Here is a 46,919-nt window from a genome sequence, read left to right as displayed (position 1 = left end):
AAAATTTTGGTCACTTTGAACATCATAAAAGAGAGAACCAATCTGGTCCTCTCTAGATGTTAGCCATAAGCCACCCCCGCTACAGTTGACAAAGAATCGTTATTTTTCACCCATTTTTGATTTTACTTCATCATAAGATAGGGCATGGGATTCCTCTTCTACAGTCTCAGGCATTTTTCCTGTTTCGTAGAGAGATTTGATTTGTGTGCTATCCAATGTTTCGTATTTCAACAATGCTTCTGCAATCAGTTTGTGAGTTTCACGGTTTGATTGAATAATCTCAGCTGCCTTATTTCGTGCTTCATTTAATAATGAACGTACTTCCTCATCAATCTCATAGGATGTCTGTTCTGACATAGACTTTTGAGGGGTTGGAGCACCAAACATAGCATGGTTACCTTCATATTGGACTGGTCCAAGTTTGTCGCTCATGCCATATTCCGTTACCATAGCACGCGCCATCTGCGTAGCTTGTTCAAAATCGTTAGAAGCTCCTGTTGTTTGAACATTGAAGATAATCTCTTCAGCCACACGACCACCCATAAGTCCTGCCAATTGTTCTTTCATATCTTCTTTTGAAAGCAACATTTGATCCTCTTTTGGTAGAGCAATCATGTAACCACCTGCACGGCCACGTGGTACAATAGTCACCTTATGAACCACGCGAGCATTTGACAAGACTAAACCAACAATCGTATGTCCAGCCTCGTGATAAGCAACCAATTCTCTTTCCTTTTGTGAAACATTCTTATCTTTCTTAGAAGGACCCGCAATGACACGATCTTCTGCTTCATCAATATCCGATGCATCAATGACTTTTTTATTGCGTCGAGCAGCAACTAGAGCAGCTTCATTCAAAACATTTTCCAAATCAGCACCTACAAAACCTGGAGTTTGTTGGGCCACTAATTTCAAATCAACATCTTCTGCTAGAGGTTTGTTTTTAGCGTGAACTTTCAAAATTGCTTCACGACCTTTAACATCAGGACGACCAACCAATACTTTTCTATCAAAACGTCCTGGACGTAGAAGAGCAGGATCGAGAACGTCTGAACGGTTTGTCGCAGCGATGACGATGATCCCTTCATTTCCCTCAAAACCATCCATTTCAATTAAAAGTTGGTTTAAGGTTTGTTCACGTTCATCATTTCCTCCACCGAGGCCTACACCACGTTGGCGACCAACGGCATCAATTTCATCGATAAAAATAATGGCTGGTGCTGCTTTTTTTGCATCCTCAAAAAGAGAACGAACACGGCTTGCACCAACTCCGACAAACATTTCTACAAAGTCAGAACCTGAGATGCTAAAGAATGGAACTCCTGCTTCTCCAGCAACTGCCTTAGCAAGAAGGGTTTTACCTGTCCCTGGAGGCCCCTCCAAAAGAACACCTGCAGGAATACGCGCACCAAGTTTTGTAAATCTTTTTGGATCTTTTAGGAATTCAACAACTTCTACTAGTTCTTGTTTTTCTTCCTCGGCACCTGCAACATCTGAGAATCGTACCTTGATATCTTCTTTATTAGCAGCTTTGGCCTTGCTACGTCCAAAACTCATTGGATTTCTACTATTATTTCCTCCCATATTTCCCATCATAGAGAATAGGAAAAAGAAGAGAATAGCAAATGGTACAACAGAGACAAGGATATTGATCCACATGCCACTTGAGCTCTCATGTTTAACCGTTACCTCAGCCTGATGTTCAGAGGCAAGTTTTTGTAATTCTGAAACTGTTGAATCTGCTGGAAGAATAGTACTTGAGAATCTTTCTACTTTTGTAGCAGTAGGAGTGAAAAATTGAATCCCTGTTTCTTCCTTACTAGTCTTAGGATTTTTATAAACACCAGATACTTCAATGATGCTACCATTTGGCTGATAGGTTAATTCTTTTACATTGTCTGCTGTAATTTCTTTTACCAATTCTGTATAGTTAATTTTTTCACTTTTCCCAGTAGCATTTCCAGAGTAAAAATACTGAAACCCTGTCACAAGGAAGAAGATAATTAACAAATATAGAAATGGATTTCTAACTAAACCATTATTTTGTTTTTTCATTAAAGAATGCTCTTTCTAATTTGAATAAACTTCCTCTTTCAACACTCCAACATAAGGAAGATTGCGATAATGTTCTTTGTAGTCCAAACCATATCCTACAACAAACTCATTTGGAACGGTGAAGCAAGTATAATCTGCTTCAATTTCAACAACACGCCCCTCTGGTTTGTCTAACAAAGTTGCAATCTTAACAGATGCTGCTTCTCTTTCCTTAAACATATCTCTCAAATTCTTCAAAGTTTGACCTGTGTCAATGATATCTTCTACAAAGATAACGTGTCTTCCTTTGATATTTTGAGTTACGTCTTGTTTGATATTGATGACACCACTGCTTGCTGTTCCACCATGGTAGCTAGATACCATCATGAAATCCATCTCAATATGCGTATCAATATGTTTGACCAATTCAGCCATAAAAGGAATCGATCCTTTCAAAATTCCAACAAGAACTGGATTTTTCCCCTCATATTCTTTTGTTAGTTGCGCACCTAGCTTTTTAGCTGCTTCTGTAATCTCATCGTGTGAAACAAGGATTTTTTTAATATCGTGTTCTAACATCTTTTTACCTATCTATTTTTTCTATATAAAGTACAGTGTTCATTATATCATTTTTCGTGTTTTTACTCAAATCACTGGTCGCAATTCCTAAAATTGAGACAATTTCTCCAAATTGCTCAATAATAGGGGTTGTTTTTCGTTTTTCAATAGGGATTTTCAAATCTATAAATAAACGTCTCAGTTTCTTTCGGTGACCATTCATGATAAGAACATCGCCAGGTTTTCGACATCTAATATATACAGGTGTTTCTCGTGAAACATCTATTTTTTGAACTGAAGCTCCTTCCAAAGGAATTCCGAAAGAAAATAAATAGCCGGAATGTTGAACCTGATTTTGATAGTGTAACACAAGTTCACTTTCCTTTTCATCAGCCTGTAGACTGATTTTGCAAACTCGAAAATTCTGATACTCTTTGATCAATTCATAACCATTTTTCAGTGAGTGACGATACTGACTTTTAGTTGCTAAAATCTGTCGAACTTCTGCAAACTGAGCCTTTGTCAGATTTAAGTCTGGAAATTGATTGAGATAATTCTGAAGCAGGACTCCTTGAGTTTGTCGTGAGAATGAAAAGAGCTCATTCAAATCTTCCACATCAATTTGTTTCGAAAGTTCCGTTATTGTTGCTTGGTAATCTGAAACTTCCCTTCCAAAATCTAAAAGAGCGGATTTAAGACGAGGATTTTCTTTTTCAAGTTCTGGTAAATACCTATTCCGAATGCGATTGCGAAAATAAGTATTTTCCTGATTTGTTTGATCTTCGAAATGAACAATTGGTGGAAAATCTTTTTTATGAAAATGCAACAAGGGACGGATGATTTCAATTCCATCAACTACTTGACTTTCTTTTATTCCTGTTAAATGACGTAGTCTACTTCCTCGAATCAAGCGCATCAAAATCGTTTCAACCTGATCATCTGCATGGTGGGCAGTGACCAAGGCAGTCGCTCCAACCTCTTTCATGATTTTTCTAAAAAAATCATAGCGAAACTCTCGAGCACGCGCTTCTGAAAAGTCTCCTGAAAAACTTGTGATATAAATAGGAAGTCCAGCTGCATCAGCTAACTTCCTTAGTTCATTTTCCTCCCAGTCAGACTCGCTTCTTTGCTTATGGTTGACATGTGCTACAATCAGCTTAATTTCTAACTCATTTTGATAAGTAGACAATAGATGAAATAAAAACATCGAATCCAGTCCACCAGACAGAGCCAACACAACTTTAGAATGTTTTTTGAAATACTCTTTTTGGAGAAAATGATTTAAAAAATCCTGCTCTCTCATTTTAGAACCTCATAGACATCCTTGGCTATCTTAGCAATGGTGTCATAATCAGAATTTTTGGTAAAAATAGAGAGAATGAAAGGAGAATCAGTATAAACAATCGCAGTGTCATGTTTAAACTCGTCGGCATCTCCAATTTTATGAGCTACCTTAACCGAAACACCTTTCGCAATTCGTTGGTTATCAAAATTCGTTTTACTTAGAGACTCTAAAACAAAACCATTCTGATTATAAATAGCTTCCATGACCTTTCCAGCCATTTTTGAAGAAGTCAATTTATCATTCACATCCCAATCTTCACCCATAATAGTAGACATTTTCTCTTTAAAAGCCCCATCAGATTGATTGGTCACGTAATAACCTAAAATATTATGAGCAACATTGTCAGATTCTTTTGTTACCTTAGTAATTAACTGTTGGAGACTGTAATCTTTGTTGTCTCCTGTTTTAGGTAAACTACCGCTACCTTCTGGTTTATAGGATCCAGGGAAACTATTTACTTCTGGGATATACTTGAAGTTGCTGTTCAGCGTATATTCCCCCTGATTTATCTTATCTTGAGCGTAATAAAGATAGGCTAGTTTCAAGATGCTAGCTGCATAGAGTTTGCTGTCTTCATTCACCCCAGCCTCTTTACCTGTACTCAGTTGTTTAACATAAATAGAGTAATTTTCATTCTGATAATTCTTTGATAAAACTTCTTGAACCTTCTGGATACGATTATCCTCTTCTGAGACGAACTCTTTTGATACCCACCCAACTTGATCAATATGAAGAAATTCTTGTCCCTCAGCAAAGAGGGTTCTATCCACTGTTACGCGTTGATAGGGAAAGAGGGATGAAGAAATTTCTTTAGCAACATAAGGACTGTTATAGATGACAAAACCCGGGTCCAACCATACTTGTCTATTTTGAGTTTGAACTTGACTTTGATCATAGACTAAACGCTTATCTGCAGCAATAAACTGATGATTGTCTAATTTAAAAATAGGAACACCTTGTCTATTCAAACGCCATTCTACGATTTTAAAGGCTGTTCCAGAAGTCAGTTTACCAGATTCCTTAACAAGATCTTCATTAGCATAGACAGCTGTTTCTCCGTAAACCATTGGCGATTCAAGAACTTCTTTATAGTAAAATCCATGATCAGATTCAGTTAGATAATAAATTTCTTGTGAAGAGTAAGGAAGCTGTTTTTCCGTGCTAACTACTCTTGAAGTTATGATAAAAACAGATAGTAGCGATAACACTACTAAGAACTTACGCATTCTTCTCTTCCCTTTCTTCTTGTAATCGTAATAAATGGTTTTTAGCTGCCAATTCCTCTAATTTTTCATCTGATAAACTTAGAAATTGCTCAACAACTTCCAATAAATTTTCCATGACATTACCTCGGAAGCAAATCTGGAATTGTGTAAATTGCTTCTCGTTTCTTTGAGTAATAGTACTTGGCGCGTGCATATTTTGCTACATAGTCTTCATCTTTCAACTTTGCAGCAAAAGCAGATTCCTTATCCTTTTCGTCACTAAGAGTTTGGTACTGCTCTTTCAACTCTGTCAATTGCTGACGGCGTTGCAATAACTGATCATAGCTTTGGGCCAAGTTATAAGTTGGTAAAATAAACAACAAGATCATCAAAATAAGGATCCAACCCATAAAACGATTTCTTTTTTGTCTCTCCTTCATCAGGTAACGACGACGTTGATGTTCATTTTGAATAAAAGAATTATTCATCTGTACAATATTTTTAGACATTTTCTTCTACCCGTGTTTCACTGAGAATTTCATACATGCCTGCTGCATCTTCTTTTTTTGTACTATCTTTCATCTCTAGTACTTTAACAAGCAACAACTTATTTCCAAAGCGAATTTCAACTTGGTCATCAACTTTCAAATCCGTTGAACTTTTGGCCAAGATTCCATTCACCTTGATTCTACCTTTATCTGCTACTTCTTTTGCGACTGTGCGGCGCTTAATAATTCGTGAAACTTTTAAATACTTGTCTAATCTCATTTTTATTACCTCAAATTATTATTGTACCATTTTTATCCTTTTTATAGAAGAAAAATGTTAAATGGGATTCGCTTCCTTTGATTCTTTTATCTCTAATAAACTTTCTCCGAAAATCAGCAAACCTTCTAAAATTTCATAATCCTTCTTGTTTCGGACATCGAATACGACTTCCATTAATCCTCTATTCTCCGCTATAGCTGCTTTTAAATTTGTTGCGGATAAGGCTTTAAAATAATCTTGAGCCAAGAACAGTCGCTGAGTAATTGTTTCAAATTGAACTGTAATCTTATTTTCTTTTCTCTCCACACGTTCTACAAATACTTTGTCCAAGTATGATTTGACCAAACCAATCTCTAAAAGATAAGCCACCACATCGGGATATTCTCCAAAACGATCCATTAACTCTTCTCGTAGTTCTTCATAGTTGACACGATTGTCAATTTGACGAATTTTTTTGTAAATCTCAATTTTATGTCGTTGGTCAGAAATATAAGTATCAGGAAGATAGGCATCAATTTGTAAAATCAACTCAGCATTCCCTTTGGTTCTTTTATTCCCGTTGCCGTTACGTTTAGCAATAGCTTCCTCTAGTAACTGAGAATACAATTCAAAACCAACAGAATCAATGAAACCAGACTGGGACTTTCCTAATAGATTTCCTGCTCCACGAATCGAAAGGTCTCGCATCGCAATCTTAAATCCTGAGCCTAATTCTGTAAATCCCTTAATCGCTTCTAATCTCTTCTCAGATACTTCACTAATTGATTTTTCTGGGCGATACATAAGATAAGCATAGGCAATGCGATTACTACGACCAACTCTTCCTCTTAATTGATACAAGGTTGACAAGCCCATATGGTCTGCATTTTCAATAAATAAGGTATTGGCATTCGGAATGTCAACTCCTGTCTCAATAATGGTAGTTGTTACCAAAATATCATACTGACCTTCAATAAAGTCCAATAAAGTGTTTTCCAACTGAATTTCACTCATTTGCCCATTAACATAACCAATTGAAGCCTCTGGAATCAACTCCTGTAATTCTGAAACCTTCTGGTCAATCGTGTCAACTTTATTGTAAAGATAGTAAACTTGACCTCCACGCTCCATTTCACGTAAAACAGCATCACGAATCACACTAGGATTCTTCTCCAATACATAGGTTTGAACAGGATAGCGATTAGTTGGAGGAGTTTCAATAACAGACAAATCTCGGATGCCCAGCATAGACATGTGAAGGGTACGAGGGATTGGCGTTGCTGTCAAGGTTAGGACATCTACTTGTTTTTTCAGTTCTTTCAAAGTTTCCTTATGCTTAACACCAAATCGTTGTTCTTCATCAATAATCATCAATCCCAAATCTGAAAACACAACATCTTTTGACAAAACACGATGCGTTCCAATCAAAATATCAACTTGACCATTCTTTAATTTTTCAAGTGTCTCTGCCTGCTCTTTTTTACTTCTAAAGCGACTCAACACATCAATATTAACAGCAAAATTTTGGAATCGTTCCTTAAAACTCGTATAGTGTTGTTGTGCTAAAACCGTCGTCGGAACTAGAACGACAACCTGTTTGTGATCATTGACCGCCTTAAAGGCTGCACGCATTGCAACTTCAGTCTTTCCAAAACCAACATCCCCAACTAAAAGTCGATCCATGGGATGAGAATCCTGCATATCTCTCTTGATTTCCTCAATACTACGAAGTTGATCATCCGTTTCAACATAAGGGAAAGCATCATCAAAAGCATGTTGCTCATCATCATCAGCTGAGAAAGCAAACCCCTTCAACTGACTACGCTCAGAATAGAGTTTAATTAAATCGTCAGCTATATCCTCTACCTGATTCTTAACTTTTTGCTTGGCCTTTTTAAAATGACCGTCATTTAATTTATTGAGTTTAGGAGGTTTCCCATCACTTGAAACATATTTGGACAGTAACTGAATCTGCTCTACTGGAATGGAGATTTGATCCCCGTTTTGGTATTGAACACTGACATAATCACGGTGAATCCCTTTGATTTCAATTGTTTCGATTCCTAGATATTGACCAATTCCATGGATATGGTGAACAACGTAGTCCCCTTTTTCAAGTTCATTATAATCTTTTAATCGCTCTGCATTTGACGCATGTTGTCTTCTAAAACGACGTTTTAATTTCTTTTGAAAAATCTCATATTCAGTAATCAAGAGAATTTTTTCATCTACAAAATGAAAACCATGTCTTAGGTTACCCTCAATCAAGTTTATAGATTCTTTACAGATGCTTGACTTTTCTCTGGAATCCAATTTAATCTGATATTCCTCTAAAACATCCTCCAATGTTTTACTTCCCATTGAATTGCTAGACTGCAAGATAATAGTGTAGTCCATTTTTTTATATCGCTCAATTTCTTCTTTAAGAAAAGAAAATTGATTGAAAAACTCTTGCATAGGGTATTGATTAAATTGATAAATGTAATCAAACTTGAGGTTTCCTAAACCCTTTTGCAGATTGGAGAAAAAGGTAACTGGACTTTGTTTTTTATAGGTTTGCTCTGTATCTGCAAAATACTGCATCTCAGAAAATGATTTACCATTCTGTAAATCTTCTGTAAAGTATTGCGCTAATTCTCTTTCAAAGGCTTCATACTGATTCATCAATTTTTGATAGTCATCAAAGAATACTGGTATATCTTTTTCAATATAATCAAAGACAGTCCATGTTTTATCGTAACATAAAGATAAAAACTTTCGACTATCTGAATGTGTTTGTCTTTGATGAAAACTTGACAAAATTTCTTCCAAATATGATTTTAAGATTGGTGATAAGGTCTTCGAAATTTGCTTTTCTAAAGCTGACTGACCTCGTAAATAGTCTCTTTCTTTTAAAAGCATATCACTAGCTGGAAAGATGGTAAGTTCTGTCTGATTTTCTTTTGATAATTGTGTTTCGACTTCAAAAGTACGAATACCATCTACTTCATCACCAAAAAACTCAATCCGGAAAGGTTCTAACTGAGACATCTCAAAAATATCTAAAATATCTCCTCGAATACTAAACTCACCTTGGGTCTGTACTTGTGTAACTTTGCGATAGCCTATTTCCTTTAACCGGTGAAGTAACTCGTGTTGGTCATATTCTTCGCCAACTGCAATTTTTATAATACTTTCTCTAAATCTAGTCGGAGAGGGTAAAATCAATCGACTCGCTGCGATATTACAAACTAAAATCCCTTTCTTAGACGGATCACTCAAAAAACGCAAGGCCTCAACCCGCGAAATGATTTTTTCTTGCGAAGACATCAAAAACTCTACCATAGGAGAGTCATCTACCAAAAATGGATAGACAAGTTCCTCTCCTAAGAGAGAAAGAAGATCACTGATAATTCGTTCTGCTTCACCATAAGTCGAGGTTAGTAACACAACCTTATTTTCTTTTTCTAGACTGCTTGCAATTGCAAGAGCCTTGGTAGAAGTTGATAAACCAAGTATTAGTTGTCTTTTTTTATCTATCAGATTTTGATGCCATTTTTTTATCTGATCATTTTCTGAGAATAAATCTAATAAAGTCACCATTTATCCATTATACCTCTGCATCGTTTTCTCAAAGTTTTTCTCTTGTAAATAGTAATTTACAGCATCGTCAACCTTGTCAATTGACTGTAAAATACCTACATAGTCAGCTTGATCAAACTTACTTAAAACATGATGAACAACTGACATGCCCTTTTTGGGTCTTCCAATTCCTATTTTAACACGGTTAAATACTTGGGTTCCAATATGTTGAATAATAGACTTGATACCATTATGACCGCCTGCTGAACCCTTTGCTCTTAAACGAATTTTCCCAACTTCCATGTCAAGATCGTCGTAAATAACGAGTAAATCTTCTACATCTAAACCATAGTAAGTCAATAAAGCATGAACAGCCTTTCCACTTTCATTCATAAACGTTGTTGGTTTGACAAGATAAATTTTTTCTCCATTGAGGAAAAAAGAGGCTAGGTCAGCTTGAAATATCTTGTCGTGTGTAAAGGCGACATTTTGTTTTTTAGCTAGTTGGTCAATCAACATAAATCCAACATTGTGTTTGGTTTCAAAATATTTATCCCCTGGATTTCCTAATCCAACAAGTAATTTTGTCATTTATTTTCCTTTCAAAAGCCAAAAGGGTTGGAATTTTTTTCCAACCTAATTGACACTATTTATTAAATGTTATTAAACGTTAAAGCGGAATTCCATGATATCGCCATCTTGAACGATATATTCTTTTCCTTCTTCACGCAAGCGTCCAGCTTCTTTTACAGCCTTTTCAGATCCATATTTCACTAGATCCTCATATGACATGGTTACTGCACGAATAAAGCCTTTTTCAAAGTCTGAGTGGATAATACCAGCTGCTTGAGGAGCCTTCATACCACGTTTAAAGGTCCAAGCACGAACCTCTTTTTCACCAGCTGTAAAGTAAGTTCCAAGTCCAAGTAAGTGGTAAGCAGCTCGAGTCAACTTGTCAACGCCTGATTCTGTCAAGCCAAGTGCTTCAAGAAATTCTTGCTTATCTTCATCGTCTAACTCAGAAATTTCTTCTTCAGCACGCGCAGAAATAACTACTACTTCAGCATTTTCTGTCGCTGCAAATTCTCGAATTTGTTTAACATAGTCGATAGAATCTGGATCTGAAACCACATCCTCATCCACATTAGCAACATAAAGAACTGGTTTAGTCGTCAAAAGGAAGAGACTTTTGACCACTTTTTGCTCTTCATCTGTAAATTCAATGGTACGTGCTGATTTTCCATCTTCAAGAACAGGTTTAATCTTTTGAAGAACGTTAAACTCTGCTACTGATTCTTTATCTTTTTGCGTACGTGCCATCTTTTCTACACGCGCATAGCGTTTATTAACTGATTCTAAGTCAGCAAGAATCAACTCCAGGTTAATGGTATCAATATCTGCAAGTGGATCTACAAAAGCGTCTTCACGTCCTTGCTCACGCATAACATTTTCATCATCAAAAGCACGCACAACATGAACAATCGCATCCACTTCACGAATATTAGCCAAGAATTTATTTCCTAGACCTTCTCCTTTTGAAGCTCCTTTTACAATCCCTGCAATATCTGTAAATTCAAAGGTTGTTGGGACTGTCTTTTTAGGTGTGATCATTTCCGTTAGTTTTTGTAGGCGTTCATCTGGAACTTCTACCATCCCAACATTTGGATCGATAGTCGCAAATGGGTAGTTTGCTGCCTCTGCTCCTGCTTTTGTAATTGCATTAAAAAGGGTTGATTTACCAACATTTGGCAAACCAACGATACCTGCTGTTAAAGCCATAGTTTCTCATTCTCCGTTCTCATTTCAATCCCTAACATTATAACACAAAAAGGGAAAACTTGCTAACTCTCTAACTAAGGATTCTTAGTCAATAATCTTATTCATTTTTCGTTCAAAATCATGGCGACTCATCATGACAAGGTGGTCACAATTGCTACATTTAATTTTGATATCTGCCCCTACACGTGTAATTTCCCAACGATTGGCTTTTTTACCAGTTGATTTAATTGTGCAAGCATGTGGTTTTTTCATCTCAACAAAATTTCCAACTTGATACATACTACTCTCCTTTTCTGTTTTGATTATATCATAAAAGAGGCGAGCTAGGCTCAACCTCTTTCACTTAATTTGTACGAACTGGTGTGATAAGCTGCATGAAGTCCTCGTCAGTATCTGCTGGCACAAGAGTAAATGGACGAACAGCTGAGATAAAGCTAATAGTCACCTTTTCGCTATTTAAAGCCTTGAGGGAATCAATCAAGTAAGTTGGGTTGAAACTAATAGTCAAATCGTCTCCAGTCACCTGCTCAGTATCGATTTCTTCGTTTACTTTACCAACTTCTGGAGAGTGAACATGGGCACTAACAACTCCGCCCTTAATTTCAAGCTTCACAGTACCATTTTGAGTCGCACTTGATAAGAGACGAGCACGCTCCATTGACTGGCGTAAGTTTACCACATCAAAAGTAATTGTAGTGTTAAAGTCTGTTGGAATCAAACGATCTGTATCAGGATAGTTTCCTTCTAGTAGACGGGTGTAGAAGCTAATATTTTCACTTCTAAAGAGGATTTGATTATTTGCGAAGAAAACCTCCACTGTTTCGATATCATCTGTAAAAACAGCTGAAAATTCGCGTAGAGAACGACTAGGAACCACCACATCGAAATCATCGCCATTTTTTTCAAGAGTCAATTTTTTCTGGCTAAGACGATGAGAGTCTGTCGCAACTGTTTTTAGTTCTTTGTGTTGGCTCAATACGAAGTGAACACCCGTCAAAATTGGACGACTTTCTTGCGTACTTGCAGCAAAAGCTGTTTCATTGATAATTTTCTTGAGCAGTTTTGTTTCAAGAACCAAAGGTGTGCTTGCTGAAATTTCTTGAATACGAGGATATTGTTCGCTATCTTTTCCTTTTAGGGTAATTTCTGATTTGCCACTTGTTAAGACAATTTGTTTTTGTTCAATCTCTTTAAAATCAAGCGTTACATCTGGAAGACTAGATACAACATTGATAAAGAAAGAAGCTTCTAGAAGAATCGAACCTAAAGAAGTAATCAAAAGACCAGCATCTTCATTCTTTTGAGAAATGAAATTTTCAATAGAAATTTGACCATTTGATCCAATTAAAGTAATTCCTTCATTGGTAACATCAATTTTGATAGTTGATAAGATAGGAATAGCATTTTTTGAACTAATTGCTCGTTTTGTGGTATTTAAGGCTTGTAGAAACAAATTTTTATTGATTGAAAAATGAATCATGGATTCTCCTTTATTTATTTTTAGTATTAGAAGGATAATAGAAATAATAGAGTGTGTGAATTCTGTGGAAAACTGATTTCTATTTAGTAATTTCAGGCTTTTAAGTTTGTTTAAAAAATGTGGATAAAAAAGATAGAAAAGGAAAAGTTATCCACAAACTATTTAATTTTCTTTTTGATTGCTTCGATTTCTAAGCGTAAATTATCGTCTTCGTCAATCAAGGATTTAATTTTAGCATGGGCATGAATAACGGTGGTGTGATCCTTTCCTCCGAATTCTTTTCCGATTTTTGGAAGACTATTATCTGTCAGTTCTCTAGCCAGATACATGGCCACTTGACGCGCTAAAACGATATTTTGAACTCGTCTCGTCCCCTTCATTTCTTTGACACTCACTCCATAAAAATTACCTACTTCAGTTTGGATTTTGTCAATTGGAATGACTAGCAGTTGGCTAACATCTTGTTTGCGAGCTCTGATAGCTTCAGCAGCAATATCAATAGTGATGTCTTTAATCTTCTTTACTCTGGCAATTAAAGTGATATCGTTGATTGCTCCTTCAAGTTCTCGAACATTTGAATCAAATTGACCTGCTAGGTATTCTAGTGTATCGCTTTGAAAATTATAGTCCAAATGTTCCGTTTTACTCTGAAGAATGGCAATACGTGTTTCAAAGTCAGGTGGTGTGATATTTTGAGTTAAGCCCCAGCTAAAGCGCGTGACAAGCCTTTCCTCAAGGCCTTCTAAATGTTTAGGACTTCGGTCACTAGTCAGAACGATTTGTTTTTGATTGCTATGAAGAGCGTTGAAAGTATTGAAAAATTCTTCTTGAGTTGCAACTTTTTTACCGCTGAGAGATTGGATATCATCAATCAGTAAGAGATCAAGGCTACGGTAAGTTTTTTTAAATTTTTCCATTTCTCCAAGCCTCAGATGCTCAAGAAAGTCATTGATAAAACTTTCAGCAGGAATGTATTTAACACGCGCATCAGGAATATTTTTCAGAATCTCATTTCCAATCGCATTGAGCAAGTGAGTCTTTCCAAGACCAGGTCCTCCATAGATAAAAAGAGGATTGTAGGTCAGAGCTAAATCTTCTGATACAGCTAGAGCAGCGGACACTGCCCAAACATTCCCATCACCTTGAATAAAGTTATCAAAGGTATATTTTTCCTTCAATCCTGTTTCAGAATATGGAATAGCAGAATTAGCTTGTGAAGCAACATAATGATTGCCATTTTCAGAATCTATTACGTAGGTTGAAGATTTTTCCTCAGGCTTTGTTAGAACAAATTGAGTTTTTATTTCAGTATCATAAATTTCAAAACCAGCAGCCACAATGATATCCTTGAGCTGTTTTTTCCAAACCATTTCCATTTCAGGCCTAGGTAAAAAGATAGTAGCTATATTTCCCTCTACTTTTATGAGTTCAGCAGGTGTGGCATAGAAATCGTACATAGAACGTGTCAATCTTTCTTGAGCTAATTCCAAGATTTGATTCCAAAATTGTTTTTCTTTCACTGATTATCCCCCCTTTACTATATTTGATGTTGAAAGTTTTACTGTTAGATTTATTTTATCATAGATGCTAACATTTTTCCACAATCTGTGGGAAAGAATCCACAATGTTTACATTTTTTATCCACAGGCTGGGGATAAGTAAGGACTTTCTTTGAATTATTTGGCTTTTTGCTAGAAAAATTAGTGGATAAATTTGTGAGTTGAGAAAATAAAAGAACAGCCTTATTTCAGGCTGTTGATAATTCTGTTGTATTCTTCTTGATTTGAAAAAGAGATGATAACCTTTCCAGTATCTTTTTTAGAAAGTTTAATTTCTACATTCAACCCAAGTTGTTTTTTTAATTTATCTTCCTCAGTTTTGATGAAAGAATCGCTTTTTTTTCGCTTCTTTTGTTTTTTTTCTGTAAGAAGTGCTTCTAATTTTCTAACAGAAATATCTTCACTTTTAATCAGTTGAAAGAAATATTCTTGCTGATCTTTATCCAAACCAACTAGTGAACGTGCATGAGCTTGAGAAATTTTTCCATTTTCTACTTCAGCTAAGATATATCCTGGTAAGGAAAGCAAACGAATAAAATTAGTGATATAAGGTCGAGATTTTCCCATTTTTTCAGCTATCTCAGTGTGAGTAAATCCTTTCTCTACTAAAGATTCATAGGCACGTGCTTCCTCAACTGGATTCAAATTTTCTCTTTGCAAATTCTCAATGATTGACTGGATCATCATTTCCTGATCTGAGAGGTGTTTCACAACGGCTGGAATAGAAGTGAGACCAGCCAAGAGAGAAGCCCGATATCGTCTTTCCCCTGCAAGGATTTCATAACCAATTATAGGAGATTGACGAACAATGATGGGTTGGATAAGCCCATTTTCTTTGATTGATTGGGCCAATTCCCTTAGTTTATCTGCATCAAATTCTTTTCGAGGTTGATAGGGATTTTTTTGTATTTCTGAGATAGAAATCATTTCAAATTTTTCCATGATTCTACACTAACATATATTTTACTTTCTGTAAAGTTCTCTTTACACTGATGTCAATTAAGACTCTAAATCACCAGAGCTCTTATCAAGCTTAATAGAGGTCGTTTCTTCTTTACCATTACGGTAGTAAGTTATTTTTATAGTGTCCCCGATAGCATGATTGTAGAGAGCTTGTTGTAAGTCTGTTGATGAAGCAATTTCTTTGTCATCAACTTTTGTAATGACATCGTATTTCTCAAGATGTCCATTTGCTGGCATATTGCTTTGAACAGATCGAACAACCACACCAGAAGTAAGGCCACTCGGAATATTGAGTTTTCTAAGATCATTAGCCCCAACATTAGATAGGTTAATCATTTGAATTCCAAGAGCAGGACGAGTTACTTTACCATCACTTTCAAGCTGTTTAATGATATTTTGTACATCGTTTGAAGGAATTGCAAAACCGAGACCTTCTACAGATGTTCCACCATTGCTTGCAATTTTACTTGATGTAATCCCAATGACTTGTCCTTGGATATTGATAAGAGGACCACCAGAGTTACCAGGGTTAATGGCAGTATCTGTCTGAATAGCTTTTGTAGAAATTGCTTGCCCATCTTCAGATTTTAGAGAAACATTTCGATTAAGACTTGATATGATCCCTTGTGTAACTGTATTGGCATATTCTGAACCTAGAGGGCTACCGATAGCAATTGCTGTTTCTCCAACATTAAGTTGGCTTGAATCTCCAAAATCTGCTACAGTTGTGACTTTTTCTGAAGAAATTTTTACGACAGCAATATCAGAGAAGGTGTCAGATCCGACAATTTCACCAGAAACTTTGGTACCATCTGCTAAACGGATATCAACTTTTGAAGCTCCATTAATAACGTGAGTATTTGTTACAAGATAGGCATCCTTTTCGTTCTTTTTATAGATAACACCGGATCCCTCACTTGCAATTTGCTGAGTATCAGCATCAGAATTCGTCTCTTCAGATCCAAATACACTGCTTTGTTTATTAGAAGAATAAGTGATGATTGACACAACGGCATCTTTCACTTTATTAACGGCCTGAGTTGTTGCATTTTCATTTTTGTAGGAAGTCTGAGTAACAGTGTTTGTAGTGTTATTTGTAGCCTGATTCCCTTGTTTTTGATAAAGTTGTAATGTTACAAAACTTCCCAAGGCACCACTTAAAAATCCTATCAGAATAATGATAAGAAATGTAACTCCTTTTTTGTAAAATTGTTGTAAGTGTTTCATAAACGCCTCCGTTTGTTATTTGTTTGCTTAAATTATAAATCTATTAACTTAATTCAAGCTTAAAGATTACAGTTTTGCACAAGTTGTGGATAACTTACGTTATTCTGTGAATTTCCTTGTTTTCTAAATTATTTTTTTGTGTATAAGGTGTGAAATGAAGTGTGGATATGTTAGAATAGAAGAATGAAAATAAAAATTATAACAGTTGGAAAACTGAAGGAAAAATATCTTAAAGACGGCATTGCTGAATATACCAAACGAATTTCTCGTTTTGCTACTGTAGAAATTATTGAATTAGCTGATGAAAAAACTCCAGATAAGGCAAGTGAATCAGAAAATCAAAAAATATTAGAAATAGAAGGTAAACGAATTCTTTCTAAAGTTGGAGAAAGAGATTTTGTTATTGTTTTAGCAATTGAAGGAAAAATTCTCTCTTCAGAAGAATTCAGTAAACAGCTGGAACAAGCTTCTATAAAAGGATATTCAACCCTTACATTTATTATTGGGGGAAGTTTGGGACTAGCTTCTGCTGTGAAGCATCAAGCAAATCTTTCTGTTAGTTTTGGGCGTCTGACATTGCCACATCAGTTAATGAGATTGGTTTTAGTTGAACAAGTTTACCGTGCTTTTACAATTCAGCAGGGTTCTCCTTACCACAAATAGAAGATTGACTTAGCTCTTGTTTTTTGATAGAATGGTCATGTTAGGTCTCATAGCTCAGCTGGATAGAGCATTCGCCTTCTAAGCGAACGGTCGCAGGTTCGAATCCTGCTGGGATCAATTTTAGATGCGAAGCTGGGATAAATCCCAGCTTTTTTCTTAAAAAAGTGCGTTTTAGGTGCAAAAAAGTACAGTTGAGAAGAAATATTTATCAAATAGTTTTCATTTTGTATAATAGTTATTGTAAGCTAACTTACAATAAAAAACACTACAGGAGATTTTATTATGAAAAAGACAGTTAAATTGGAGCGGTTCAAAGAGGTAACAGAAACAGAATTGCAAGAAATCCGAGGTGGGGAATGGAGAATTCCAGACGTAATACGTAGTCTTCTTTTTCAAAAAAGAAAATAATTAAAAATTAGGGTAGGAAATAATGAATTTATTCGGATTGGCAATAGTTATTCTAGGTCTTTTTATTCTTAGCAGAAATTATGAATGGATTTGTAAAACAACTATAAAAGAATTATATGTATTTAGTATTTGGCTATTTATATTACAGTTAGTAGTTGAATTTTTCTTTTATTTTGTATCTTTACATGGATTAGGGGGAGAGAAATTTTTATTTCCTTTAGTGATATATGGTTATTTAAGAGGATTAAAGAAATATGATAAGTATAAAGGAATTTTTATTAGTTTATTAATTTCTCTTTTATATCACACTACCCATACATTCATATCGGTAACTTTATCCTCTATAACAGGAGATCAATTAGCATTACAACATGAAGATCTTTTCTTTTTAGTAGTTTTGTTATTAACCTATTTTATAATTAAAAAAATTATTACCTATTTCAACCTAGAACTTAAATATTTTGACAAAGAATATCTCTATTCTTTTTTGAAAAAAGTGCTATATGCATTTATCTTCCTGCATATCGTCTCTTTTATTTCAGATATCGTGAGTACTATTTCTCATTTAAATAGTTTTGGAAGTATTTTATCATCCGTAGTTTTTGTTGGGCTCCTTTTAACCTTCTTTGCAATGAATTCTTATAAGGTTCAAATTGAAAAAGAGATTGCTCTAAAACAAAAGAAATTTGAACAAAAACATTTACAGACTTATACTGATGAAATTGTGGAGTTGTATAATGAAATTCGAGGTTTTCGTCATGACTATGCAGGGATGCTTGTCAGCATGCAAATGGCGATTGACAGCGGAGATTTACACGAAATTGACAGGGTTTACAACGAGGTCTTAGTAAAAGCAAATCAGAAATTGAGGTCAGACAAATATACTTACTTTGATTTAAACAACATAGAAGATTCGGCTTTACGAAGTTTAATTGCTCAATCGATTGTATATGCACGAAATAATGATGTAGAGTTTACATTGGAAGTAAAGGATGTCATTATTAGATTGTCAATTGATTTACTTGACCTTGTTCGTATCATGAGTGTTTTGTTGAACAATGCTGTTGAAGGTGCTGCGGATAGTTACTTGAAACAAATGGAAGTTGCAGTTATTAAAATGGATTTTGAAACAGTTATAGTCATCCAGAATTCATGTAAAATTACTATAACGCCTTCAGAGGACTTGTTTGAATTAGGCTTTTCTACGAAGGGGAGAAATAGAGGTTTAGGACTTAATAATGTTAAGGAAATTTTAGATAAATACGAAAACATCATTTTGGAAACTGAGATGGAAGACAGCACATTTAGACAAATTATTAGATTTAAGAGGGAATTCGAATGAAAGTATTAATTTTAGAAGATGTTATTGAACATCAAGTGAGACTAGAGAGAATATTGAATGAAATCTCGGAGGAATCAAATATTCCTATTTCATATAAGACAACAGGGAAAGTCCGTGAGTTTAAGGAATATATTGAAAATGATGAAGTAAATCAACTTTATTTTCTAGATATCGATATTCATGGAATTGAGAAAAAAGGTTTTGAAGTGGCTCAGTTTATTCGCCATCATAATCCTTATGCAATTATTGTTTTTATTACTAGTCGATCTGAATTTGCTACCTTAACTTATAAGTACCAGGTATCAGCCCTAGATTTTGTTGATAAAGACATCAATGATGAATTGTTCAAAAAACGTATCGAGCAGAGTATCTTCTACACTAAAAGCATGCTGCTTGAAAATGAAGATGTTGTAGACTATTTTGATTACAACTATAAGGGAAATGATTTGAAAATCCCTTACCATGATATTTTGTATATCGAAACAACAGGTGTTTCTCATAAACTGCGGATTATTGGTAAGAATTTTGCCAAAGAGTTCTATGGAACAATGACAGATATTCAAGAAAAGGACAAACATACCCAGCGATTTTATTCTCCTCATAAATCTTTCCTAATCAATATTGGAAATGTGAGAGAAATTGATCGTAAAAATTTAGAAGTTGTCTTTTATGAAGATCATCGTTGTCCGATTACTCGCTTGAAAGTTCGTAAACTAAAAGACATTCTGGAGAAAAAATCTAAAAAGTGATTGACAATTAGTAAGAAATTGATATAATGGTTATATCTGCTACAGATAGATGGTCCGTTGGTCAAGGGGTTAAGACACCGCCTTTTCACGGCGGTAACACGGGTTCGAATCCCGTACGGACTATTTTATCCGCCATAGCTCAGTTGGTAGTAGCGCATGACTGTTAATCATGATGTCGTAGGTTCGAGTCCTACTGGCGGAGTCAGATAAAAAGAACACCATTGGTGTTCTTTTTTTAGTTTACATCACCTAACATTTTCATAAGGAAGTCGGTCATTTCTTGCGGACTTTCTTTTTTTCCATGGGCAATCCAAGTCTGGCAAACACCAAATAGGGCATTTGCTAGATAAATGCTACTATATTCGAGTTCAATTGGATTTAGTTGTAGTTTTATAAAGCGCTTCTGAAGATCAGTGCTAAGCATAATATGTAGTTTATTTCTCAAGAAATTTTGGATTTCTTTTGTACCATTTTCAGATAAGAGTGCAGCCAAGAGTGGCTCAGACTCTAAATATTCAAATACTTCTAAAATAGCATCTCTTTTGTGATGAGCATGTTTTTGAAAAATATACTCAAAGGTATGAAATAGCTTACTTTGGTAGTGCTCAATCATATCATACTTATCCTTGTAGTGAGTGTAAAAGCTGGAACGACTAATCCTGGCTTTTTCTGCTAGCTTGACAGTAGAAATTTGATCAAAGGGTTGGTCCATCAATAATTGAACCATGGCATTTTCGATAATTCGTTTTGTTTTTAAACGTTTGTTACTTTCTTTCATACTCCCTCCTTGTGAACAAATTAGACAATATGTCTAAAAAATGATTTTTCACCTTGTAATTTAGATTTTTTAATGTATAATCTATTATATCAAAATTTTAGACAATATGTGTAAAAAAGGAGGAAACATGTTTAAAGAATGGAAAGCAATATTTAAAAAACCGACCTTTATCATTGTAATGATAGGGATTTCTCTCATTCCAGCTCTATACAACATTATATTTTTATCATCCATGTGGGATCCTTATGGGCAATTATCCGAGTTACCTGTGGCAGTTGTCAATAAAGATAAGGAAGCTTCTTATAATGGACAGACAATGACAATAGGTGAAGACATGGTGTCTAATTTAAAAGAAAATAAGGCTTTAGATTTTCACTTTGTCAATGAAGAAGAGGGGAAAAAGGGGCTAGAGGATGGCGAATATTATATGGTAGTGACTTTACCAAGTGATTTATCTGAAAAAGCTACTTCAATCCTAACAAATCACCCTGAACAGATGCAAATTGATTATCAAACTTCAAGTGGACATAGCTTTATTGCAAGTAAGATGAGCGATTCTGCGATGACACAATTAAAACAAACCGTCTCTACTAATGTTACTGAAACGTACACTAAGGCTTTATTTCAAAAAATGAATGATTTGAAGTCTGGAATAAATAAGGCAGCTGAAGGAAGTGAACAATTGGCTAATGGAGCCGATCAGTTGGTGACGGGAAGTCAAACGTTGACGACAAATCTTAATACTCTAGCTAACTCAAGTGTAACTTTTTCAAATGGAGCGGATCAATTTACAAAAGGCTTATCTAGCTATGTGTCTGCTATAGAGCAATTACATATTGGTTTAGGAACTTTTAATAGTGGTTTACAAAGTTATACAAATGCTGTCTCACAAGTTGACACTGGACTTGGTCAATTAGCTTCAAAAACTCCTGAGTTGGTGACAGGTGTAAATCAGCTAAATACAGGTATAAAGTCCTATACAGGTGGCGTTTCACAACTGGATACAGGTCTCAATCAATTTTCAGTTGGTGTAAATGCTTATACAAGTAGTGTGAAAGAACTTTTTAACGGAACAAGTCAATTATCCAATCAATCAGATACACTAAGAGATGGAATGGAGCAATTAAATACTGGTATTAAAGAAATTTCAAGTCAATTAGAGTCCTCATCTCAACAAAGTGAAGAAATAGCGCAATTGGCAACTAGCCTAGGAGAACTAAATAAAACACTACAAGCTCTTACAATATCAGATAATACTCAACTGAAAGGTACATTGTCAGAAGCTTTGCCAAATCTAACAACTCTTGCTCAGGATATTGTGACCAAAAGTCAGACAGAACAAGAGAAAACTATTGCTAATCTTCAAACAACAGCTACTTATCAATCTCTTACAGAGGAACAAAAGAAAGAACTGACAGAAGCTATTTCTAAAAATTCTAATTCTACTATTGAGTCAGCAAAAACAATTTTAACAACAGTAGGAGGATTAAAAGAAAGTATAGAGAATTCAGAACAACAAGTATCTAATCTATCTGATGTGCAGACGAAAGCAAATCAACTCTTACCTATAGCATCTAGTTCCTTGACAACATTGTCAAATGGATTTACAACATTACAAAATTCTGTAAATAATCAGTTAGTTCCTGGAAGTCAGTCAATTGGAAAAGGAGTTAATGCGTATACTAAGGGATTGGATACTATTTCTTTAGGTGTAAATCAACTAAGTGAAAAGAATACAACTTTAACAACAAGTTTGGATCAATTGGTTTCTGGCTCAACCAAGTTGACAGAAAACTCTTCAAAATTGACAACTGGTTTGGATACTCTAGCTGGGAAAACTCCAGAATTAGTAACAGGTATTGAAAAACTATCATCTGGTTCTGCTCAATTGAACAATAAGAGTCCAGAGTTAATAGCAGGTCTTACTACATTACAATTTGGCTCTGATCAATTAACAGACAAATCAACACAGTTACTTTCTGCAGCATCTCAACTAGGAAGTGGTTCTATGAAGATTGCAGATGGTGCTGGAAAACTAGCAGAAGGTGGAACAACCTTAACCTCTGGTCTTGAAGATTTACAGATAGGAGTTGATTCATTAGAACAAGGATTAGACAATGCAAACAGTCAACTCAAATCAGTTTCAACAGAATCTAAAAATGCAGAAACATTATCTGAACCTCTAGTTCTCTCAAAAACAGATAATGACCAAGTTCCTGTAAATGGAATTGCCATGGCTCCTTATATGATATCAGTTGCTCTTTTTGTTGCTGCTATATCTACTAATATGATTTTTGCTAAGTTGCCTTCTGGACGTCATCCAGAGAGCCGCTGGGCTTGGTTGAAGTCTCGATCTGAAATAAATGGGATTATAGCTGTCTTAGCAGGTGTTTTAGTTTATGGAGGTGTCCATCTTATTGGATTGACTGCGAACCATGAGATGAGGACATTTATGCTTATTATCCTAACAAGTTTAGTATTCATGTCCATAGTGACCGCTTTAACAACTTGGAATAGCCGTATAGGAGCCTTCTTCTCTCTTATTTTACTTTTATTACAGTTAGCATCAAGTGCAGGGACCTATCCCCTTGCTTTGACAAATGATTTCTTTAAGGGTGTCAATCCTTGGTTACCAATGAGTTACTCTGTATCAGGTTTACGACAAACAATCTCTATGACAGGAAATATTCATCACCAAGTAATTTTCCTTATTATAACACTAGCCTTCTTTACTGTTTTAGGTATGCTAGCTTATCAACCTAAGAAAATGGAAGAAGATTAAAAAGATTGACCAAAGAATTGGTCAATCTTTTTCTGTCTTAGATAAATTTCGTCTGTGATTATAGATCCCAAAAAGAAGAAGGGAAGTTAGTGAGCAGGCTGCTCCAATAACAAAACCATTGGGGATAAAGGAAAGTGTAATGGTGCCTTTTCCCTTTGGAACATCAACTTTCATAAAACCAGTTTGAGCCTGCTTGATTTCAAGTTTTTTCCCATCCTGGTATGCAGACCAACCTTTGTCATAAGGAATAGTGAAGAAAATAGAGGTATCTTGTTTGACTTCATATGTAGCAAAGACTTTATTTTTAGAGGTGGATACTTCTACAGGTTGTTCTTTAATTTTTTGGATTGCTTCAGTAAGAGCCTGAGTATCTAAACGATAGAAGGTTGGAGATTCAAATGACACCTGAGAATTTCCAGGAAAACTAACACTGATATTGAAAGTTTTTTGTTCTTCAGTATAACCTAAATTAAAGAAATTAAATGCATTGTCAGTTGTAAAAGTCTTCTTTTCTCCATTGACAAGGATGTCAACCTTCTTTTGCTTGTCGTTTGTAAAATGAAGATTTGAAAAAGAGAGATAGACTTGGCTATTTTGAGGAACCTCAATTTGATAATCAATCCTTGCATCTTCATTCGCAGAACCTGTGATGCTGGTTAAACCATCTGAAGTATCTGTTTTATCATATGCTATTGGGGAGAAGTAATTTAAGTTGAGATTAGCAAGCTGGTTTATAAATAAAGCCTGATTGTCCAGAGTGTGATTATTAAAATTTACATCTGTGTAAATAGATTGAGTGGCAAAGGCAATGGGTAAAGAGAGTTGATTTTTATATAAGGTTAAATGATCCTTTTGATAAATCTCTTGAAAGCCATACTTATCAAGTGAAGTTTCAGAAATATTGTACTGGATTCCAAATAAACTATCTGCTAAAAGACTATTATTTGCATAACGGAGATTGAGGTTGGTTCCAGAGGATTTGAATCCAAGTTTGTCCAAACTAGTGCTAGCTGAACGATTTCGTACAGACGAAAATTGAGAGATTCCATTGTAGTTAAATTTCATACTGTCATTTCCAGTCTGAATTTGCAGTTTTTCAGTACGTGTAAATGGACTGTCAATTTGGTTTAGAATGGATTCCATAGCGGTGATATCTCTATTATAGGCGCTACGAGAAGCAAAGGCCCATTCTTTAGCTATTCCTTCCATTTGAGATGATGCATTTAAGCTTATCTCAGCTGTTATAAATAAAGACAAAAGGATTGCAAATAGATTTATAGAGATAAATTTTTTAATGACTGCAAGAAGTAAAAGAGCATAAACTAGTAGAAATTCAAGAGTGAGTAGGATATTCAAATCAGTTAAAAAAGAATAGTGTGATTTAAAGTGTACAGTAGCCAAAAACCCTGTCAGTACAAGAAAAAGTGAGACAAATAGATTCCATAGCTTCAGTTCTTTCAGACGATTTAAGACTTCTGCTGCAGTATAAATTAACAGAGTGGAAAAAATCCAAGCATAGCGATGCAAAAACATATTTGGGGTATGCATCCCCTGCCAAAATAAATCAAGTGCTTCTATGTAAAAGCTTGTTATTAAAAAAGTAAAGAAAATTGCATAGATAAGTTTCACGTGAAACTTAATAGATTTTATTGTGAAAAATAGAATGGTTAAAATAAAAGGAAGCAATCCAACAAAAATCATTGGTATGGATCCATACTTAGTTGTATCAAAAGATCCAATGAATTGTTTTGCGAAAATATCCAAATACCAGCTACTGTCTGTCTTTAATTTTGTGATGGCGGTTAACTTCTCACCATGAGTTTGTAAATCAAACAGTGTAGGAAGAGTCATAATCAAACTAGCCATTCCTGCTAAAAAGGAGGTGATAATAAAATCTAGAAAAGATGATTTTCGAGTTTTAAAGTCCCAAGAAATTTGACAGAGATACCAGAAAATAAGAAACAATGCTGTCATATACCCAAAATAATAATTTTGAATAAATAAGATTGACAAACTTGTAAAGTATAGTATGTGCTTCTTTTGTGTTATAAGTAGGTGTAAACCAGTTATAATTAAAGGAATCAAGATAAAAACATCTAGCCAGGTTTTAATCTCTAACTGACTGACAGTGAAACTCATCAGAGCATAGGAAGTAGATAAAGCTAGTTTTAAAGGCTTAGGAATCGATTGAAATAATTTATTTAAACTAAAGTAAGTTGACAGTCCAATCAATCCAAATTTTAAGAGAGTTGTCAGATAGACAGCATCTGGCATATTCGACAGATTAAAAAAGTAAACTAGTGGTGAAAGGAAACTACCCAAGTAATAACTAGATAGGGCATAGAAATTCAATCCGAGGCCACTTGTAAAGGTGTAGAACAAACTACCATTTCCGTGTAGGATATTTCTTAGAGCTATATCAAAAATAACGTATTGATGAAACCCATCTCCTAATAGTGGAGATGTATCGCTATTCCAGTAGATACCTTGAGTTAGGTATACTCCGGTCATAATTACTAAAGGAATGATGAAAGAAACAAAATAGGTCCAATATGTTTTAAAAAATGATTTCATGTTACCTCATAGAATGATAGAAAACTCAGTTGGTTACCCCAACTGAGTTTTGAAGTCTTATTTAATCTTTCCAAAGTTCTTTAACTTTTGCTTGTACTTCTGCATTTTCTAGGAATTCATCATAGGTTTCATCGATACGATCAATGACTCCATTCTTAGACAAAACAATGATATGGTTTGCCAAAGTTTGGATAAACTCGTGATCATGACTGGCAAAGATGATTGATTCTTTAAAGTTTTTCAATCCATCGTTCAAGCTTGAGATAGATTCCAAGTCCAAGTGATTGGTTGGATCATCAAGGACAAGCACATTTGATTTCAAGAGCATGAGTTTTGAAAGCATGACACGCACTTTTTCTCCCCCTGACAAGACGTTTACAGGTTTGTTAACCTCATCTCCAGAAAAGAGCATACGACCAAGGAAACCACGTAGGAAGGTATTGTCATCTTCTTCTTTACTTGCAAATTGACGCAACCAGTCAAGTATTGACTCTCCTCCTGCAAAATCAGCCGAGTTATCTTTTGGCAAGTAAGAACGGCTAGTAGTAACTCCCCACTTGACAGTTCCTTCATAGTCGATGTCACCCATGATTGCACGAATTAATGCAGTTGTTTGGATGTCATTTTGTCCAATAAGAACTGTCTTATCACCTGGACGCAAGATGAAACTAATATTATCCAAGATAGTTTCACCATCAATCTTTACAGTTAGATTTTCTACTGTCAAGAGATCATTACCAATCTCACGTTCTACTTTAAAGTTGATAAATGGATATTTACGACTAGATGGCACAATCTCTTCTAGTTCAATCTTGTCCAGCATTTTTTTACGAGACGTTGCTTGTCTTGACTTAGAAGCGTTGGCAGAGAAGCGAGCAACGAATTCTTGCAATTGCTTAATTTTTTCTTCTGCCTTAGCATTACGGTCTGCTAGCAATTTAGCAGCAAGCTCAGAAGATTCCTTCCAGAAGTCGTAGTTTCCGACATAGAGTTTGATTTTTCCAAAGTCAAGGTCGGCCATGTGGGTACATACTTTGTTTAAGAAGTGACGGTCGTGGGATACTACGATAACGGTGTTATCAAAGTCAATCAAGAAGTCTTCTAGCCAAGTAATAGACTGGATATCCAAACCGTTGGTTGGCTCGTCCAAGAGAAGAACATCTGGTTTGCCAAAAAGTGCTTTGGCAAGGAGAACCTTCACTTTTTCACCATTGGCCAATTCGCTCATGTTTTGATAGTGCAATTCTTCTGGAATGTTTAGGTTTTGAAGTAATTGAGACGCTTCACTTTCTGCCTCCCAACCTCCAAGTTCGGCAAATTCACCTTCAAGTTCAGCTGCACGAACACCGTCCTCGTCTGAGAAATCTTCCTTCATGTAAATGGCGTCTTTTTCTTTCATGATGCTATATAGTTTTTCATTTCCCATGATAACGACATCAATTGCACGTTCATCTTCATAGTCAAAGTGATTTTGACGGAGGACAGAGAGACGTTCATCTGGACCAAGAGAGATGTGACCAGTTGTTGGCTCGATATCACCAGCTAGAATTTTTAAGAATGTAGACTTCCCAGCACCATTAGCACCAATTAATCCGTATGTATTTCCTTCTGTAAATTTGATATTGACATCATCAAAAAGTTTGCGATCACTAAAACGTAGTGAAACATCAGATACTGTAAGCAATGTTTTTCTCCTATAATATGTAATACATTTATTCTACTAGAAAAGAGAGAAATATTCAAATTTTTGTTTGTCAATTTTATGTCAATTAAGTTTACAGGTTCATTTACAAAGAGTTAGTTGTTTGATTGAAATAATTTTCTGTTATTTTAACAAAAAAATGCTATAATTGAAGAGACCATTTCGAAGGAGAAAAAAATGACGAAACCCATTATTTTAACAGGAGATCGCCCAACAGGAAAACTGCATATTGGACATTATGTTGGGAGTCTAAAAAATAGAGTATTACTGCAGGAAGAAGACAAGTGTGAGATGTTTGTTTTTTTGGCGGACCAACAAGCATTGACAGATCACGCCAAAGACCCTCAAACGATTGTAGAATCTATTGGGAATGTTGCCTTGGATTACCTAGCAGTTGGATTAGATCCAAGTAAATCAACTATCTTTATTCAAAGTCAGATTCCAGAGTTGGCTGAACTATCTATGTACTATATGAATTTGGTTTCACTAGCTCGTTTGGAACGCAATCCAACTGTCAAAACAGAGATTGCTCAAAAAGGGTTTGGAGAAAGTATTCCGACAGGATTTTTGGTTTATCCGATTGCGCAAGCAGCAGATATTACTGCCTTCAAGGCTAATTATGTTCCTGTTGGGACAGATCAGAAACCAATGATTGAGCAAACTCGCGAGATTGTTCGTTCCTTTAATCATTCTTATAATTGTGAGGTCTTGGTGGAGCCGGAAGGTATTTATCCAGAAAATGAGAGAGCAGGGCGTTTGCCTGGTTTAGATGGAAATGCTAAAATGTCTAAATCCCTTAATAATGGTATTTATCTAGCAGATGATGCGGATACTTTGCGTAAAAAAGTCATGAGTATGTATACTGATCCGGATCATATTCGCGTTGAGGATCCAGGTAAAATTGAAGGAAATATGGTCTTTCATTATCTAGATGTCTTTGGTCGTCCTGAAGATGCTCAAGACATTGCAGATATGAAAGAACATTATCAACGTGGTGGTCTTGGCGACGTGAAGACGAAACGTTATCTACTTGAAATACTCGAACGCGAACTTGGTCCTATTCGTGAGCGCCGTATCGAATTTGCTAAGGATATGGGTGAAGTGTACAATATGCTTCAAAAAGGTAGTGAAAAAGCTCGTGAGGTTGCAGGGCAAACTCTATCTGAAGTTAAGGGAGCAATGGGACTAAATTATTTTAAATAATAGATAAAATATGAATCGTAAAACTATCTCTTCCATAGAATCACAGGGATAGTTTTTTTATGTTTTCTGTTATAAATATAATTGACAAATTTTCATAGAATGGTATGATAGATACAATACAAAAAGAGTCAAGCTCAAAAAGAAAGAAAAGAGGAAACTTCAATGTCTAATTGGGATACTAAATTTTTGAAAAAAGGTTTTACCTTTGATGATGTATTGCTCATTCCAGCAGAAAGTCATGTGTTGCCGAATGATGCTGATTTAACAACAAAATTGGCAGATAATCTGACTTTAAATATCCCAATTATAACAGCCGCGATGGATACAGTCACAGAAAGTCAAATGGCCATTGCTATTGCTCGTGCAGGTGGTCTTGGAGTAATCCATAAAAATATGTCTATTGCGCAACAGGCAGATGAAGTTCGTAAGGTAAAACGTTCTGAAAATGGTGTCATTATTGATCCATTCTTCTTGACTCCAGAACACACTATTGCTGAAGCAGACGAACTGATGGGACGTTACCGTATCAGTGGTGTGCCAGTTGTGGAGACACTTGAAAATCGTAAACTGGTTGGTATTCTAACAAATCGAGATCTTCGTTTTATTTCAGATTACAATCAGCCAATCTCAAACCATATGACCAGTGAAAATCTTGTTACTGCTCCTGTGGGTACAGATCTTGCAACAGCTGAAAGCATTCTTCAAGAACACCGTATTGAAAAACTTCCTTTGGTTGACGAAGAAGGTCGTCTTTCTGGCTTGATTACTATTAAAGATATTGAAAAGGTGATTGAGTTTCCAAATGCAGCGAAAGATGAGTTTGGTCGTCTTTTAGTCGCAGGAGCTGTTGGTGTTACTTCTGATACTTTCGAACGTGCAGAAGCACTTTTCGAAGCAGGAGCAGATGCCATCGTTATCGATACTGCACATGGTCACTCTGCTGGAGTTCTACGTAAAATTGCTGAGATTCGTGCTCACTTCCCAGACCGCACTTTGATTGCTGGTAATATTGCCACTGCTGAAGGTGCGCGTGCTCTTTATGATGCAGGTGTAGATGTTGTCAAAGTCGGTATCGGTCCAGGTTCTATCTGTACAACTCGTGTGATTGCAGGTGTCGGTGTACCACAAGTAACAGCAATCTACGATGCAGCTGCAGTTGCGCGTGAATATGGGAAGACCATCATTGCTGACGGTGGAATCAAGTACTCTGGTGATATTGTCAAAGCTCTTGCTGCAGGTGGAAATGCAGTTATGCTTGGATCAATGTTTGCTGGAACAGATGAAGCACCAGGTGAAACGGAAATTTTCCAAGGCCGTAAATTTAAAACTTATCGAGGTATGGGGTCAATTGCAGCTATGAAAAAAGGCTCTAGTGACCGTTATTTCCAAGGATCTGTCAATGAAGCAAACAAACTTGTTCCAGAAGGAATTGAAGGCCGTGTTGCCTATAAAGGAGCAGCAGCTGATATTGTCTTCCAAATGATTGGTGGTATTCGCTCTGGTATGGGTTACTGTGGTGCAGCTAACCTTAAAGAACTGCATGACAACGCTCAATTTATTGAAATGTCTGGTGCAGGTTTGAAAGAAAGCCATCCTCATGATGTACAAATCACTAATGAAGCACCAAACTACTCTATGTAAGAAGTAAAAAAGAACTCCTGATTTTCAGAGTTCTTTTTGTTTACAATGTTGTCAATGTTGATTTACAGAAATTTTACCGTTTTGAATATTGAAAATACTAAGGTTTTCTGGTAAGTTTTGTAAGTGATCTAAACTGGTTGTTGTGATAAATGTTTGGATAGAGTGAGAAATGGTTTCTAGTAATTTTAGTTGTCGTGTATTGTCAAGTTCGCTCATAACATCGTCAAGCAAGAGTATCGGAGACTCATTAGTAATACTTTCCATTAGTTCAATCTCTGCTAGTTTGATAGAAAGTACAAGACTACGATGTTGACCTTGACTCCCAAAACTAGCGTCCATTCCATTGATATAAAAAGCAATGTCATCTCGATGAGGGCCAACACCAGTATTCTTTTTAAATAAGTCTCTTGTTCTACTTTTCTCTAAAGCCGTTTTAAAAGAATTCGTTAGCTGTTCTTCATCAGCAAAGTTGACAGATGATTGATAAGATATTGATAACTCTTCTAATTGATTTGAGATTTCTAAGTGTTTTTTTTGACCAAATCTCTCCAAATCTTTAATGAATTTTATCCGATGCTTTATGACGCGACAGCCATACTCTACTAACTGCTCATCTAAGACTGATAGAAATGTTTCGTCAATCTTATGGCTGGATTTTAGGTAGGTATTTCTTTGTTTGAGTATATGGTTATAGTTTGAAAGGTCTGACAAGTAGATTGGTTTAATTTGTCCCAGTTCGATGTCTATAAACTTTCGACGGACAGAAGGCGCTCCCTTAATTAGCTGGAGATCTTCAGGTGCGAAGAGGACAACATTCATATGTCCGATATAGTCTGATAGGCGAGCTTGCTTTAAGTGATTGACTTTAGTCACACGCCCTTTTGGTGTTAAATCAATTTCTAGAGGGATAGAGCTTGTTTTTTTCTGTAGCAAGCCAGAAAGACGAAGTTGCTCGTCATCAAAATGAATGAGATTTTTATCTGTACGAGTACGATGACTACGTGTCAAGGCTAAGAAATAGATTGCTTCTAGAATATTAGTTTTTCCTTGTGCATTTTGACCTAGAAAGACGTTTAATTTTGGATTGAAATCAATTTTTGCCTCTTTGTAGTTTCGAAAGGTTTTAATTGTTAAATGTTGAAGCCACATAGTTATCTTCCTGGAAAACGTGGAGCTTGTTTGGCTTTAGGTGATGAAGAAGTTTTTTGTTTTTCTTTCTTGACACCTTTATTCATCTCTTTGACAAGTTTAGCAATTCGCTCTTTTTCAATTTTATCTGCTTGATATTCTTCTTGTTCTTTTAAACTTGGTTGTGTCAAGGTGATGTCAATCTTTAAATCAGGAATGTCAATTGTATCTCCAATACGGATTTTTTTCCCACGTCTACTTTCTAATTCACCATTAAAGTAAACTTGATGATCCATTAAAAAGGATTTGATAGCGCCACCGCTTTGTATAATTCCAAGCTCTTTTAGGAGGGCTTGGAGCGTGATAAATTCTTCAAATAATTTGTATTCCATAATTCACCTCAATCTTTGGTATTATACCATATTTTTATTGAAATAGCTGAAGGAAAGTCAGTCGAAATGAAAACGATTTTACTTTTGAAAGCTATAAAGAGAACAAGAAAAATTTTGATTTTCGTGGTATAATAGAACTCTATATGTAAGGAGGTAAGGTATGGAGTTAGTGCCTGGAATTTCAGCACATTTTATTCAATCCAAAAAGTTTAAAACAAATAAAATCACTATTCGTTTTACTGCTCCCTTATCTCTTGAGACAATAGCAGGACGCATGTTAAGTGCAAGTATGTTGGAGACGGCAAATCAAGTTTACCCAACATCACAAGCATTTCGCAGATACTTGGCAAGTTTATATGGAACAGATATTTCCACAAGTGCTTATCGTAGGGGACAGGTACATATTCTTGATTTAACATTTACCTATGTGCGGGACGAGTTTTTGAGTAAAAAGAATGTCTTGACTTCTCGAATTTTGGAATTGGTGAGACAGACTTTATTTTCCCCCTTAGTTGTAGATGGAGCCTTTGAGTCAACCTTGTTTGAAATTGAAAGAAAACAATTATTGGCTAGTTTAGCTACTGATATGGATGATTCATTTTATTTTGCTCATAAGGAATTGGATAACTTGTTCTTTCATGATGAACGTCTTCAATTGAGATATAGCGATTTACGAAATCGCATTTCAAATGAGTCTCCAAAAAGTAGCTACACTTGCTTTCAAGATGCTCTGAAAAATGATCGTATTGATTTCTTTTTCTTAGGCGATTTCAATGAAGTGGAAATTACAGAATCACTGAAGTCATTACCCTTTACAGCTAGAGAGGATAGTGTCACTATCCAGTATTATCAGTCTTATTCGAATGTCCTACGAGAGGGAATGGTTCAGAGGAATGTTGGGCAATCTATTTTGGAATTAGGCTATCGTTCTCCTGTAAAATATGGTGATGATGAGCATTTGCCCATGCTTGTTATGAATGGTTTGTTGGGTGAATTTGCACATTCGAAGCTTTTTATAAACGTTCGTGAAAATGCTGGAATAGCCTATACAGTCTCGAGTCAATTGGATTTGTTTAGTGGTCTGTTAAGGATGTATGCGGGTATTGATAGAGAAAATCGAAATCAGGCTAGAAAAATGATGAATCATCAATTGCTAGATCTGAAAAAGGGTAACTTTACAGATTTTGAACTTGAACAAACCAAGGAGATGATTCGACGATCTTTGTTGATGGCTCAAGATAATCAACAGACCCTAGTTGAAAGAGTCTATTTGAGTGCTCTATTGGGGAAATCAAGCTTTGATATTGATCGATTGGTGGCAAAATTAGAGAGTGTTGATAAAGAAGCTGTCTGTAAAGCAGCCAATAGTTTGAAGTTGCAAGCGATTTACTTTATGGAAGGAGTAGAATGACAAAGGTTACTTTTGAAGAAAAATACTATCCTGCTGTAAAGGAAAAAGTCTACAAAACACAATTGTCAAATGGGTTGACAGTTTCTTTACTCCCTAAACAAGATTTCAATGAGGTTTACGGGATTGTAACGGTTCAATTTGGTTCTGTAGATGCAACTTATACAAGTTTAGATAAAGGTTTACATCATCATCCAGCAGGAATTGCACATTTTCTTGAACATAAATTGTTTGAAAGAGAAAACTCTGAGGATATAATGGCTGCTTTTACTCGATTAGGTGCGGACAGCAATGCCTTTACAAGCTTTACTAAGACCAGCTATCTTTTTTCAACAATTGACCATCTATTAGAGAATTTAGATTTGCTAGATGAGTTAGTCAGAGATGTTCATTTTACAGAAGAGTCTGTTTTGAGGGAACAGGCTATTATCCAGCAAGAACGAGAAATGTACCAAGATGATCCAGACTCACGTTTGTTTTTTGCAACATTAGCCAACCTTTATCCTGATACTCCTTTAGCAATAGACATTGTTGGAAGTGAAAAATCAATTTCTGAGATTCAAGTTTCAAATTTAAAAGAGAACTTTACAGAGTTTTACAGACCTGTCAACATGTCACTGTTTTTAGTTGGAAATATTGATGTGGAAGTTGTTGGGGAATACTTTTCGAAAAAGGAAAAGGAAGTTTCAAATCAGTTTACGGTTTCAAAAGAGCAACTCCTTTTGCAGCCTGTGAAGCAAACAGATAGTCTTCGGATGGAAGTTTCTTCACCCAAACTTGCTGTTGCGATTAGAGGTAATGGGCAAATAACAGAAGCTGAGTCTTATCGTTACAATATTTTATTGAAATTACTATTTACAATGATGTTTGGTTGGACTTCTGGTCGTTTTCAAAGGTTATATGAGAATGGGAAGTTAGATGCGTCATTGTCACTTGAGGTTGAAGTCAATAGTCGCTTTCATTTTGTGATATTGACGATGGATACCAAAGAGCCTGTTTCTCTGTCGCATCAATTTCGTAAAGCGATTCGTCAGTTTAGTAGTGATACGGATATTACAGAGGAACATTTAGATCTTGTTAAGAGTGAGATGTTTGGGGAGTTTTTTAGCAGTATGAATTCTTTGGAATTTATTGCAACACAATATAATCCTATAGATGACGGAGAAACCATTTTTGATTTGCCAAAAATTTTACAGGAAATTACTTTGGAGGATGTTCTAGAAGCTGGACATCGTTTGATTGATAATGGTGATCTAGTTGATTTTACAATCTTTCCAGCTTAAAAGACAAGTAACACTAGAAAGAAGGAATGGTAGGTATGAGAAAAAAAACAATTGGCGAGGTTCTACGTTTGGCTAGAATTAACCAGGGATTGAGTTTAGAAGAATTGCAGGAAAAGACTGAAATTCAGTTGCATTTTCTAGAAGCTATGGAGGCAGATGATTTTGATCAACTTCCTAGTACCTTCTATGCTCGCTCTTTTTTAAGAAAATATGCCTGGGCAGTAGAGTTGGATGAAAGAATTGTCTTAGATGCCTATGATTCAGGAAGCATGATCACCTATGAAGAGGTAGATGTTGATGAGGAGGTTCTATCTGGTCGCAGACGATCAAATAAGAAAAAAACTTCTTATTTGCCTTTAATTTATTTCATTTTATTTGCCTTGTCCATTTTAATTTTTGTCACTTACTATGTTTGGAACTACATCCAAACTCAGCCAAGTCCTTCTTCAGCTAATTATAGCGTTGTGAGCTCAACTAGTTCCACAACTTCATCTAGTTCATCTTCTAGCAGTCAGACGTCTAGCTCGTCTTCTACTACGGAATCAACTATTACAGTGTCAGGCGAAGGAAACCGCATTGAAGCTCTCTATAAAACGAGTAAGGAAACAGCTACTGTTCAGCTGGCAGTTTCAGATACGACTAGCTGGGTTAGTGTTTCGGGAAGTGAGCTGGAGGGTGGTGTGACACTATCCGCAGACAATAAGAATGCAAAAACAACAGTTTCAACGAAAGATTCTGTAACTATTACTTTGGGTGTGGTAAAGGGAGTTACTGTGACTGTGGACAATCAAACGATTGATACTTCGAAGCTGACAACTCAGACTGGAACTGTGACACTTACATTTACTACAGATTAAGGAAAAATCAATGAAAAAAGAACAAATTCCTAATGTATTAACTATTGGTAGAATTCTCTTCATACCTCTCTTTATTCTTATTTTGACTTTGGGACATTCACAAGGCAGCCATTTGCTAGCGGCGATCATCTTTGCAGTTGCTAGTATAACGGATTATCTTGATGGCTATCTTGCTCGTAAATGGAATGTAGTCAGCAACTTTGGAAAGTTTGCTGATCCGATGGCCGATAAGCTGTTGGTTATGTCAGCTTTTATCATGTTGATTGAGTTAGGTATGGCTCCAGCTTGGGTTGTTGCTATTATCATCTGTCGTGAACTTGCGGTGACAGGCTTGCGTTTGTTACTTGTTGAGACGGGAGGGACAGTTCTAGCAGCAGCGATGCCAGGGAAAATCAAGACCTTTAGTCAGATGTTTGCCATTATCTTTTTGCTCTTACATTGGGATTTAATTGGTCAGCTGTTGCTTTATATCGCTTTGTTTTTCACTATCTACTCTGGCTATGATTATTTCAAGGGTAGCGCTCATGTATTCAAAGGGACATTTGGTTCGAAATGAAATCGATTATTGAAGTAAAAAATCTGTCTTTTCGTTACAAGGAGGACCAGGAACATTATGATGTTAATAATGTCTCGTTTCACGTGAAACGGGGAGAATGGCTTTCGATTGTAGGTCATAATGGGAGTGGAAAATCGACAACTATCCGTTTGATTGATGGCTTACTTGAAGCAGAGTCTGGAGAAATCTGGATAGATGGCCAACTGCTGTCTTCTGAGAATGTTTGGGGTTTGCGTCGACAAATTGGTATGGTTTTTCAAAATCCAGATAACCAATTTGTGGGGGCGACTGTTGAAGATGATGTTGCCTTTGGTTTAGAAAATCAGGGACTTCCTCGTGAAGAAATGAAAAAGAGAGTGGCTGAATCTTTGGAGTTGGTAGGGATGCTGGACTTTAAGAAGAGAGAACCAGCTCGTTTATCTGGTGGACAAAAACAGCGGGTGGCTATTGCAGGAGTTGTTGCCTTGAGGCCAGCTATTTTAATTCTGGATGAGGCTACAAGTATGTTGGATCCTGAGGGACGACGAGAACTGATTCAGACAGTTCAAGAGATTCGAAAAGACCACCAGATGACAGTCGTCTCCATTACACATGACTTGGAAGAAGTTGCGATGAGTGACCGTGTCTTGGTCATGAAAAAAGGCCAAGTGGAGTCAACCAGCAGCCCAAGAGAACTTTTTTCTCGGGATGACCTTGACCAGATAGGGTTAGATGAGCCTTTTACTAATCAATTGAGAGAATCTTTGAGAGAGGCTGGCCATCAGTTGCCGGATGGCTATTTGACAGAAGGAGAGCTAGAGGACAAGTTATGGGAATTACTCTAGAAAATGTGAGCTTTACCTATCAAGAGGGGACTCCCCTATCTTCATCAGCCTTGACTGATGTTTCTTTGACGATTGAGGAAGGTTCCTATACAGCTTTAGTAGGGCACACAGGTAGTGGGAAATCAACGATTTTACAGCTTTTAAATGGCCTATTGGTACCAAGTAAGGGTTCTGTTCGAGTTTTCGATACCGTCATTACCCCTACATCAACCAATAAAGAAATTCGTCAGATTCGAAAGCAGGTTGGTCTAGTGTTTCAATTTGCTGAAAATCAGATTTTCGAAGAGACTGTTTTGAAAGATGTTGCATTTGGACCGCAAAATTTTGGAGTTTCTGAGGAAGAGGCCAAGAAAATTGCGCGTGAAAAGTTAGCCTTGGTAGGCATCGATGAGTCACTCTTTGAGCGCAGTCCTTTTGAACTTTCGGGTGGTCAGATGAGACGTGTGGCTATAGCAGGTATGCTAGCCATGGAGCCAACTGTCTTGGTTTTGGATGAGCCAACAGCTGGACTAGATCCTCTGGGCAGAAAAGAATTGATGACCTTGTTTAAAGAGCTTCACCTTGCTGGAATGACAATCGTTCTGGTAACGCATTTGATGGATGATGTAGCTGAGTATGCTGATCAGGTCTATGTTATGGAAAAGGGGCGTTTGGTCAAAAGTGGCAAGCCGAGCGAAGTTTTCCAAGATGTAGCCTCTATGGAAAAAGTACAGTTAGGTGTGCCTAAAATTACTGCTTTTTGTAAACGTTTGGCAGATAGGGGTGTAGCTTTTAAAAAACTGCCAATCAAGATAGAGGAGTTTAAGGAGTCGCTAAATGGATAGTATGATTTTAGGGCGTTATATACCAGGGGATTCCATCATTCATCGCTTGGATCCACGTAGCAAATTGCTCGCTATGATCCTGCTGATTTTGATTGTATTTTGGGCCAATAATCCCCTCACCAATCTCATTTTGTTTATAGCGACAGGTATATTTATCGCTTTGTCAGGCGTTTCCCTCTCATTTTTCGTTCAGGGATTAAAATCCATGTTCTTCCTGATTGCTTTTACGACTCTTTTTCAGCTCTTTTTCATTTCAAGTGGAAATGTCCTATTTGAATTTTCTTTTATAAAAATAACGGATTATGCTTTGCAACAAGCAGGAATCATTTTCTGTCGTTTTGTGTTGATTATTTTCTTTTCAACCTTGCTGACATTAACGACCATGCCTTTGAGTCTGGCAGCTGCAGTTGAAGCTCTTTTGGCGCCTCTGAAACGCGTGAAAGTTCCCGTTCATGAAATTGGTCTCATGTTATCAATGAGTTTGCGTTTTGTTCCAACCTTGATGGATGACACGACGAGAATTATGAATGCTCAAAAAGCCCGTGGAGTTGACTTTGGTGAAGGTAGCATCGTACAAAAAGTAAAGGCTATGATTCCGATTTTAATTCCTCTTTTTGCGACGAGCTTAAAGCGTGCAGATTCATTAGCGATAGCCATGGAAGCGCGTGGCTATCAGGGAGGAAAGGGTAGAAGTCAGTATAGACAATTGAGATGGAGTCAAAAGGATACATTGGCAATTCTTGTGATTTTGGTGCTGGGATGTTTCTTATTTTTCTTAAAATCTTAGCAGGTTTGTAGGATTGATAAGAAGCTCACAGTAGCAGGTTTTTAGTATAAAGGTAGGAATATGAACCGTTTTAAAAAATCAAAATATTTAATCATCGTTTTTGTCACAGTTCTGGCAGTTTCTATATTGTTAGTGACAACTTATTCAAGCGCTATTGTGACGAAACTAGGAGATGGGATTTCTTTAGTAGATAGAATTGTTCAAAAACCTTTTCAGTGGTTTGACGGTTTCAAATCAGATTTGGGACATTTGACGCAGACTTACAATGAAAACGAGAGTCTAAAAAAACAACTTTATCAACTAGAGGTAGAATCTAATCAATCAGAAAGTTTAAAAACTGAAAATGAACAACTACGTCAGTTGCTGGATATGAAGTCAAAATTGCAGGCTACAAAAACCATTGCAGCAGATGTGATTATGCGAGCTCCAGTATCTTGGAAACAAGAGTTGACAATTGATGCGGGAAGTTCAAAAGGAGCTTCTGAAAATATGTTGGCCATTGCAAACGGGGGTTTGATTGGTAGTGTTTCAAAGGTGGAGAATCATTCAACAACGGTCAACCTATTGACAAACACCGAAAATTCGGACAAAATTTCAGTTAAAATCCTGCATGGTTCTACTGAAATTTACGGGATTATCGTTGGTTATGACAAGGAGTCTGAACTGCTTAAAATTAGCCAATTAAACAGCAACAGTGATATTAGCGCAGGAGACAAGGTGACTACAGGGGGGCTCGGAAACTTTAATGTTAAGGATATTCCTGTTGGAGAAGTTGTTGCTACAACACACAGCAGTGATTATCTAACAAAGGAAGTGACAGTAAAGTTAAGTGCTGACACCAAAAATCTTCATGTGGTAGAGTTAGTGGGGAATTAGCAATGAGACTGTTAAAACAAGTTGGTATATTTTTTTTACTCCCTATTATTGTGTTAGTTGATGCTCATATTGGTCAACTGGTGGGATCCTTTTTCCCCCACTTTCATTTAGCCAGTCATTTTCTGTTTTTATTTCTCTTGTTTAAGACAATTGAGGTTTCAGAATATCTCTACTTAGCTTATTGCTGTATAGTGGGTTTGGTGTACGATATCTATTTTTTCCACTTGATAGGAATTGCGACACTTCTATTTATCTTAATAGGTGCTTCGCTCCATAAGTTTAATAGTGTAATCTTGCTAAACCGTTGGACAAGAATGTTAACAATAGTTGTGATGAGCTTCCTATTTGATATGGGTAGTTATCTCCTGGCCCTTGCTATGGGACTGACAGTAGAATCAATGCCAGTTTTCATTGTCTACAGTCTTGTCCCATCAATGATTTTAAACTTTTTATGGATGCTTATTTTCCAATATATTTTTGAAAAACTTTATCTATAAGAAAGAAATATAAATGTAACAAAGGCGTAATATTTATTATGTCTTTTTTTGGTATACTAGTAATGTCTCAAATAGAAGGAGTATCGACAGAATATGAAGAAAAAAATCTTAGCGTCACTTTTGTTAAGTACAGTATTGGTCTCACAAACGGCAGTATTGACAACTGTTCGTGCAGAAACAACTGATGAAAAAATTGCTGCTCAAGATAGTAAGATTAGTAATTTGACAGCTCAACAACAAGAAGCTCAAAAGCAAGTAGATGAAATCCAAACGCAAGTTACAGCTATCCAAACTCAACAAACAAGTTTGCAAGCTGAAAATGAAACGCTACAAGCGGAATCTAAGAAACTTGAAGGAGAAATTACAGAGCTTTCTAAGAACATTGTTGCTCGTAATGAATCTTTGGAAAAACAAGCGCGTAGTGCGCAAACAAACGGCGCTGCAACTAGTTATATCAATACAATTGTAAACTCAAAATCAATTACTGAGGCTATCTCACGTGTTGCAGCTATGAGCGAGATTGTATCAGCTAACAACAAAATGTTGGAGCAACAGAAAGCTGATAAGAAATCTATCGCTGAAAAACAAGTTGCAAATAATGAAGCAATCAACACTGTAATTGCGAACCAACAAACACTTGCTGACGATGCACAAGTATTGACAACAAAACAAGCAGAGTTGAAAGTTGCTGAGTTAAACCTTGCTGCAGAGAAAGCTACTGCAGAAAGCGATAAAGCTACTTTATTGGAACAAAAAGCAGCAGCAGAGGCAGAAGCGAAAGCAGCAGCAGAAGCAGAAGCAGCTTATAAAGCACGTCAAACAAGCCAACAACAATCGGTTGTTGCTTCTGGAAATACAACACTTTCAGATCAAGTGCAAGCAACTTCAAGCTCTTCATCAGATGATGATTCAAGCTACATTCCAGCACCTGCCCCAACTCCAACTAGACAGCGTCCAACATACAGTACAAATGCTTCAAGTTATCCAACTGGAGAATGTACTTGGGGAGCTAAAACATTAGCACCTTGGGCTGGAGATTACTGGGGTAATGGAGCTCAGTGGGCTACAAGTGCGGCGGCTGCCGGATTCCGTACAGGTTCTCAACCACAAGTTGGTGCGATTGCATGCTGGAATGATGGTGGTTACGGACACGTAGCGGTTGTTACAGCTGTTTCATCATCAACTCGTATTCAAGTATCAGAATCAAACTACGGTGGAGATCGTACAATCGGAAACAAACGTGGATGGTTCAACCCAACTACAACTTCTGAAGGTTACGTAACATACATCTATCCAAACTAATGTATAAAATGAAGAGACTCAATCGAGTCTCTTTTAATGTTTTTAGCCGAAAGTCCTACTAAAATTCTACTAAATAACTTGAAAATGCTGTTGAAATGTGATAAAATAAAACCTGTCGTGTAAACGATAATACTCATTCTTGATGAATTGTGAAACTGTTGCCCTTGGGTCGTTTTGCAAGCTGAAATCTAGGAGAGGAAAAAACAAAAAGGAGAAATACTCATGGCAGTAATTTCAATGAAACAACTTCTTGAGGCTGGTGTACACTTTGGTCACCAAACTCGTCGCTGGAACCCTAAGATGGCTAAGTACATCTTCACTGAGCGTAACGGAATCCACGTTATCGACTTGCAACAAACTGTAAAATACGCTGACCAAGCATATGACTTTATGCGTGATGCAGCAGCTAACGATGCAGTTGTATTGTTTGTTGGTACTAAGAAACAAGCTGCTGACGCTGTTAAAGAAGAAGCAGAACGTTCAGGTCAATACTTTATCAACCACCGTTGGTTGGGTGGAACTCTTACTAACTGGGGAACTATCCAAAAACGTATTGCTCGTTTGAAAGAAATCAAACGTATGGAAGAAGAAGGAATTTTCGACGTTCTTCCTAAGAAAGAAGTTGCACTTCTTAACAAGCAACGTGCACGTCTTGAAAAATTCTTGGGTGGTATCGAAGACATGCCTCGTATCCCAGATGTAATGTACGTAGTTGACCCACATAAAGAGCAAATCGCTGTTAAAGAAGCTAAAAAATTGGGAATCCCAGTTGTAGCGATGGTTGACACAAACACTGATCCAGACGATATCGATGTAATTATCCCAGCTAACGATGACGCTATCCGCGCGGTTAAATTGATCACAGCTAAATTGGCTGACGCTATCATCGAAGGACGTCAAGGTGAAGATGCAGCAGCAGTTGAAGCAGAATTTGCAGCTTCAGAAGCTCAAGCTGACTCAATCGAAGAAATCGTTGAAGTTGTAGAAGGCGACAACGCTTAATTCAAATAAGTAATCATTACCTAGGAGGGCGGGGCTTAGCCCGGCTCTCCTATTTTTAAAAAATATAGGAGAATCAAAATGGCAGAAATTACAGCTAAACTTGTAAAAGAATTGCGTGAAAAATCTGGTGCCGGTGTTATGGACGCTAAAAAAGCACTTGTAGAAACAGACGGTGATATCGAAAAAGCGATCGAATTGCTTCGCGAAAAAGGTATGGCGAAGGCAGCTAAGAAAGCTGACCGTGTTGCTGCAGAAGGTTTGACTGGTGTGTTTGTTAACGGTAACGTTGCAGCAGTAGTTGAAGTAAATGCTGAAACTGACTTCGTTGCGAAAAATGCTCAATTCGTTGACTTGGTAAACGCAACGGCTAAAGTAATTGCTGAAGGAAAACCAGCTAACAACGAAGAGGCTCTTGCTTTGACAATGCCTTCAGGTGAAACCCTTGAAGCTGCATATGTATCTGCAACAGCTACAATCGGTGAAAAAATCTCGTTCCGTCGTTTTGCTTTGATCGAAAAAACAGATGCACAACATTTCGGTGCTTACCAACACAATGGTGGTCGTATCGGTGTTATCTCAGTTATCGAAGGTGGAGACGAAGCTCTTGCTAAACAAATCTCAATGCACATTGCTGCGATGAAACCAACAGTTCTTTCTTACAAAGAATTGGATGAGCAATTTGTTAAAGATGAGTTGGCACAATTGAACCACGTGATTGACCAAGATAATGATAGTCGTGCAATGGTTGGTAAACCAGCTCTTCCACACTTGAAATATGGATCAAAAGCTCAATTGACTGATGAAGTGATTGCTCAAGCTGAAGAAGACATCAAAGCTGAATTGGCTGCAGAAGGCAAACCAGAAAAAATCTGGGACAAAATCATTCCAGGTAAAATGGACCGTTTCTTCTTGGACAACACCAAAGTTGACCAAGCATACACACTTCTTGCACAAGTCTACATCATGGATGACAGCAAGACAGTTGAAGCTTACCTTGAATCAGTAAATGCTTCAGTAGTTGAGTTCGCTCGCTTTGAAGTTGGTGAAGGTATCGAGAAAGCTGCAAACGACTTTGAAGCAGAAGTTGCAGCTACAATGGCAGCAGCTTTGAATAACTAATGATAAAAGGAGTCTGGGACAAAAAGATTTTGATTTTAGGAATTCCTTATTATAAATTTTTAAAATCGATAGATTAGATAAAAAAGCGAACAAGACAGAATTCTGAGTGTCAGATAACTCGTTTTGTTCGCTTTTTATATTTAAGGTTAGACTTTTGTCCCAGACTCTTTTCTTTTGCTGTAGAGAACTTAGATTTTTCTTTAAATTGGTCAAAGAAAAAGCCCTATAATAAGGGCTAAGTGCATTTAGGAGACTACACTTCAAATTCATAGAGTGCTGTAGACAAATAACGTTCGCCGTTATCTGGTGCTAAAGCAAGGACTTTCTTACCTGTACCTAATTTTTTGGCAACTTCAATTGCTCCGTAAATCGCTGCAGCTGAGGAAATCCCAACAAGGAAGCCCTCTTTTCCACCAATTTCACGTCCAAGTGCTAGAGCATCATCTGATGTTACACGGACGATACCATCATAGGCCTTTGTATCAAGTGTTTCAGGAATAAATCCAGCTGAGATGCCTTGAATTTTGTGAGGCCCAGGTTTTTCACCAGACAAGATAGCCGACTCGTCTGCCTCAACTGCATAAACTTGAATGTTTGAATTTGCTGCTTTAAGAGCGTGAGAAACACCTGAGATCGTTCCACCAGTACCGACACCGCCTACAAAGGCATCTAGTCCATCAGAACCGAAAGTAGCTAATATTTCAGCTCCTGTTGTTCTCTCGTGTACTTCGGGATTAGCTGGATTATTAAATTGGAGCGGAAGGAAGCCGTTACGTTCAGCAGCAATTTCCTGAGCTTTGGCAATCGCTCCTTTCATTCCTTCGCTACCTGGAGTAAGGACGAGTTCAGCACCATAGGCTTGGATAATCTTACGTCGTTCCACACTCATCGTTTCAGGCATGACGATAACAACTTTATAGCCTTTAGCAGCACCAACCCAAGAAAGCCCGATACCAGTGTTTCCACTCGTTGCTTCAACAATGGTAGCACCCGGTTTTAGAATATCATCTTGCTCCGCTTTTTCAATCATGCTAAGGGCAATACGGTCTTTTACTGAAGATCCAGGATTAAAAGCTTCTAGTTTAACATAGACGTCTGCAGCACCCTCTGGAACAATGTTGTTAAGTTTAACAATCGGTGTCTGTCCGATTAGTTCAGTGATATTGTTATAAATAGCCATAGATATACCTCTTTGTATAAGATGATACTAGTATAACGCGCTCTAAGCTATTTGTAAAATATAGAAATCCTATCAAAGTGATAGGATTTTTTTATATCAAGCATCCAAGCTGTGAATCTGCGAATAGATTTAGTAGGTACGAACTATATTTTTTGTTTACACTAAGTTTACAAGAACCTCAACTTCACGTAAATCTTGATCTGTTAAAGTGATTTTTCCATTAAAGAACTCAACAAGAGCAGCTTTGATATTTTCTTTCTCTTCCTTGTCAACATAAATCATTGTATCAACTTGATCTGTAAAGTTCGTATCCAGCTCCATGAGATTATATTCTTTAAGGAAATTACTGTACTCTTGGTATTGAGCGTAAGACATCTGAATGGCTATGCCAGCCTGTTCTTTGATTTCAATAATACCAATTTCTTTGACAGCCAAGGCCACACTACCTGCATAAGCACGAATCAACCCCCCAGCACCTAACTTAATTCCTCCAAAGTAGCGGGTAACTACTACACAGACATTAGTAAGATTGTGATTCTCTAGGACACCAAGCATTGGGACTCCAGCAGTACCACTAGGCTCCCCATCATCACTTGTACGCTTGATTTCACTTCGTTCCCCTACAATAAAAGCAGAGCAGTTATGGGTGGCTTTGTAGTGTTCTTTTTTGATGGCAGTGATGAAATCACGCGCCTCTTCTTCACTATAGACACGCTTTGCATGACAGATAAAGCGTGACTTTTTAATTTCTTCTTGGACCTGCCCGTCCTCTTTAATTGTTCTAAATTCCATGATCTAATTGTACTAAAAAAAACTTCAAAGCGCCAGATTTTTACGAATAAAGAAGTATGAAAGTAAATCCAAATTATCTTGGTCGCTTGTTTACTGAGAAAGAATTAACCAAAGAAGAACGAGAGGCAGCAGTGAAACTGCAAGCAATGAGAAAAGAGAAGGGGAAACTATTTTGTCAACGTTGTGACAGTCCTATTTTGGAAGAATGGTATTTGCCTGTTGGTGCTTACTATTGCAGGGAGTGCTTGCTGATGAAACGAGTCAGGAGCGATCAAGCTTTATACTATTTTCCACAGGAGGATTTTCCGAAACAAGATGTTCTTAAATGGCGTGGCCAATTGACTCCTTTTCAAGAGAAGGTATCGGAGGGATTGATCCGGGCAGTCGAAAAGAAAGAACCGACCTTAGTTCATGCTGTGACAGGAGCTGGAAAGACAGAGATGATTTATCAAGTTGTGGCCAAAGTTATTGATGATGGTGGTGCAGTTTGTTTGTCCAGTCCTCGAATTGATGTGTGTTTAGAACTATATAAGCGACTGCAGAATGACTTTGCTTGCGATATAGCGCTACTCCATGGCGAATCAGAGCCATATTTTCGAACTCCCTTAGTAGTTGCGACAACTCATCAGTTATTAAAATTTTATCATGCTTTTGATTTGTTGATAGTGGATGAGGTAGATGCCTTTCCTTATGTTGACAACACTATGCTTTACTATGCTGTAAAGAATAGTGTAAAGGAGGATGGATTGAGGATATTCCTCACAGCAACTTCTACAGATGAGTTAGATAGGAAGGTTCGCACAGGAGAATTAAAACGATTAAGCTTGCCGAGACGGTTTCATGGAAATCCTTTGATTATTCCTAAACCAGTCTGGTTATCAGATTTTAATCGTTGTTTAGAGAAAAGTCAGTTGTCATCCAAGTTAAAGGCCTATATTGAGAAGCAGAGAAAGACTGGATATCCATTACTAATTTTTGCATCAGAGATTCAGAAAGGCGAGAAACTAAAAGAAATCTTGCAGGTGTATTTTCCAGATGAGAAAATTGGTTTTGTGTCTTCTGTTACAGAAGATCGATTAGAGCAGGTGCAAGCTTTTCGAGATGGAGAGTTGACGATACTGATCAGTACGACAATCTTGGAACGTGGAGTTACCTTCCCTTGTGTGGATGTTTTTGTAGTGGAGGCCAATCATCGCCTCTTTACCAAGTCTAGCTTGATTCAGATTGGAGGACGAGTCGGGCGTAGTATGGATAGACCAACTGGTGAATTGCTCTTTTTTCATGATGGATTAAATACTTCAATCAAAAAGGCAATCAAGGAAATCAAACAAATGAACAAGGAGGCAGGCTTATGAGTTGCTTATTGTGTGGCCAAACTACAAAGAGTGATTTGACTTTTAGTAGTCTCTTGCTCTTGAAGAATCAAGAAATACTTCTTTGTTTAACTTGTTCTTTAAGTTTTGAAAGTATTGAACAGGTGCATTGTCCGAGTTGCATGAAAAAAGGAGAGTCAACGTATTGTCAAGATTGTAAATTTTGGTGTAAAGAAGGAATCCAAGTTGATCATAAGGCGATTTTCACCTATAACCAAGCGATGAAAGACTTCTTTAGTCGATATAAGTTTGATGGAGATTTTTTGCTTAGAAAAGTTTTTGCTTCCGTTCTTGCTGAGGAATTGAAAAAGTATAGAGACTATGAATTTGTGGTGATTCCCTTAAGTCCTGAAAGATTGCTTGAGAGAGGGTTTAATCAGGTTGAAGGTTTGGTTGAGGCAGCGGGATTCTCTTTTTAT

43 protein-coding genes and 3 tRNA genes are annotated in these 46,919 nt (G+C 36.7%); 24 read left to right on the top strand and 22 right to left on the bottom strand.

Annotated elements, in window-relative coordinates:
* Positions 1 to 99 precede the first annotated feature (99 nt).
* The 15 genes from ftsH to SORDD16_RS02550 form a co-directional block, all read right to left on the bottom strand.
* Positions 100 to 2,055 (bottom strand): ATP-dependent zinc metalloprotease FtsH, encoded by a 1,956-nt coding sequence (gene ftsH, locus SORDD16_RS02620; protein ID WP_061452255.1) that lies wholly within the window; start codon positions 2,053 to 2,055, stop codon positions 100 to 102.
* 15 nt (positions 2,056 to 2,070) lie between these two features.
* Positions 2,071 to 2,613, bottom strand: coding sequence for a hypoxanthine phosphoribosyltransferase (gene hpt, locus SORDD16_RS02615; RefSeq protein WP_061452254.1), 543 nt, complete (start codon positions 2,611 to 2,613; stop codon positions 2,071 to 2,073).
* A 4-nt stretch (positions 2,614 to 2,617) separates the two neighbouring features.
* Positions 2,618 to 3,895, bottom strand: a complete 1,278-nt coding sequence (gene tilS, locus SORDD16_RS02610) for a tRNA lysidine(34) synthetase TilS (protein WP_061452253.1) — start codon at positions 3,893 to 3,895, stop codon at positions 2,618 to 2,620.
* Positions 3,892 to 5,163: a serine hydrolase gene (locus SORDD16_RS02605; RefSeq protein WP_061452252.1), complete on the bottom strand. Its 1,272-nt coding sequence runs from the start codon at positions 5,161 to 5,163 to the stop codon at positions 3,892 to 3,894. Before SORDD16_RS02605 ends, tilS begins: the two co-directional genes overlap by 4 nt.
* Complete coding sequence (locus tag SORDD16_RS12150; RefSeq protein WP_000429343.1) at positions 5,156 to 5,278, bottom strand: SP_0009 family protein; 123 nt, start codon at positions 5,276 to 5,278, stop codon at positions 5,156 to 5,158. The genes SORDD16_RS02605 and SORDD16_RS12150 overlap by 8 nt, the downstream gene beginning before the upstream one ends.
* A gap of 4 nt (positions 5,279 to 5,282) precedes the next feature.
* The gene (locus SORDD16_RS02595; RefSeq protein WP_061416393.1) at positions 5,283 to 5,651 is read right to left on the bottom strand and encodes a septum formation initiator family protein; all 369 of its coding nucleotides are present in this window, start codon (positions 5,649 to 5,651) and stop codon (positions 5,283 to 5,285) included.
* On the bottom strand, positions 5,644 to 5,910 hold the full coding sequence (locus SORDD16_RS02590) for an RNA-binding S4 domain-containing protein (protein ID WP_001234975.1): 267 nt from the start codon (positions 5,908 to 5,910) through the stop codon (positions 5,644 to 5,646). The genes SORDD16_RS02595 and SORDD16_RS02590 overlap by 8 nt, the downstream gene beginning before the upstream one ends.
* Positions 5,911 to 5,967: 57 nt before the next feature.
* Complete coding sequence (gene mfd, locus SORDD16_RS02585) at positions 5,968 to 9,471, bottom strand: transcription-repair coupling factor (RefSeq protein WP_061452251.1); 3,504 nt, start codon at positions 9,469 to 9,471, stop codon at positions 5,968 to 5,970.
* Positions 9,472 to 10,041 carry an aminoacyl-tRNA hydrolase gene (gene pth / locus SORDD16_RS02580; RefSeq protein WP_061452250.1) on the bottom strand — a complete coding sequence of 190 codons (570 nt, stop codon included), beginning with the start codon at positions 10,039 to 10,041 and terminating at the stop codon, positions 9,472 to 9,474.
* Between the two features lie 72 nt (positions 10,042 to 10,113).
* A complete protein-coding gene (ychF, locus tag SORDD16_RS02575) occupies positions 10,114 to 11,229 on the bottom strand; it encodes a redox-regulated ATPase YchF (protein WP_061452249.1) in 1,116 nt (371 codons plus the stop codon).
* Between the two features lie 84 nt (positions 11,230 to 11,313).
* Complete coding sequence (locus SORDD16_RS02570; protein WP_000285183.1) at positions 11,314 to 11,508, bottom strand: DUF951 domain-containing protein; 195 nt, start codon at positions 11,506 to 11,508, stop codon at positions 11,314 to 11,316.
* A gap of 64 nt (positions 11,509 to 11,572) precedes the next feature.
* Positions 11,573 to 12,709, bottom strand: coding sequence for a DNA polymerase III subunit beta (gene dnaN / locus SORDD16_RS02565; RefSeq protein ID WP_061452248.1), 1,137 nt, complete (start codon positions 12,707 to 12,709; stop codon positions 11,573 to 11,575).
* Positions 12,710 to 12,867: 158 nt separating this feature from the next.
* Entirely contained in the window at positions 12,868 to 14,229 is a 1,362-nt protein-coding gene (gene dnaA / locus SORDD16_RS02560) for a chromosomal replication initiator protein DnaA (protein ID WP_061452247.1), read from the bottom strand.
* A 222-nt stretch (positions 14,230 to 14,451) separates the two neighbouring features.
* Positions 14,452 to 15,210, bottom strand: coding sequence for a ParB/RepB/Spo0J family partition protein (locus SORDD16_RS02555; protein ID WP_061452246.1), 759 nt, complete (start codon positions 15,208 to 15,210; stop codon positions 14,452 to 14,454).
* A gap of 57 nt (positions 15,211 to 15,267) precedes the next feature.
* Entirely contained in the window at positions 15,268 to 16,458 is a 1,191-nt protein-coding gene (locus SORDD16_RS02550) for a serine protease HtrA (protein WP_061452245.1), read from the bottom strand.
* A gap of 183 nt (positions 16,459 to 16,641) precedes the next feature.
* Between SORDD16_RS02550 and rlmH the strand changes: the two genes are divergently transcribed.
* From rlmH to SORDD16_RS02515, 7 genes are all read left to right on the top strand, one after another.
* Complete coding sequence (rlmH, locus tag SORDD16_RS02545; protein ID WP_061452244.1) at positions 16,642 to 17,121, top strand: 23S rRNA (pseudouridine(1915)-N(3))-methyltransferase RlmH; 480 nt, start codon at positions 16,642 to 16,644, stop codon at positions 17,119 to 17,121.
* Between the two features lie 43 nt (positions 17,122 to 17,164).
* Positions 17,165 to 17,238, top strand: a tRNA-Arg gene (locus SORDD16_RS02540).
* Between the two features lie 165 nt (positions 17,239 to 17,403).
* A complete protein-coding gene (gene comC, locus SORDD16_RS02535) occupies positions 17,404 to 17,529 on the top strand; it encodes a competence-stimulating peptide ComC (protein ID WP_061452243.1) in 126 nt (41 codons plus the stop codon).
* A 22-nt stretch (positions 17,530 to 17,551) separates the two neighbouring features.
* Complete coding sequence (gene comD / locus SORDD16_RS02530; RefSeq protein WP_061452242.1) at positions 17,552 to 18,871, top strand: competence system sensor histidine kinase ComD; 1,320 nt, start codon at positions 17,552 to 17,554, stop codon at positions 18,869 to 18,871.
* Positions 18,868 to 19,620, top strand: a complete 753-nt coding sequence (comE, locus tag SORDD16_RS02525) for a competence system response regulator transcription factor ComE (protein WP_000866080.1) — start codon at positions 18,868 to 18,870, stop codon at positions 19,618 to 19,620. Before comD ends, comE begins: the two co-directional genes overlap by 4 nt.
* Positions 19,621 to 19,671: 51 nt before the next feature.
* Positions 19,672 to 19,743, top strand: a tRNA-Glu gene (locus SORDD16_RS02520).
* A gap of 5 nt (positions 19,744 to 19,748) precedes the next feature.
* A tRNA-Asn gene (locus tag SORDD16_RS02515) sits at positions 19,749 to 19,822 on the top strand.
* Positions 19,823 to 19,855: 33 nt separating this feature from the next.
* Here the strand turns inward: SORDD16_RS02515 and SORDD16_RS02510 are convergent.
* Positions 19,856 to 20,398: a TetR/AcrR family transcriptional regulator gene (locus SORDD16_RS02510; RefSeq protein ID WP_061452241.1), complete on the bottom strand. Its 543-nt coding sequence runs from the start codon at positions 20,396 to 20,398 to the stop codon at positions 19,856 to 19,858.
* 127 nt (positions 20,399 to 20,525) lie between these two features.
* On the opposite strand from SORDD16_RS02510, the gene SORDD16_RS02505 reads away from it, so the two are divergent.
* Positions 20,526 to 23,180, top strand: coding sequence for a YhgE/Pip domain-containing protein (locus SORDD16_RS02505; RefSeq protein ID WP_061452240.1), 2,655 nt, complete (start codon positions 20,526 to 20,528; stop codon positions 23,178 to 23,180).
* Between the two features lie 21 nt (positions 23,181 to 23,201).
* On the opposite strand, the gene SORDD16_RS02500 is transcribed toward SORDD16_RS02505, so the two are convergent.
* On the bottom strand, positions 23,202 to 25,754 hold the full coding sequence (locus SORDD16_RS02500) for a YfhO family protein (RefSeq protein WP_061452239.1): 2,553 nt from the start codon (positions 25,752 to 25,754) through the stop codon (positions 23,202 to 23,204).
* A 61-nt stretch (positions 25,755 to 25,815) separates the two neighbouring features.
* Positions 25,816 to 27,438 carry an ATP-binding cassette domain-containing protein gene (locus SORDD16_RS02495; RefSeq protein ID WP_061452238.1) on the bottom strand — a complete coding sequence of 541 codons (1,623 nt, stop codon included), beginning with the start codon at positions 27,436 to 27,438 and terminating at the stop codon, positions 25,816 to 25,818.
* Between the two features lie 195 nt (positions 27,439 to 27,633).
* Between SORDD16_RS02495 and trpS the strand changes: the two genes are divergently transcribed.
* The gene (gene trpS, locus SORDD16_RS02490; RefSeq protein ID WP_061452237.1) at positions 27,634 to 28,659 is read left to right on the top strand and encodes a tryptophan--tRNA ligase; all 1,026 of its coding nucleotides are present in this window, start codon (positions 27,634 to 27,636) and stop codon (positions 28,657 to 28,659) included.
* 162 nt (positions 28,660 to 28,821) lie between these two features.
* A complete protein-coding gene (gene guaB, locus SORDD16_RS02485; protein WP_000073416.1) occupies positions 28,822 to 30,300 on the top strand; it encodes an IMP dehydrogenase in 1,479 nt (492 codons plus the stop codon).
* A 51-nt stretch (positions 30,301 to 30,351) separates the two neighbouring features.
* Here guaB and recF read toward each other — a convergent pair whose 3' ends face one another.
* Both recF and yaaA read right to left on the bottom strand, forming a co-directional pair.
* Entirely contained in the window at positions 30,352 to 31,449 is a 1,098-nt protein-coding gene (gene recF, locus SORDD16_RS02480) for a DNA replication/repair protein RecF (RefSeq protein ID WP_061452236.1), read from the bottom strand.
* A 2-nt stretch (positions 31,450 to 31,451) separates the two neighbouring features.
* Positions 31,452 to 31,820, bottom strand: a complete 369-nt coding sequence (yaaA, locus tag SORDD16_RS02475) for a S4 domain-containing protein YaaA (protein WP_061452235.1) — start codon at positions 31,818 to 31,820, stop codon at positions 31,452 to 31,454.
* A gap of 160 nt (positions 31,821 to 31,980) precedes the next feature.
* Here yaaA and yfmF point away from each other — a divergent pair, with 160 nt between their 5' ends.
* The 12 genes from yfmF to tsf all read left to right on the top strand — a co-directional run bounded on the left by yfmF (position 31,981) and on the right by tsf (position 43,155).
* A complete protein-coding gene (gene yfmF / locus SORDD16_RS02470; protein WP_061452234.1) occupies positions 31,981 to 33,231 on the top strand; it encodes an EF-P 5-aminopentanol modification-associated protein YfmF in 1,251 nt (416 codons plus the stop codon).
* Positions 33,228 to 34,511, top strand: coding sequence for an EF-P 5-aminopentanol modification-associated protein YfmH (gene yfmH / locus SORDD16_RS02465; RefSeq protein WP_061452233.1), 1,284 nt, complete (start codon positions 33,228 to 33,230; stop codon positions 34,509 to 34,511). The genes yfmF and yfmH overlap by 4 nt, the downstream gene beginning before the upstream one ends.
* A 35-nt stretch (positions 34,512 to 34,546) precedes the next feature.
* Positions 34,547 to 35,368 (top strand): cytoskeleton protein RodZ, encoded by an 822-nt coding sequence (rodZ, locus tag SORDD16_RS02460; protein WP_061452232.1) that lies wholly within the window; start codon positions 34,547 to 34,549, stop codon positions 35,366 to 35,368.
* 10 nt (positions 35,369 to 35,378) lie between these two features.
* Positions 35,379 to 35,924, top strand: coding sequence for a CDP-diacylglycerol--glycerol-3-phosphate 3-phosphatidyltransferase (gene pgsA, locus SORDD16_RS02455; protein WP_000712147.1), 546 nt, complete (start codon positions 35,379 to 35,381; stop codon positions 35,922 to 35,924).
* Positions 35,921 to 36,748, top strand: coding sequence for an energy-coupling factor ABC transporter ATP-binding protein (locus SORDD16_RS02450; RefSeq protein ID WP_061452231.1), 828 nt, complete (start codon positions 35,921 to 35,923; stop codon positions 36,746 to 36,748). Before pgsA ends, SORDD16_RS02450 begins: the two co-directional genes overlap by 4 nt.
* A complete protein-coding gene (locus SORDD16_RS02445) occupies positions 36,733 to 37,572 on the top strand; it encodes an energy-coupling factor transporter ATPase (RefSeq protein ID WP_061452230.1) in 840 nt (279 codons plus the stop codon). The genes SORDD16_RS02450 and SORDD16_RS02445 overlap by 16 nt, the downstream gene beginning before the upstream one ends.
* Complete coding sequence (locus SORDD16_RS02440) at positions 37,565 to 38,359, top strand: energy-coupling factor transporter transmembrane component T family protein (protein ID WP_061452229.1); 795 nt, start codon at positions 37,565 to 37,567, stop codon at positions 38,357 to 38,359. The genes SORDD16_RS02445 and SORDD16_RS02440 overlap by 8 nt, the downstream gene beginning before the upstream one ends.
* A 60-nt stretch (positions 38,360 to 38,419) precedes the next feature.
* Positions 38,420 to 39,235 (top strand): rod shape-determining protein MreC, encoded by an 816-nt coding sequence (mreC, locus tag SORDD16_RS02435; protein WP_061452228.1) that lies wholly within the window; start codon positions 38,420 to 38,422, stop codon positions 39,233 to 39,235.
* 2 nt (positions 39,236 to 39,237) lie between these two features.
* Positions 39,238 to 39,732 carry a rod shape-determining protein MreD gene (gene mreD, locus SORDD16_RS02430; RefSeq protein WP_061452227.1) on the top strand — a complete coding sequence of 165 codons (495 nt, stop codon included), beginning with the start codon at positions 39,238 to 39,240 and terminating at the stop codon, positions 39,730 to 39,732.
* Positions 39,733 to 39,825: 93 nt separating this feature from the next.
* Positions 39,826 to 41,034, top strand: coding sequence for a peptidoglycan hydrolase PcsB (pcsB, locus tag SORDD16_RS02425; protein ID WP_061452226.1), 1,209 nt, complete (start codon positions 39,826 to 39,828; stop codon positions 41,032 to 41,034).
* A gap of 222 nt (positions 41,035 to 41,256) precedes the next feature.
* Positions 41,257 to 42,036: a 30S ribosomal protein S2 gene (rpsB, locus tag SORDD16_RS02420; protein ID WP_000268474.1), complete on the top strand. Its 780-nt coding sequence runs from the start codon at positions 41,257 to 41,259 to the stop codon at positions 42,034 to 42,036.
* A gap of 78 nt (positions 42,037 to 42,114) precedes the next feature.
* Positions 42,115 to 43,155: a translation elongation factor Ts gene (gene tsf, locus SORDD16_RS02415; protein ID WP_061452225.1), complete on the top strand. Its 1,041-nt coding sequence runs from the start codon at positions 42,115 to 42,117 to the stop codon at positions 43,153 to 43,155.
* 253 nt (positions 43,156 to 43,408) lie between these two features.
* On the opposite strand, the gene cysK is transcribed toward tsf, so the two are convergent.
* Together cysK and SORDD16_RS02405 are read right to left on the bottom strand one after the other, a co-directional pair.
* On the bottom strand, positions 43,409 to 44,335 hold the full coding sequence (gene cysK, locus SORDD16_RS02410) for a cysteine synthase A (protein ID WP_061452224.1): 927 nt from the start codon (positions 44,333 to 44,335) through the stop codon (positions 43,409 to 43,411).
* Between the two features lie 156 nt (positions 44,336 to 44,491).
* A complete protein-coding gene (locus SORDD16_RS02405) occupies positions 44,492 to 45,127 on the bottom strand; it encodes a YigZ family protein (protein ID WP_061452223.1) in 636 nt (211 codons plus the stop codon).
* Between the two features lie 56 nt (positions 45,128 to 45,183).
* Between SORDD16_RS02405 and SORDD16_RS02400 the strand changes: the two genes are divergently transcribed.
* On the top strand, positions 45,184 to 46,482 hold the full coding sequence (locus SORDD16_RS02400) for an ATP-dependent helicase ComFA (RefSeq protein WP_061452222.1): 1,299 nt from the start codon (positions 45,184 to 45,186) through the stop codon (positions 46,480 to 46,482).
* Positions 46,479 to 46,919: ComF family protein (locus SORDD16_RS02395; protein WP_061452278.1), on the top strand; the 441-nt coding region annotated here is incomplete at its 3' end. The genes SORDD16_RS02400 and SORDD16_RS02395, both read left to right, overlap by 4 nt.

This window comes from Streptococcus oralis (assembly GCF_001578945.1).
Taxonomy (GTDB): domain Bacteria; phylum Bacillota; class Bacilli; order Lactobacillales; family Streptococcaceae; genus Streptococcus; species Streptococcus oralis_Q.
Note: the sequence above shows the minus strand (reverse complement) of the source record. Positions and strands in the feature narration are given on the sequence as shown.

Coding starts and splice junctions, on each gene's coding strand:
- mreD (WP_061452227.1), top strand. CDS start 39,238: ATGAGACTGTTAAAACAAGTTGGTATATTTTTTTTACTCCCTATTATT.
- pth (WP_061452250.1), bottom strand. CDS start 10,041: ATGACAAAATTACTTGTTGGATTAGGAAATCCAGGGGATAAATATTTT.
- dnaN (WP_061452248.1), bottom strand. CDS start 12,709: ATGATTCATTTTTCAATCAATAAAAATTTGTTTCTACAAGCCTTAAAT.
- rlmH (WP_061452244.1), top strand. CDS start 16,642: ATGAAAATAAAAATTATAACAGTTGGAAAACTGAAGGAAAAATATCTT.
- SORDD16_RS02405 (WP_061452223.1), bottom strand. CDS start 45,127: ATGGAATTTAGAACAATTAAAGAGGACGGGCAGGTCCAAGAAGAAATT.
- rodZ (WP_061452232.1), top strand. CDS start 34,547: ATGAGAAAAAAAACAATTGGCGAGGTTCTACGTTTGGCTAGAATTAAC.
- SORDD16_RS02605 (WP_061452252.1), bottom strand. CDS start 5,163: ATGCGTAAGTTCTTAGTAGTGTTATCGCTACTATCTGTTTTTATCATA.
- SORDD16_RS02505 (WP_061452240.1), top strand. CDS start 20,526: ATGTTTAAAGAATGGAAAGCAATATTTAAAAAACCGACCTTTATCATT.
- SORDD16_RS02500 (WP_061452239.1), bottom strand. CDS start 25,754: ATGAAATCATTTTTTAAAACATATTGGACCTATTTTGTTTCTTTCATC.
- tilS (WP_061452253.1), bottom strand. CDS start 3,895: ATGAGAGAGCAGGATTTTTTAAATCATTTTCTCCAAAAAGAGTATTTC.
- SORDD16_RS02440 (WP_061452229.1), top strand. CDS start 37,565: ATGGATAGTATGATTTTAGGGCGTTATATACCAGGGGATTCCATCATT.
- comE (WP_000866080.1), top strand. CDS start 18,868: ATGAAAGTATTAATTTTAGAAGATGTTATTGAACATCAAGTGAGACTA.
- recF (WP_061452236.1), bottom strand. CDS start 31,449: ATGTGGCTTCAACATTTAACAATTAAAACCTTTCGAAACTACAAAGAG.
- yfmF (WP_061452234.1), top strand. CDS start 31,981: ATGGAGTTAGTGCCTGGAATTTCAGCACATTTTATTCAATCCAAAAAG.
- cysK (WP_061452224.1), bottom strand. CDS start 44,335: ATGGCTATTTATAACAATATCACTGAACTAATCGGACAGACACCGATT.
- mreC (WP_061452228.1), top strand. CDS start 38,420: ATGAACCGTTTTAAAAAATCAAAATATTTAATCATCGTTTTTGTCACA.
- ychF (WP_061452249.1), bottom strand. CDS start 11,229: ATGGCTTTAACAGCAGGTATCGTTGGTTTGCCAAATGTTGGTAAATCA.
- comD (WP_061452242.1), top strand. CDS start 17,552: ATGAATTTATTCGGATTGGCAATAGTTATTCTAGGTCTTTTTATTCTT.
- trpS (WP_061452237.1), top strand. CDS start 27,634: ATGACGAAACCCATTATTTTAACAGGAGATCGCCCAACAGGAAAACTG.
- mfd (WP_061452251.1), bottom strand. CDS start 9,471: ATGGTGACTTTATTAGATTTATTCTCAGAAAATGATCAGATAAAAAAA.
- SORDD16_RS02445 (WP_061452230.1), top strand. CDS start 36,733: ATGGGAATTACTCTAGAAAATGTGAGCTTTACCTATCAAGAGGGGACT.
- SORDD16_RS02510 (WP_061452241.1), bottom strand. CDS start 20,398: ATGAAAGAAAGTAACAAACGTTTAAAAACAAAACGAATTATCGAAAAT.
- ftsH (WP_061452255.1), bottom strand. CDS start 2,055: ATGAAAAAACAAAATAATGGTTTAGTTAGAAATCCATTTCTATATTTG.
- guaB (WP_000073416.1), top strand. CDS start 28,822: ATGTCTAATTGGGATACTAAATTTTTGAAAAAAGGTTTTACCTTTGAT.
- SORDD16_RS02450 (WP_061452231.1), top strand. CDS start 35,921: ATGAAATCGATTATTGAAGTAAAAAATCTGTCTTTTCGTTACAAGGAG.
- hpt (WP_061452254.1), bottom strand. CDS start 2,613: ATGTTAGAACACGATATTAAAAAAATCCTTGTTTCACACGATGAGATT.
- pcsB (WP_061452226.1), top strand. CDS start 39,826: ATGAAGAAAAAAATCTTAGCGTCACTTTTGTTAAGTACAGTATTGGTC.
- rpsB (WP_000268474.1), top strand. CDS start 41,257: ATGGCAGTAATTTCAATGAAACAACTTCTTGAGGCTGGTGTACACTTT.
- yfmH (WP_061452233.1), top strand. CDS start 33,228: ATGACAAAGGTTACTTTTGAAGAAAAATACTATCCTGCTGTAAAGGAA.
- SORDD16_RS12150 (WP_000429343.1), bottom strand. CDS start 5,278: ATGGAAAATTTATTGGAAGTTGTTGAGCAATTTCTAAGTTTATCAGAT.
- SORDD16_RS02595 (WP_061416393.1), bottom strand. CDS start 5,651: ATGTCTAAAAATATTGTACAGATGAATAATTCTTTTATTCAAAATGAA.
- SORDD16_RS02555 (WP_061452246.1), bottom strand. CDS start 15,210: ATGGAAAAATTTGAAATGATTTCTATCTCAGAAATACAAAAAAATCCC.
- pgsA (WP_000712147.1), top strand. CDS start 35,379: ATGAAAAAAGAACAAATTCCTAATGTATTAACTATTGGTAGAATTCTC.
- SORDD16_RS02550 (WP_061452245.1), bottom strand. CDS start 16,458: ATGAAACACTTACAACAATTTTACAAAAAAGGAGTTACATTTCTTATC.
- yaaA (WP_061452235.1), bottom strand. CDS start 31,820: ATGGAATACAAATTATTTGAAGAATTTATCACGCTCCAAGCCCTCCTA.
- SORDD16_RS02570 (WP_000285183.1), bottom strand. CDS start 11,508: ATGTATCAAGTTGGAAATTTTGTTGAGATGAAAAAACCACATGCTTGC.
- SORDD16_RS02400 (WP_061452222.1), top strand. CDS start 45,184: ATGAAAGTAAATCCAAATTATCTTGGTCGCTTGTTTACTGAGAAAGAA.
- tsf (WP_061452225.1), top strand. CDS start 42,115: ATGGCAGAAATTACAGCTAAACTTGTAAAAGAATTGCGTGAAAAATCT.
- comC (WP_061452243.1), top strand. CDS start 17,404: ATGAAAAAGACAGTTAAATTGGAGCGGTTCAAAGAGGTAACAGAAACA.
- SORDD16_RS02590 (WP_001234975.1), bottom strand. CDS start 5,910: ATGAGATTAGACAAGTATTTAAAAGTTTCACGAATTATTAAGCGCCGC.